We start from the raw sequence: 57,671 nt of genomic DNA on the forward strand, positions 1-57,671 counted from the left end.
ATGTGGCCGTGCCGGCTGTTGGAATAACAGAAGCTGGAAAACTATTAATGATTATGGGGACATCTACCTGTCATATTTTGTTAGGAGAGAAGGAAGCCATTGTGCCAGGTATGTGCGGAGTAGTAGAAGATGGGGTTTTGCCAGGGTTTTTAGGATATGAAGCAGGCCAATCTTGTGTTGGCGATCATTTTGAATGGTTTACACAAAATTGTGTTCCAGCCAGCTACCAGGAACAAGCAGAAAAAAGTGGGGTAAACATTCATCAGTTTTTAACAGAGCAAGCAAGTAGATTAGAAGTCGGAGAAAGCGGTCTATTGGCGCTTGATTGGTGGAATGGCAATCGTTCTACACTTGTTGATGCAGATTTAACTGGATTACTGTTAGGCGCAAGCTTGCTGACAAAGCCTGAGGAAATATATAGAGCGCTGATTGAAGCGACTGCATATGGTACAAGAATGATTGTTGAAACATTCAGAAATAGTGGTGTGCCAGTTGATGAAGTGTATGCAGCAGGAGGGATTGCAGAAAAAAATGAATTAATGATGCAAATTTATGCAGATGTTCTAAATATGGATATTAAGATTTCCGCTTCTTCTCAAACTCCAGCTTTGGGAAGTGCAATGTTTGGTGCAGTAGCAGCAGGAAAAGATTGTGGAGGATACGATACGATTACAGATGCAGCTAGGGAAATGGGCAAAACTAAGGATAAAGTCTACCATCCTTTGAAAAAGAATGCAGAAGTTTATGACCAGCTCTTTGCGGAATACAGCAAGCTTTATGATTATTTTGGACGGGGAGAAAACAATGTCATGAAAACATTAAAACGGCTAAAGAAAAAAAGTGCCCATGATGTTAAGGGGGAAACGGTATGTTAGAACAGCTGAAAAGAGATGTATTAGAAGCTAATCTAGAATTGCCAAAAGCAGGCCTTGTTACATTTACTTGGGGAAATGTCAGCGGTATTGACCGGAAAACAAATCTTGTTGTCATAAAACCAAGCGGCATCGATTATGAAAAATTGCAACTGGAAGATTTAGTTGTAATCGATTTAGATGGAAACATTGTAGAAGGAACACTTCGTCCCTCATCTGATACGCCAACGCATCTTGCGCTTTACCGAGCATTTAGTGAAATGGGGGGCATTGTCCATACTCATTCTCCATGGGCAACTAGCTGGGCACAGGCAGGAAAAAGGATTCCCGCCCTTGGCACAACACATGCTGACTATTTTTATGGAGAAATTCCCTGTACAAGGAAATTAACAGAAGAAGAAACAAATCGGGCATATGAGTTGGAAACAGGAAATGTAATTATAGAGACAATTGCTAAAGAAAGCATTAATCCTATTGCAATGCCTGGAATATTAGTGAAAAATCATGCACCTTTTTGCTGGGGAAAATCGGCAGCTCAGGCTGTACATAATGCGGTAGTTTTGGAAGAAGTAGCTAAAATGGCCCTTCATACGCTTCAACTTAATCCAAAAGCAGAGTGGATTGATCAATTTTTGTTAGATAAACATTATTTGCGAAAACATGGTTCTAATGCCTATTATGGGCAAAAAAACAGGTGATTTTTTCTAAAAGGAAACCTAATCTGAGGAGGAGTTAAGATGTTAAAAACAAAAGAATATGAATTTTGGTTTGTTACGGGAAGTCAATTATTATATGGAGAAGATGTGCTTCGCCAAGTGGGAGAAAATTCAAGAATCATTGTAAATGGGTTAGATAAAGATAAAGCTATTCCTTATAAAATTGTTTTTAAGGATGTGTTGAAAGATTCAGATTCCATTCGCCGCCTTTGCTTAGAAGCAAATGCTGCGGAGCGTTGTGCTGGAATAATTACATGGATGCACACATTCTCTCCATCAAAAATGTGGATTGCAGGACTTTCCGCATTACAAAAGCCGATGCTACACTTTGCTACACAGTTTAACCGTGATATTCCATGGAAAAGCATTGATATGGATTTTATGAATTTAAATCAGTCTGCACATGGCGATAGAGAACATGGATTTATCGGCAGCCGATTGCATGTGAAACGAAAGGTGATAGTAGGGCATTGGAAGAACGAGGAAATCAGAAAAAGAATTGGCAGTTGGACAAAAACAGCTGTTGCTTATTCTGAAAGCAAAGATTTAAAAGTAGCTAGATTTGGAGATAATATGCGCCAAGTTGCTGTAACGGAAGGGGATAAAATAGAAGCGCAAATAAAATTCGGCTGGACAGTAAATGGCTATGGGATAGGCGACCTTGTTCAAAAAGTAAATGAGGTGACAGATGAAGCGGTGGAAGAGCTTTTAGACGTGTATGCCAAACAATATCATATTGCTTCAGAAGATTTTGAAGATCAAGCGACTAGAGAGAGCATTGCAGAACAAGCAAAATATGAATTGGCATTAAAAGCATTTTTAGAAGAAGGAAATTATACTGCTTTTACTACTACATTTGAAGATTTGCATGGCATGCGCCAACTGCCAGGACTTGCTGTGCAGCGCCTAATGGAACAAGGCTACGGATTTGCGGGAGAAGGAGACTGGAAAACAGCTGCACTCGTCAGGTTGATGAAAATTATTGCCGATAATGAAGGAACATCCTTTATGGAGGATTATACCTATCATTTTGAGCCGGGAAATGAAATGGTGCTTGGTTCTCATATGTTGGAGATATGCCCAACTATTGCAGCTACCAAACCAAAAATTGAAGTTCATCCATTGGGCATAGGAGGGAAAGAGGATCCAGCGAGAATTGTGTTTGATGGCAGAGAGGGAAAAGCGATTAATGCATCAATCATTGATCTCGGACATCGATTCCGCATGCTGATCAATGAAGTGGATGCTCTTCAGCCAGAAGAAGAGCTGCCGAATCTTCCAGTGGCAAGAGTATTATGGAAAACACAACCTTCTCTAAGTCAAGGAGTAGAAAATTGGATTCAAGCAGGCGGAGCACATCATACATGTTTCTCCTATGAAGTAACAACAGAACAATTGCGTGACTTTGCGGAGTTGATAGGATTGGAATTGATCGTTATTAATAATGATACTAAAACAGAAGCTTTGATGAACGAATTGCGCTGGAATGATTTATATTTCCGTTAATGGAGATGGGGAGCGATAAAAGGGGGCCGTTTTCTCCAACTGATTATCTATAGCAAGTTTGTTGCTGATGGAGAAGTTCGGCCTTCTATTGTTTTTCTTTAGGAGTCTCAATAGAATAATAGATGATACATAAATGAAAGTGAAATTGTGCTGGAAAGTATATATGAAGAAAAATTAAGAGGATGCAATAAATGAGCTTCTCTTCAATATGAAAATACTGGTGCTTATAGTGGATACCTTGTTCATATAAAAGCAGATTGAACTTTAAATAAAGTAAAATTTCAATCTGTGAGGGGAGGTGGCAAGTTGCCATCTACCCTGAAGAATATGAATGACTTTGGAAGCAACTATTCTATATTCAGGAAATCACCTTAAAACAAAGGGAGAACAGCCAGGTGTCTCTTCTCATAAATATCTAGAGATTTGTTTAGACACACAAAGACTTCCAGAGGCTATCCATCTGATGCAGTCTATAAACTTAATAGATAAAAAGTAAGGGGGAAATATTGGTGCAAAATCTGCTGAATGAAATTCGTGAACTTTCCAATCAATGTAAATGTGGCAATCCGCATAATGATATGACCATAGAGGAAATTGCTGTCGGCAAACAGGCCATAAAAAACTTATTGGCCTTTCTTCAAAGGAAGCAATATCAAAAAGCAATGGTTGTTGTCGACGCTAATACGCATCAAGCTACAGGCGAATTATTAGTCTCGCAATTAGAGCAGGCTTCCATTCCATTTGCAATATGCACTATTTTAGGAGATGAAAATGGAGATGTTGTGGCAGATGAACAATCACTTGTACAAGTATGCTTAGAAACAGAAAGTTCTACAGATATTATGTTGGCTGTAGGTTCAGGCACTATTCATGATATTACAAGATTTTGCAGTGCTAAATTAAATATTCCTTTTATTTCTGTTCCAACAGCTCCCTCTGTAGATGGTTTTACTTCATTGGGAGCACCGCTGATTGTGCGAGGAGAGAAGAAAACTTTTCAAATGACTGCGCCAATTGCTTTGTTTGCAGATACAGAACTATTAAAAAAAGCACCCAAATCTATGATAGCCGCAGGTTTTGGCGATATGCTCGCAAAAATCACTTCTCTTAGTGATTGGGAATTTGACCATTATGCGACAGGGGAACCTTATTGCTCATTGTCTGCTCAATTGACAAAAGAAGCACTTGATGAATGTATCAATAATATAGAAAAGATAAAACAAGGAAAAGAAGAAGGCATCCAGATTTTAATGGAATCATTAATTAAATCAGGACTTGCGATGATGCTGTTCGGCCAATCCCATCCAGCTTCGGGAGGAGAACATCATTTATCTCATTATTGGGAAATGCATCTTCTTAAACAAAAACAGCCACAAATACTTCATGGAGCAAAAGTGGGGGTAACGACGGCACTGCTTGCTGAGATTTATCAAAAACAATTTGTTCATTGGCTGGAAAAAATAGAAGATATCGCTGAATATGCTCCTTCAGAGGAATATGCTGCCATTATGAATAATATTCAACAGAATAAAAAGCAAATTATTACGGTATACAACAATATTCCAACTCGCTCAGAAATAAGCAGATTGCTAGAATGTGTAGGCGGAGCAATAGAGCCGATGCAATTAGGAATAAGCAATGAGCTAGTAATGGATAGTTTAAAAGAAGCACATCATTTAAGAAATCGTTTTACAGCTTTAAAGTTTTTAAATGAAGTGATAAAAAGTGATTATGCAAAAGTAATTGTATAATAAAAGGAAAAATGGAAGGTGGATGGAACGCCTAATTTTGGAAATCCCCAAAAAGGAAGGCTGCTATGCTTTCTTTTTTCAGTTTGATGACCCTTTTCTGCAGTGTTCATTACCCAAAAAATGGTAACTTATCTTCTAAAAAGGGGAGATTCCTCGATATTTAAGCTTTTTCTTTCACATGTGATTTTTACTGTGCAAATTTTTATTTGGAAAGAGGAACATTAATTAGAGTGCATTTCACAATATGAATAAAAAATAGCATTAATTGCTTCATTTTAATAGGCGATATAAAGATATCAATGCTTTTTTATATATAAATTCCCTAATTATTATTCTATCATTATTATATAAAATATAATTGATCTGAAAATAATGTTAGGAGAATGGCATGAAAAAATTATTAAAAATTGTAATGGGATGTATGATAGTAACTGTCGGCCTTATTTTATTAAGGCATGCTAATATTGTGACCGGTGGGACAGCAGGCTTATCCATTAGTATTTCTTATTTGACAGACCTCCCTTTTTCTTGGATATTTTTTATTATTAATCTTCCATTTTACATTTTTTCCTTCTACCAAATGGGTTTTAAATTTACGATGTTAACAATTTTATCGATATCCTTATTATCTTTATTATCAGGATTGGACTCCTTATTGCCGGCATTTTCCATTCCGTCATTATTGGGAGCGATTTTAGGAGGAGCCATAATTGGCTTTGGTGTATCCATTCTATTTATGAATCAAGCATCACTTGGCGGCGCAAATATACTCGCTCTATTTATGCAGAAAAAATATAATTGGAATCCAGGTAAAGTGAACTTTGTTTTTGACTTTTGTGTGGTGCTGACAGGACTATATTCTATCGGTTTAATAAAAGGATTATACTCTGTTGTATCGATTGCGGTATTATCCATCGTTATCGCTTATTTTAAAAATAATATTGCATCGAAGAACTTTAAAGTCCCTGCAAGTGTTTCTGTACAAAGAGAAGTTTCTGCAAACTAATAAAAAACATCAGCTGGCTAAAAAGTCAGCTGATGTTTTTTTATGATGGTGGAAAATGCAAGGAAGAGAGGCGGGAAATTGGCGATATTTAGCCATAATAAGTCTTAAGTCTTAGAAAGAGATACAACGTAAGGCAGTCTCTTATAGGTTTGCAACTATTTAAAATAGAACTATAGGAAAAAGGTGAGAATTGACAATATTTTGATGGATAAATAAATTTTACTTTGACAGATAGAGTAATCTGCAGTATTATTACTTTGACAGATAGAGTAATTGTGCGTCTTTTTATTCTATCAGATAGAGTAATTTTAAAATAGAGAAGGTGAAGTGTCAGCATGATTAGAAGTGATATCATCCGGGGTCATTTGGATTCGATTATTTTGTGTCTGCTTTTAGAAGAGGATAGATATGGATATGAAATATCAAAAGAAATCAGCCTTCGAACAGAAAATCGCTTTCAAATAAAAGAGGCAACATTGTACGCTGTATTCCAACGGCTGGAAAAAAAGGAATTAATTGAATCGTATATTGGAAGTGTAACCATGGGCGGCAGAAGAAAGTACTATAAAATTACAACACTAGGCAAAGCTTTTTTAAGGGAAACAGCAGATGAATGGAACGAATTAAAGACCATTATGGACCTATTTATGGAGGGATTAAAGTGAAGGAACTAAATAATCATGTGAATAAGTTATTTTCAGATATTCCAGACAGCAAGGAAAAAGAAGCTATTATGCAAGAAGTTTTGCAAAATCTTGAAGAGAAAGTGTTTGATTTAATGGAGCAAGGCAAAGGGGAGGAAGATGCAATCAACAAAGCAATTGTTGAATTTGGTGATATTGAAGATTTGAAAAAAGAACTTCAGGTGGAGGAGCCAGCGAAGAAAAAAAACAATAGTAAGCTAAATTTAGACTTTTCTATATGGGGAAGCATCCTAATTATTGCATTTTTTATTTTTATTAATTTCTATTATACCCCTAAGATTATTTGGTTTGTTTATCCCACATTTGCTGTATTATGGTGGCCGCTTTCCATGTATTTTAGCTGGTTGCGGAATAAATAAGGAGGTTATTTTATGAATAAAAAACTAGATGCAGGTTTTTTGGCAGCAGGAAGTGTTATGACAATTATCTTTATTATTATCGTGAATTTTTTGACAAATGCTTCCTACCCGTGGTTTATTTATCCAGTATTTGCATTGCTATTTAGTGCAGCTGGTTTGATTTTTGGGAAAAGAGGCAAATATTTTCAGCTTTCCCTATTTGGCAGTTTACTGCTGCTTATATTTTTTATAGCAGTCAATTATATTCATACACCTGATTATCCATGGTTTTTATTTGTCCTTGGTCCAATTGCTCTTTGGCCTGTTCTTGTGTTCTTAGGATATAAGGCAAAAGACTTGAATACAGCATTGATAGGAAGTTTAAGTATCATTTTTTATTATTTTATTTTAAATATACTGTTATCCCCTCAATATATTTGGGCGATTTATATAGCGTTTCCTGTATTATGGTGGCCTCTAGCTGTCTATCATGTTAAGAAAAAGACATATTTCTCCTTTTCTGTTCATGCAAGTCTACTTATCAGTTTGTTTTTTATCATAGTAAATTTTATAAATTCCCCGCAAATCATTTGGGCTGTTTATCCAATCTTCGCTGTGTTATGGTGGCCCCTTTCGATGTACTACTTTTATTATAAAAGAAGATAATGTCACTGCAGTTAATTTATAATTTCAGGGATATTCCATTTAAGTTTTTTGATTGATTAAGTCAATCGTTGAATGGCATTTGAAAAATTTAGTGCATTTTGATAAATATTGCTGTACTTCACGTTAGTTAAGGAAGTGCAGATGAATTAGATGAATGGCACGTTTTACATGAAAGGATTAAATACAATGGAAAAGCAAATTTATTTACTGCTGACAGATACCGGAACGATATTTACGAGAATGATTAAGCTGTATACAAAAAAATCATATAATCATGCTTCCCTTTCTTTTGATCTTTTTCTAAATGATGTTTATAGTTTTGGAAGAAAAAATATAAAAAATCCTTTTATAGGCGGATTTGTTAAAGAAGATATGGAAAATGATTTATTCAGATATGCCAATTGTGCTATTTATTGCTGCACTATTTCTGAGGAACAATGGAATCGGGTAAAAGCTTATATTTTGCAAATTGAACAGCAAAAATATCGATATAAATATAATTTTATAGGATTGTTTGGAGTAATGTTGAATAGACATATTCAAAGAGAGAATGCTTTTTTTTGTTCTCAGTTTGTTGCAACCGCATTAAAAGAGTCGATTATTGCAGATTTTCACAAACCCTTGTCATTGGTTACACCACATGATTTATCAAGGATAGCATCCTTTGATCTTATATTTAAAGGAAAACTGGCTGATTATAAAAATTACCAAGTAAAAGAAAAAGAAAAAAAGACCTTTACAAGTTCTTTTTCGAATATGACAGCTATATAATAGGAGAACTATTGCAATAGAATAGTTTAAATGAGAGATAAGGGATATTGTTGTAGGGTGCAAGTTTTTTCTTTTCAAAGTATCTTCATGCTATAATAAATGAACTGTTACTTTGCATGAGGGAGAATGATTTATATGTCTGCACCATTTAATGAAAAAGCAGAAGATATACGCAATAAGCGCAAAATTCAAATTATGAATGCTGCTTTAAAGGTTTTCGCAGAAAGCGGCATTAAATTGACGAAAATAAGCATGATAACGCACGAGGCCGGGATAAGTCATGGCTTATTGTACCATTATTTCAACTCCAAGGAAGAGGTATTGCATGCGAGCTTGGAATGGGCATTATCCACTACAGAAGAATTTATTCAAGAAGTCAAAAATTTGAATGCAACGCCTCTTGGAAAAATAAGAGAATTTACAAAATCAGCTTTTTTAGAAGGAAATAGTAATATATTTAGAATTATTCAGCATATATCTAAAGCAGAAAATATTCCGCAAAACACAATTGATCTGATTGAAAATACAGGGGAAATTTATGATGAGCAGCTTTTGCCCTTGTTTAAGGAAGCACAAGAATTAGGAGAGATAATTCAGCATGATGTTCGTGAATTATTAGATCTTTATTTAACCGTTCTTTCAGGAGTTATTATGACAGAGGATCTTGCAAGCTTTAAAAAAAATATTGATCAAAAAATAGATCTTTTTTTAAGAATGATAGCTGTTTGCAAGTAGTTGTTAGTAATCTAATCTAATCTAATCTAATCTAATCTAATCTAATCATAGGCATTCTCTGATGTGGCAATGTGTTAAACACTTGCCCACATCGAGAAAGATATATTATGGCTAATAATTGACTGAATTAGTCAATCATATTTTTGGGATAGGCAGCTAGAGTTTTTAATAAATCATTAGAAAAGTTAATGAGAGGAAGCTGAAAAAATTTTTAATTATGGATTGATTGAATTAGTCAATCTAATATTTTGAAAAGGGAGAATAAATATGGAGCCAATTATTTCTGTGAAAAATCTAAAAAAAAGTTATGGCGAACAAATTGTTTTAGATGGGCTTACTTTTGAGGTAGAAAAAGGAGCTATATTTGCTTTGCTTGGAGAAAATGGTGCAGGGAAAACAACAACTGTCCGGATTTTATCTACACTAATGCAGCAAGATGAGGGAACAGCAACTATTGCAGGATATGATTCTATAAAGGAAGCATTATCAGTTCGGAAGGTGATCAGTCTCACTGGACAATATGCTGCAGTGGATGATCTTTTAACAGGGAAAGAAAATTTAGAAATGATGGCAAAATTAAATCATCTTAGTCGTGATAGAATAAGACACCGCAGCAAAGAGTTGCTTCAGCAATTTGGTTTAATGGATGCAGCAAATAAACCAGTAAAAACTTATTCTGGTGGAATGCGCAGAAGACTTGATATTGCAATTAGTCTTCTGAAGATACCAAAAGTACTATTTCTCGATGAACCAACAACAGGGCTAGATCCGCGAAGCAGAAGAAATATGTGGACAATGATCAGAGAGCTTGCAGATAAGGGAACAACTATTTTTTTAACAACACAGTATTTAGAAGAAGCAGATCAGCTTGCAGATAGAATTGTTGTCATAAATGAAGGGGAAATTGTAGCAGATGGGACTGCTTCCGAATTGAAACAGTTGATTAGCCAAGAGAAAATGGTGCTTTCATTTTTTGAAGAGGCCGATTATTATAATGCTCTTGCTTTGATGGAAGCAGTAGGAGATGCTGAAGAATTAAAGCTAGAAGTAAGTGCAGATGGAAATCCAGAAAATTTGCGCCAACTTTTGAATAAATTGCAGAAACATGGGATTATCCCTAAAAAGGTTAATTTTCGAGAGCCGACTTTGGATGATGTTTTTATGCAAATCACTGGCCGAATGAAAAAAGGAGTGAAAAATATATGAAAGAATCATCGTTAACATGGGCAGTCACTGATGGCTGGACGATGTTTTCCAGAAATTTAAAACATATATTCAGAAATCCGGAATCTTTAATTATTAGTATGGCATTGCCTATTATTTTGATGCTGATGTTTGTTTATGTTTTTGGAGGAGCTATTCAAACTGGCTCAGCTTATGTAAATTATGTAGTGCCTGGAATTATTATAACTTGTGTGGGATATGGGAGTTCAACAACAGCAATCGGTGTAAACATGGATATGAAGGGAGGATTTTTTGAACGGCTTCGCAGCATGCCCGTTCATACTTCTGCATTATTGATTGGTCATGTTGCAGGAAGTTTTGTCCGCAATATTATAAGCACGATGTTAGTTATCCTTGTGGCATTGTTAATTGGTTTCAGGCCGAATGCGAATGTAATGGAATGGGTAGGGGTTATGGGCATGCTTAGTTTATTTTTATTGTCATTAAGCTGGTTGGCTGTTTTATTCGGACTGCTTGCCAAAAATACAGAAACTGCAAGTGCATTTACATTTCTTCCTATGTTTCTTCCATATATAAGCAGTGCTTTCGTTCCGGCAAATACAATGCCGAAGTGGCTCCAATTTTTTTCGGAAAATCAGCCAATGACTCCACTTATTGAAACATTGCGCGGCTTGCTTATCGGAACACCGATTGGCAATAATGATTGGCTCGCAATTGTTTGGTTTAGTGGATTGCTGTTATTTGCATTTATAATGTCCATCATTGTGTACAAGAGAAATTATTAAGTGGAGAGAATGAGGATAAGGAGAAAAACCACAGGGAGATGAGCTGCATTCTGTGGTTTTTTATGGATGTTTATCATGCATTAACGAGTTAAGGCTAAGGGATGATATGAGAAAACGTGAAATCTAGACAGGTGGAAACTTGCCCATAAAAGCCTGATTGATGTTTCAAATTATTCTTTAAAACCGATAACGCGTATTCTTTTATAATCCGCTATCCAAATATCCTCATTTTTTTGGTATAAGTGATTCTTTAGGCGATAGACAACGTTTGTAATTATTTGCTCTTTTGCTGACCGATCTATGTCTGCAAAAAAATCATTTCCAAACATAATAATCCAGTTTTTTAAGCCGTTTTCCCCTATTAATGGAGTGGGTCTATGATAATGCTGGGCAAAGGAAACGCGAAATCCTGTTTTTTCCATAAGGGATGTATATTCTCCAATGCTTGGATAGTACCATGGAAAATTTTTTTCTTTAAATTCTAATCCCAAATTTTTAATTTCCTCTATTATTGCATTTGATATCATCTGTATATTGCCTTTTCCACCAAATTCAGCAATGAATCTGCCCCCATTTTTTAAGCTGGCATAGATGCATTCTAAAGCACTGTTTGGCTGTTTTATCCAATGTAGAGTGGCATTCGATAAAACTGCATTAAATTCATCCTGATACTCTAGAGTAGTTGCATCTTTAACAATAAATGGGATGGAAGGATATTTCCTCGAAGCTTGATAAATCATATTTTTTGATTTATCGACTCCTATGACCTTTATGTGTTTTTCAAATAGCTTATTTGCTAAATCTCCAGTTCCGCAGCCAAGATCAAGAATTTTTTCATTGGGCTTGGGATTTAATAGCTCTAATAAGCTATTTCCATATTGGGAGACAAATGAATGATTTGAATCATATAAATCAGCATTCCATTGATCAGCTTTGTTAACAGCATTTTTCATCATTTAACCCCTTTGCGCTAAATTTTTGTAAAGACATTTTCAATGTGTATATATTACTTAACTTCATTATAATAAAAGAAGTAAATACTGAATATTAACAAAAATAAAAAGAATTAATAACAAATGGTTATTAAGAGGGATAATCGATGAATGTACAATTATTAAAAACATTTATTATGGCAGCAAAATATGAGAACTTCCATAAAACTGCAGAGGAACTTTTTCTAACGCAGCCAGCAATAACAAAGCATATAAGAAGATTAGAAGAAGAGATGAAGATAGATTTATTTGAAAGAAAGGGCAAAAGCATTTCTTTAACAGAAGCGGGGCATTATCTGCTGCCAATCGCAAAAAGGATGGCTGCTCAATATGATAAGGGGTTAGCTGAATTTGAATTATGGAAACAAGGTTATAATCGAAAGCTTGTAATTGCGGCGGCACCACAGATTGCTTCTTCTGTTTTGCCAGCTATTTTGCGGAATTTTATGAATGAAAATTCCGATATTGAGGTTTTAATCAATGTGATAAATTCATATAAAATAGGTGAAGAAATCGGCAGCGGCAGGGCCGAGATTGGATTAACAAGAATAGAACCAAGCATTGCAGGTATTGCATGCCAGATTATTCATGAAGATCCAGTTATGCTAGTGGGCCCTGTTGAAGAGAAAGAGCAATTGTTTAATGAAGAAAGGATGCTAAAGAAATATCGATTGATTACACATAATCATCCAGCATATTGGGATAGTTTGCTGAATAATATTCGAAGCGTGTATCCAATGGTGCGCACCATGCAAGTGAATCAAATGGAAATCAGCAAAAAGTTTATTGAAAAAGGGCTTGGAGTTTCTTATTTGCCATATACATTGGTCGAGGAAGAGATAAAACAAAAAAAATTGCGAGAAATCCAATCTGATAAAATTATGCTGCCGACTTCTTTCACATATCTATTAACCAAAGTGGAAACAAAAGAAGCAGCTTTATTTATTGCATTTTTAAAAAAGCATTTAATAAAACAGATGTAGGTGAGAATAAAATTGTCAATCAAAACAAAAGAAGACATTATAGATATTATAAAAGAGGATGAATGGATGATGTCCGTTTTGGCTGCAGTAAAAACATTAGACTTGCCCGATTGCTGGGTTTGTGCAGGTTTTGTTCGGTCAAAAATTTGGGATGTTTTGCACAACTTTACAGATAGGACCCCTCTTTCTGATATTGATGTGATTTATTTTGATGAAAATAATTTAAACAAGAAAAGAGAAAAAGACTTAGAAGCACAATTGAATCAAGTTTATCCTAATTTGCCATGGTCTGTTAAAAATGAAGCTAGAATGCATATTGTAAGCAAGATGCCTCCATACTTATCATCAGTTGATGCAATTTCAAAATTCCCTGAAACGGCAACTGCCTTAGGTGTACAGCTAGATGCCTGTGATAATGTTGTATTAGCCGCTCCCTGTGGCATAAAGGATGTAATTACATTGACAGTAAAACCAACTTCTTATTTTATGGAAGATAAAACAAGAGCATCGATCTATCAAAAACGTATGGAAACAAAAAAATGGAAAGAAATTTGGGAGGGAGTGCAAATTGTTTATCCTAAGTAATAGGCAATGCGGTTCAGAAAAAGTTGCAAAATAAAGATTAGCCATCCTAAGATGTTTCTGCAATAAGCAGGAATATCTTTTTTTATACTATCTTAAAATGGATCAACAGTTGTTCATTTTAAAAAATAAGAAAGTGTTTTTCTGCTGATTTTTAAAAATATTATATAAAAAAGGAAACAAAATCGGTTCCGCTTATTTAACCAGCTATTAAAATAGTAACTTTTATCATAGGAAAATAGGAGAAACATCTGTTTTTTTGCTGAAATAACAAGATTTATGAAATTTTATGAAAAATTTTGAAAAAACAATGGTAAAATCATTGACTGAAAGCGTTATACATATTATGATGTAATCATAAAATATCAAAACATACTCAAAAGATACCAAGAGGATAAAAGGCAGGTGACAACTTCATAATCTATTTTACGAACTAGAAGGAAATATTACTCTATTAGGATGCTTATCAAACAATATTAACAATAGATAAGAAAAATGAAATAGATCGAGGAGGAACTATAATGACAGCAGCAACTGCAACGAAACTAAAAAACTATATTAATGGTGAATGGGTAGAAAGCAAAACAACGGTATATGAAGATGTTTATAATCCTGCAACAAAAGAAGTGATTGCTCAGGTACCTATCTCCACAAAAGAAGATATTGAATATGCAGCAGAAGTAGCAAAAGCAGCTTTTGAAAAATGGAAAAATGTTGCTGTTCCAAGAAGAGCAAGAATTCTATTTAACTACCAACAACTATTAACAAAACATAAAGAAGAGTTGGCTAATTTAATTACAATCGAAAACGGCAAAAACTTAACAGAAGCATTAGGAGAAGTACAGCGTGGAATTGAAAATGTTGAGTTTGCGGCAGGTGCGCCATCATTAATGATGGGAGATTCTTTAGCTTCTATTGCAACAGATGTAGAAGCAACTAACTATCGTTATCCAATCGGAGTGGTTGGAGGCATTGCGCCATTTAACTTCCCAATGATGGTTCCTTGCTGGATGTTCCCGATGGCGATCGCTTTAGGAAATACATTTGTATTAAAACCATCTGAAAGAACACCACTTCTAACAAAAAGACTTGCGGAACTATTCACAGAAGCAGGACTTCCAAACGGTGTATTTAATGTAGTGTACGGAGCTCATGATGTAGTAAATGGAGTTTTAGAGCATCCAGAAATTAAAGCGATTTCTTTTGTTGGTTCAAAACCAGTTGGCGAATATGTGTATAAAAAAGGAAGCGAAAACTTAAAACGTGTGCAAGCGCTAACAGGAGCGAAAAACCATACCATCGTTTTAAATGATGCCAACTTAGAAGACACAATTACAAATGTAGTATCAGCAGCATTTGGTTCTGCAGGTGAGCGCTGTATGGCATGTGCAGTTGTAACAGTCGAGGAAGGAATTGCTGATGAGTTTATGGCAGCATTGAAATTAAAAACAAAAGATATCAAAGTCGGCAATGGCTTAGAAGATGGTGTTTTCTTAGGGCCGGTTATCCGTGAAGAAAACAAACAACGTACATTAGGCTATATCGAAAAAGGCATTGAAGAAGGCGCAAGATTGGTTTGCGACGGACGAGACAATTCACCAGAAGAAGGATTTTTTGTAGGACCGACTATTTTTGATAATGTAACAACAGACATGACACTTTGGAAAGATGAAATTTTTGCACCAGTTTTATCTGTGATTCGTGTGAAAAACTTAAAAGAAGCAGTAGAAATTGCCAATCAATCAGAATTTGCAAATGGAGCATGTCTATTTACAAATAATGCATCTGCTATCCGTTACTTCCGCGAAAATATTGATGCAGGAATGCTTGGAATCAACTTAGGTGTACCAGCACCAATGGCATTCTTCCCATTCTCTGGATGGAAATCATCTTTCTATGGCACATTGCATGCAAATGGAAAAGATGCAGTTGATTTCTATACACGCAAAAAAGTGGTAACAGCGCGCTACGCTAAACCAACTTTTGAATAATAGATTACTAGATATAATTTTTTCAGCAAAATAATTCTTTAAAAATTGCAGGATGTGAACAGCGCACCAAAACTAGTGCTCTGTTCACAACTTCTGAGTCTGTCTAAAAAGTGAGGGAACCAAATTGAGTGAATTACTACGAAAATATAAAAATACAGAAGAAACAAATGGAGTAAAAGTTATTCATGATGTGACAAGTGAAAACTCTCCACTTGAATATGTTGGATTCAAATTAATTGAATTAGTGCCAGGTGCAAAATACACTCAAAGTTTAGAAAAAGAAGAATGCTGCATTGTTGCGGTTTCAGGCCAAATCACTGTAACAGACGGCAATACGATTTTTGAAAACATTGGTACTCGTGAAAGTGTTTTTGAGAAAAAACCGACAGATAGCGTCTACATATCAAATGATCATAGTTTTGAGATTAAAGCAACTAGTGATGCTCGTGTTGCATTATGCTATTCGCCCTCAAAAAAACAACTTCCAACGCGCTTAATTAAAGCAAAAGAAAATAGTGTGGAGAAGCGAGGCATATTAAATAATCAGCGTTTGGTTCATAATATTTTGCCAGACTCAGATCCATCAGCCAATAGTTTACTAGTGGTGGAAGTAATTACAGAAAGTGCCAACTGGTCTAGTTATCCTCCTCATAAACATGATCAAGACAATTTGCCAGCTGAATCCTTTTTAGAAGAAACATACTATCATGAATTGAATCCGAGACAAGGATTTGTTTTCCAGCGAGTATATACAGATGACCGCACATTAGATGAAACAATGGCTGTGGAAAATGGGGATGTCGTGATTGTGCCAAAAGGTTATCATCCAGTAGGGGTTCCAGATGGTTATACCTCTTATTATTTAAATGTAATGGCTGGTCCAACTCGCATTTGGAAATTCCATAATGATAAAGATCATGAATGGATTTTAAATCGTTAAAAAAATATGAAGGAGTGTTTACTAACATGAAATATGAATTCAGTAACGATAGAGAATTTGACGTAATTGCAATTGGCAGAGCTTGTATTGATTTAAACGCAGTAGAATATAATCGCCCAATGGAAGAAACGATGACTTTTTCCAAATATGTTGGCGGTTCACCTGCCAATATTGCCATTGGAAGCAGCAAGCTTGGACTTAAAGCTGGTTTCATTGGTAAACTTGCTGACGATCAGCATGGACGTTTTATTAAGAGCTATATGCAAGGTGTTGGAATCGATGTTTCCAACATGGTGGTGGATACAGAAGGACACAAAACTGGTTTGGCATTCACAGAAATATTAAGCCCTGATGAATGCAGCATTCTAATGTACCGTGAAGATGTGGCAGATTTATATTTAGCACCATCAGAAGTGGATGAAGACTATATTAAAAAAGCTAAAGTACTATTAGTTTCTGGTACTGCCCTTGCACAAAGCCCTTCAAGAGAAGCGACAATTAAAGCAGTAAATTTAGCGAAGAAAAACAATGTGAAAGTAGTATTTGAACTAGATTATCGTCCATACACTTGGAAATCAAAAGAAGAAACAGCAGTATACTATGCTTTAGTTGCAGAACAGTCGGATGTTGTGATTGGAACTCGCGATGAGTACGATGTAATGGAAAATATCGTTGGCGGCAAAAATGAAGATACGATTCAATACTTATTCAGCAACGAAGCAGATTTAGTTGTCATTAAGCATGGTGTAGAAGGTTCTTATGCTTATGCGAAATCTGGTGAGGTATTTAGAGCGCAAGCCTATAAAACGCAAGTATTAAAAACATTTGGTGCTGGCGATTCTTATGCATCAGCTTTTCTTTATGCGCTTATTTCAGGAAAAGAAATCGAAACAGCACTTAAATATGGAAGTGCATCAGCATCTATTGTTGTAAGCAAACATAGCTCATCGGAAGCAATGCCGAATGTAGAGGAAATAGAAGCATTAATTGCGAAAAACGAAAAAATCGAAGCAAGAAGTTAAGGAGGGAGCATAAGTGGAAACAATTCGTTTAACGACTGCACAAGCATTGATTAAATTTCTAAACCAACAATATCTGCATGTAGATGGCAAAGAATTTCCTTTTGTGGAAGGGATATTCAATGTGTTTGGCCATGGGAATGTGTTGGGGATTGGTCAAGCGTTAGAGCAGGATCCAGGTCATTTAAAAGTAATCCAAGGGAAAAATGAACAAGGGATGGCACATGCAGCGATTGCTTACAGCAAACAAATGCTGCGCCAAAAAATATATGCGGTTACCACTTCATCAGGTCCTGGATCTGCAAATGTAGTGACAGCAGCAGCAACCGCTTTAGCAAATAATATCCCAGTATTGTTGCTTCCAGCAGACACATTTGCAACACGTCAGCCTGATCCCGTATTGCAGCAGCTGGAGCATGAACATAGCTTGGCAGTTACAACAAATGATGCATTTATGGCTGTTTCTAGGTACTGGGACCGTGTAACAAGACCAGAACAGTTAATGTCCAGTCTGCTTCGTGCATTTGAAGTAATGACAGATCCAGCAAAGGCAGGTCCGGCAACCATCTGCATTTCTCAAGATGTAGAAGGGGAAGCGTTTGATTATGATGTGAAGTTTTTCGAAAAAAGGGTGCATTACATAGATAGGAAAACTCCATTTGAAAGAGAATTGCAAGGTGCGGCCACCTTAATTAAAGCAAGCAAAAAGCCAGTCATTCTAGTCGGCGGCGGCGCCAAGTATTCCGAAGCACGCGAAATTTTGATGAAAATCTCTGAAACTTGCCATATTCCACTTGTTGAAACACAAGCAGGCAAATCAGCGGTTGAAAGTACATTTGCCAATAACCTTGGCGGAATGGGAATCACTGGCACACTTGCAGCAAATAAAGCAGCCCGCGATGCTGATTTGATTATTGGATTAGGAACACGCTATACAGACTTTGCAACAGCATCTAAAACGGCTTTTGATTTTGATAAAGCAAAATTCTTAAATATTAATGTGAGCCGCATGCAAGCATATAAAATGGATGCATTCCAAGTAGTGGCAGATGCAAAAGCGGCATTAGAAAAACTATATCCATTATTAGAAGGATACAAAAGCGAATTTGGCAATCAAATTCAAGAGCTTAAACAAGAATGGAATGCAGAAAGAGAACGTTTAAGCAAAGTCAGTTTTACTAAAGAACATTTTAATCCAGAAATCAAAAATCACTTCTCGCAAGAAATTTTAAATGAATATGCAGAGGCACTGCAAACAGAATTTGCTCAAACAACAGCCTTGCTTGCGGTAAATGAAACCGTCGCTCCAGACAGTACGGTTGTATGTTCTGCAGGATCTCTTCCAGGTGATTTGCAGCGTTTGTGGAATACAAGTGTTCCAAATACGTATCATCTTGAGTATGGATACTCATGCATGGGCTATGAAGTTTCTGGGGCTTTAGGAGTAAAATTAGCAGAGCCAGATAAAGAAGTATATTCAATTGTGGGAGATGGAAGCTTCTTAATGCTTCATTCAGAATTAATTACATCTATCCAATATAAACAAAAAATAAATGTAGTGCTTTTTGACAATTCTGGATATGGCTGCATCAATAACTTGCAAATGGATCATGGCAGCGGCAGTTTTAACTGTGAATTCCGCAATGCCGATCAGCAAATTATGAATATTGATTATGCCAAAGTGGCAGAAGGTTATGGGGCAAAAGTATACAGAGCTAATAACACAGAAGATTTAAAAGCAGCGTTAGAAGATGCGAAAAAACAAGATATTTCTACATTGATTGAAATAAAAGTGCTGCCAAAAACAATGACAGATGGTTATGAAAGCTGGTGGAATGTAGGGGTAGCAGAAGTTTCAGAAAGTGAAAGTGTACAAAAAGCATACGAGTTCAGACAACAAAAATTGCAGCAAGCAAAGCAATATTAAGAGAGGGCGGAATCAATATGGGAGAGATTCTTTGGGGAATTGCGCCAATTGGCTGGAGGAATGATGACATTCCAGAAATTGGAGCGGAAAATACATTGTCGCACTTATTAAGTGATATTGTTGTAGCTGGTTTTCAAGGGACAGAAGTCGGCGGCTTCTTCCCTGAAGCAAAAGTGTTGAATAAAGAACTGAAACTTCGCAATTTAAAGATAGCCGGACAATGGTTCTCAAGTTTTTTAATACGTGATGGTTTAGAACAGACTGCTAGTCTATTCCATAAACACTGCGCTTATCTGAAAGAAGTAAATGCATACGTTGCCGTTGTATCTGAACAAACGTACAGCATTCAAGGAATGCAACAAAAAAATGTGTTTGCAGAGAAACCATATTTTACGGATGAAGAATGGGAAAAGTTATCTAATGGTTTAAATGAGCTTGGGAAAATTGCAGAAGAATATGATTTAAAGCTAGTCTATCATCATCATATGGGCACAGGCATACAAACATTGGCAGAAATTGATCGTTTAATGGATGCTACTGATCCAAACCATGTCCATCTTTTATTTGATACTGGTCATATTTATGTATCAGATGGCGATTATATGACACTCTTAGCAAAACATATAAACCGTATCAAACATGTTCACTTTAAAGATGTAAGAGAAAATATTCAAGGAGAATGCAAAAGAGAGGGGCTATCTTTTCTTCAATCCTTCTTGCGGGGAATGTTTACTGTTCCAGGTGATGGCATCATCGATTTCACGGAAGTTTATGAATACTTGCTTAGAGCAGACTACAGTGGCTGGATTGTCATTGAAGCAGAACAAGATCCTGCAATAGCACACCCGTTGGAACACGCTTTGATTGCTCGGAAGTATATTAATGAAAAATTATTGATGCTTCACGTATAAGAGGGGAGAATGAGCGGAATGGCAAATGGGAATGTGGTTCAGGGTCAAGCTTTACAAAATAACGGCTCAAATAAAAAGTTTTTAAAGAAAATTACCATTATATCAACTTTTGGCGGATTATTGTTTGGTTATGATACAGGCGTTATCAATGGTGCACTGCCATTTATGTCAGAAAAAGATCAGCTGAATTTAACTCCATTTACAGAAGGGCTTGTAGCAAGTTCCCTCCTTTTTGGAGCAGCGCTTGGAGCCGTATTTGGAGGTAGATTATCGGATAGCAAGGGCCGCAGAAAAAATATTTTATATTTAGCTGTGTTATTCTTTATTGCAACATTAGGATGCACTTTTGCACCAAATACAACTGTCATGATTGCCTTTCGTTTCTTGCTTGGCCTTGCTGTAGGGGGAGCATCTGTAACAGTGCCGACATTTTTAGCAGAAATGTCTCCAGCTGAAAAGCGGGGGCGGATGGTAACACAGAATGAGCTGATGATTGTCACAGGACAATTGCTTGCATTCACATTCAACGCTATTTTAGGAAGCGCTTTAGGTGACACGGCACATGTTTGGAGATATATGCTTGTTATTGCATCGCTACCTGCAGTATTGTTATGGTTCGGCATGTTAATTGTGCCTGAGAGTCCGCGCTGGCTTGCATCCAAAGGAAAAATAGGAGATGCATCAAGAGTCCTTAGACAAGTTAGGGAAGAACAAAGAGCAAAAGAAGAATTAAAGGAAATTGAAAAATCTCTTGCAAACGAATCAAAAACAGAAAAAGCAACATTAAAAGATTTAAATGTACCATGGGTTCGCCGCATTTTGTTTATTGGTTTAGGAATTGCAGTTGTACAGCAAATAACTGGTGTAAATTCTATCATGTACTATGGAACAGAAATTTTGAAAAATGCAGGATTTGGTATGCAAGCTGCACTTATCGGTAATATTGCAAACGGTGTTATCTCTGTATTGGCAACATTTGTAGGGATTTGGCTTCTTGGAAAAGTTGGTCGTCGCCCAATGCTTTTAACAGGATTGATTGGAACAACATCCGCACTATTATTAATTGGTATTTTCTCATTGACTATGGAAGGAACACAAGCATTGCCATATATTGTTCTTTCATTAACGGTTACATTCCTAGCATTCCAACAAGGAGCTATTTCACCAGTAACTTGGTTAATGCTTTCTGAAATTTTCCCGCAAAAGTTAAGAGGGTTGGGAATGGGTGTGACTGTATTCTGCTTATGGATTGTTAATTTCTTTGTTGGGTTGCTGTTCCCGGTTTTAATGGCTGGCATAGGACTATCTGCAACTTTCTTCATATTTGTTATTTTAGGCTTAGGAGCTATTGCATTTGTGAAAAAATTCTTGCCGGAAACAAAGGATCGTTCTTTAGAAGAGCTAGAAACTTATTTCCGCAATTATAATAAAGATGCTAATACTGATGAATCGATTAAAGCAGCAAAATAAAAAGATGGAACACCAATAAATGTAAGCGTGTACTGAAAACGTTTAAACTATTGATTGAAATATTAAAAATTATTAGGAGGAATCTATCATGGCTTTAAAAATTGGGGTAATTGGAACTGGAGCAATCGGAAGAGAACATATTAAAAGAATTACAAATACATTATCCGGCGGGGAAATTGTCGCTGTTACAGATGTTAATCAAGAATCTGCCAAACAATCAGTAGAACAATATGGTTTAAATGCAACTGTTTTCCCTGATGATGCAACACTTATTGCAGAAGGAAATGTTGATGCAGTATTTGTGACAAGCTGGGGGCCTGCCCATGAAGGCAGCGTATTAAAAGCCATTGAAGCAGGAAAGTATGTATTCTGCGAAAAGCCATTGGCGACAACTGCTGAAGGCTGCATGAGAATTGTGGAAGCAGAAATGAAACACGGCAAAAAATTAGTGCAAGTTGGCTTTATGCGCCGCTATGACAGCGGATATGTGCAATTAAAAGAAGCAATCGATAATAACTTTATTGGGGAGCCATTAATGCTGCATTGTGCACACAGAAATCCAACTGTAGGCGAAGCTTATTCAACAGATATGGCTATTTCCGATACTTTAATTCATGAAATTGATGTATTGCACTGGTTAGTGAATGATGATTATAAATCTGTACAAGTATTATTCCCTAAGAAAAACAAATATGCACACCAAGGGTTAAGAGATCCGCAAATGGTCATTTTAGAAACAGAAACAGGCATCATCATTAATGTAGAAATTTCAGTGAACTGCCAATATGGCTACGATATTCAATGTGAAGTGGTAGGAGAAGAAGGTATTGTCAAGCTTCCAGAAGTGGCAAGCATCACACATCGCAAAAAAGCAACATTAGGGGCTAATATCCTAATGGATTGGAAAGATCGTTTTATTGATGCCTACGATGTAGAGCTGCAGCACTTTATGGATTCTATTAGAGACAATGGCGAACCGAATGGACCAACTGCCTGGGATGGCTATATTGCCCAAGTAACAGCAGATGCTTGCCTTAAAGCACAAGAATCTGGCCAAAAAGAAGACGTCGTGTTAAAAGAACAACCAGATTTTTATAAAAACAGCTTAAAAACAGCAAGCGTTTAAGCTGTTGGCAGCAAAAAGGAATAGGCGCCTAGAGCAATTTTCCTCTAGGTGCCCCAGAAATAAAATCCATATAAAAAATTACATAGAAAAGAGGAACAAAAAATGCGCTTAGCTTATGATCCGTCCCATTACCGTGATAATACTGGGCTAAAAGAAACGATTGATAATGTTGCAAGACTTGGTTATGAATATGTAGAATTTTCTCCACGCAAAGACTTTATCTGGTTTTATGAATATCCAAAAGTAGATAGACAATTGATTAAAGATTTAAAAAGATACTGTTTGGATGCAGGAGTAAAAATCTCTTCTGTACTGCCTGTTCAGCAGTGGTCTTCTCCAGATGAATTAGAACGTCAAGCGGCAGTGAGAAACTGGAAACGCTGCATTGAAATTACATCAGAACTAGGCGTAGACTTAATGAACAGTGAATTTGCCGGAGACAAAAGCCGTCCAGTAGAAAGTGAAGCAGCATTTGTCCGCTCTATGGAAGAATTAATGCCATTATTTGAAAAAGAAGGAATCAACTTAAATCTTCAATCTCATCCAAATGATTTCATTGAGCTGAATATTGAAGCAGTTCGAATGATCCGTGCATTAGATAAAGATTGGATTAAACTAGTTTATTCAGTTGCCCATGCATTCTTTTATGATGATGGAATCGGCGATATTGCAAAACAACTGGATGAAGCAAAAGATCTATTAGCACATGTGTTGATTGCAGATACACTTAACCATAAAGCAGCATTTGGATTGCGTTATATTGTCAATCCGCCAAATGCCAATGTAACCATCCATCAGCATTTAAATCCTGGCGAAGGAGAAATTGATTTTGACACACTGTACCGCAAATTAAGAGAATTTAAATTTGATGGCATCGTGACAAATTCTGTGTTTGCCTACCCTGATAAGCCAGAATGGTCAAATGAATTAACATTAAAATCTATCAGAGAAGGCTTGAAATTAAATATTTAAGAATCTATATTTTATGGGGCAAGGAGAGAAGAACAATGAAAATTGGGATAAATCAAGGGACAACTTTAGAAAACTCTACATTAGCGCTGGATTTGGAATTATGCGAAAAACATGGCTATGATTATATTGAAATTCGTTCTATTGATAAATTAGTAGAATACTTGGAAACACATACAATGGATGAGTTGGTGCAATTTTTTGAAACTCATCATATTAAACCACTTTCTTTGAATGCCCTTGTCTTTTTTAATAACCGTACAGAAGAAGAATATGCAAAAGTTGTTGCTGAATTTAAGGATATGCTGGAAATAGCAAAAACTTTAAAGGTGGATAAAATTGTTGTAGTGCCGACTGTAACAGAAAAGAAAATCAAAAAATCTGCCATTAAAGAAAGCTGTGTAGAAGTGCTGACAGAATTGTCTGATCTTGCAGAACCATATGGAGTTAAATTGGCTTTAGAATTTATCGGCCATCCTCATGCAACAGTTAATACGCTGGCATTTGCCAATGAAATTGTAGAAGCTGTAAATCGCGATAATGTAGGAATTGTATTTGATACATTCCAGTTTTATGCAATGAATTCTACATTGGAGGATTTAAGAAATACAGATGGAAGCAAAATCTTTATTTTCCATATCAATGATGTGGATGACTATATGCCAGGAATCCTATTAGATGAAGATCGTGTATATCCAGGCCATGGTGCCATCGATTTAGACAGCATTCTTGCTATCCTAAAGGAAAAAGGCATTCATGAGCATGTGTCTGTTGAAATTTTCCGGCCTGAATATTATCAGCTAGATGCAGAAGAAGTAATCAAAACAGCTAAAGAAACAACGATTCAAGTTGTATCCAAGTATTTTGAAGTAGAAAAGGTATATTAAAAGGTTAATAAGTTTAAATAGTAAGTTTTTAATGGAAAGTTAAATATCCAAGGGGGTGTAAGCAATGACAATTGTTTCTATGCGTGAAATGCTTATAAAGGCAAAAGACGGAAAATATGCTGTTGGGCAATATAATATGAATAGCTTTCAATGGGTTCAAGCAATTCTTCAAGCCTCACAGGAAGAGCAGGCACCAGTCATTGTAGCCGCTTCTGATCGATTAGTAGATTATTTAGGCGGTTTCCAAACTATTGCATCAGGGGTAAAAGAACTGGTTAAAGAATTAAATATAACGGTTCCAGTTGCACTACATTTGGATCATGGCATGAGTGTGGAACGCTGCAAACAAGCAATTGACGCAGGTTTCAGTTCTGTGATGATTGATGGTTCCCATTTTTCCATTGAAGAGAATATTAAAATGACAAAAGAAGTAGTAGACTATGCAAAAAAGTACGGCGTTTCTGTAGAAGCCGAAGTAGGCACAGTCGGAGGAATGGAAGATGGTCTGGTTGGCGGCATTTCATATGCGGACCCAATGGAATGTCTCCGCTTAGTAAATGAAACTGGCGTTGATGCTTTAGCAGCAGCTCTTGGATCTGTTCATGGGCCATATCAAGGGGAACCAGTACTTGGATTTGATGAAATGAAGCAGATTTCTGAGTTGACAGGAATTCCGCTTGTGCTGCATGGAGGTTCTGGCATTCCTGAATATCAGTTGAAAAAAGCAATTGAATTAGGGCATGCCAAAATTAATGTAAACACAGAATGTTTGCAAGCGTGGGCAAAAGCAGTTCGTGAAAAATTAGCAGATGACACAACTACTTATGACGCACGTGCTATTACAACACCAGGAAAAGAAGCTGTGAAAGAAACAGTTAAAAAGAAAATTGCTGAGTTTGGTACAGCACAAAAAGCCTTGCAGGTGAATAGATGATATTGGATAAAAAGCTACTAGTGTTTGCAACACTAGTAGCTTTTTATGCTTATTGAGCCCTGATGGAGAACGGCGAATAAAGGTGAGAGGACAGCTGAAACAGGTGAGCGCAGAAGACGACATAAGCAGGAAAATTTCAAACAAAAAAACAGACTATTCACAGTCTGTTTTTTTGCTTTTATAATTCACCAGTTAAAAATTGGGCTCTGCCAAAACCAAAGCTCCAGTCTTCGTCATCATTGATTACAAATGATACCATAACATCTTTTGGATCAATTCCGCATTCTTTTTGTAGTGCTTCCGTTAAGTGTTTATAAAAGTTTTGTTTTTGTTCCGTTGTTCGCGATCTGCTTGTAACAGTCAGGACAATCACATCATTTGTGCGTTCAAAACCTAAGCCTGTATCTTTTACAATCATTTCATAAGGCTTATGCTGGCTGACAAGCTGATAACGATCTCCTTCTGGCACTTCAAAACTTTCCACCATAACATGATGGGCAACATCTAATAGTTTGGTGATTTCTGTTTCTGTTCGTCCTTCTAGCATGTCAAAACGTATTAATGGCATAGTAGTCATCTCCCAATTTTTATATAGTAGTTTATTGGCATTTATAAGGAGTGTTCCCTTGAAAAAAACAATCATAAGCAAATTTTAAGAAACTTTTCTTTTTTTTTCTTTGTTCCATTTTGTTTGTCGTTCGGGGAAAAACAGCATGATAAAGCCAATAATATAAATACCTAGAAATAAGAAAAAATAGCTTGATAGATTAGCTTCAGTAAGGAAGTATACAAGTGGACTGCTGCCATAATCCAAACTAGAAACTAAACTGTCTGATGGAATAGCAATGTTGGTGGATTTTGCTAAAGCAGTAAAAACCTCTGCAGTCTTACTGATAAGATAATTGCTGATAACTAAAATAATGCTGCCAATGACAACTGTCCTAATGATAGAACCATTTGTAATCGAGATGATTAAAGGAACTAAATAAATAAGACCGCTGAGACTTGCGATTGGCAGAAACTGATTGTTTTCAGTAAACAAGGATAAAAGGATAATAATTGGAATTAACAGGCCGCTTGAAATCAGCAGGTTTTTATCATTAATAACAAGAGAGGGAGTCATTCCGATAAAAAGATTCTTATCCTTTTGCTGCAGAATCTTTTCTTCTAATTTGTTTGAGATGGGTCTGATTCCATCAACGAGAATAGAACTCACCTTTGGTATTAGCAGCATCATGGAAGCAAATACAACAGATAATTTTGCTGTTTCATACATGGTGAAATTTGCAAGCAAGCCTAATGCTAACCCTAATAATAATCCAACAAAGATAGGATCAATGGAAAAAGAAAGGGAGATCCTTCTACGTTTCTTTTTAAAAGGGCGGGTCATGATGGTAATCAGCTGGTTAAGAAAAACTGCAATGGGTATAAACATAAGGGAATAAGCATTTGGAAACGAAATGTTAGGCAGCTGATAGTATTTTTTTACAGAAGGTGCAGTTAAGTCAGCCATTATCATGGTTAACATAAAATCTAAAATGCCTGCAAGAATTCCTAATACAGCAGATTGTGTAACATAGGAGACAAATACACTTGTAAAAGCGAAATGCCAATAATTCCAAAGATCAATATTAATAGTTCGCGTTAATTTAGCATAAATCATGATGCTGTTTACTAGTAAGCAAATTGGAAGCATAAGCATTCCTGTAAGACTATGGAAAGCTATATTTGCTGCGACTGGCCAACCTAAATCGATAATATTCAAATTCAAATGGAATCTATCTGCTATTCCTGAAACAACGGTATTGATATTTTCAGACAGCATATTTGTTATAACGGTTACCCCTATAAACCCAATGCCAATCATTAACCCTGAACGAAAAGAGTCATATAATGTTAAGCGGAAAAACAGACCCATAATAGTAAGGATTATCGGCATAATGACGCTTGGGCCGAGATTGAGAATGGCTGTTACAACCTCCATAGTTTCCTCCCATCATAAACGATTTTGTTCTAGTACTCTATTAGGTTAAGAGAAAAATATGTATTTATTACTACTGTATTGTAACATGTAATCATAAAATAATCAAAATATAATCATGAATTAATCATTTTATTGTTAAGTGTGTGTGGATATATTAAGCAGTCTATCAATAAATAAGTTTTGCATTTTTTTTCGACATAAATTTGCTGTAATTTGTCTACATATGATAGAAATTGATAGCGCATTTATTGCAAGAGTTAGTGTCCTATTATAAAATGAACATATTATTATGAATTTTAATGATATAAAAAAGCACGCATTAATGGGAGGGAATAATCATGTTTAAAAATCTTTTTAAAAAAAACAAACCAGAAAAAACGGAAGCAAGCAATACTATCATACAGCCCTTAGAAGGAAAAATTCTATCAATTGAAGAAGTGCCAGATCCAGTATTTTCCCAAAAAATGATGGGAGATGGGTTTGCGATTGATCCATCTAATGGAGTATTGATTTCACCAATTGATGGTCAAGTAATGAATGTATTCCCGACAAAACATGCGATTAGTTTAGCAGACAATAACGGCAGAGAAATATTGATTCATGTTGGACTCGATACGGTTACATTAAAAGGAGAAGGATTTACTCTTTTTGTAAAAGATGGAGATAAAATAAAACAGGGGCAAAAGTTAATGGAAATTGATTTCGCTTCCATCAAATCGAAAGTCCCTTCCATTATTACCCCAGTTGTTTTTACGAATTTGAGCGAAAATGAAAAGGTAGTTGTTGAGGGAGATCAGGTCAGAGTTATATCTTAAGTATTCTTAAAATATTCATGATATGATAAGTGTTGAAAGAACCATTCATTTGGTTTTTCCAGCACTTTTTTTGTTCATAAGATAAAATTGCAGAAAGGAATGATTTTATGGCAACTATTTTATTTGATTTACATACACATAATGAACGATGCGGCCATGCCATTGGCACGATAGAAGATTATATTCAGTCTGCCATTAAAAAGGGATTAGATTATATAGGGATTTCAGATCATTCGCCACTTTTTTTCCATGAACAGGATCATCCTAATCCAAGGTATTCTATGGCAACAAGCGACTTTGCCAACTATGTAGGAGAAGTGCTGAAACTAAAAGAAAAATACAAACATAAAATTCATGTGCTGCTTGGCGTTGAAAGTGATTATTTCCCGAGGCATATTGAATTGTATAAAAATCAATTCAGGCAATATCCATTTGATTATATTATTGGCTCGGTTCATTCTGTAAATAGAAAAAGCATCTTTGATAAAAGCCGTTGGGATTTATTAAATGCAGAGCAGCAAATTCAAGAAAAAGAAGCATATTATTCTCTTATCCAAGCATCAGCAAAAACAGGAGCATTTCAAATATTAGGCCATATTGATGCAATGAAAGGCTATTATCCACCATTTTCTGCTATTCATACCCCCATTATTGATGAAACCTTAAAGCTTATCGGTGAACTTGGCGTAGCGATAGAAGTAAATACATCAGGAAAAACAAAGGATGTTGGCGGCTGGTATCCTTCTAATGAGATACTAGAAAGAGCATTATTTTATGGAGTAGATGTCACTTTTGGGTCAGATGCACATATAGCGGAACGAGTTGGCGATGATTATTTGCTAGTACAACAAACATTAAAGGAAATTGGGTTTGAAGAAATGGTGTTTTATGTGGAGAAGAAGAGACAGAGTGTATTGCTATAAAGGAAGCCTGGCCCTCATCTTTTAAGGAGATGAGGAGCTGGCCTTTTTTTCTGCAGCTGTACGGAATTCACTTGGAGTAATTCCCGTTATTTTTTTAAAGGAAGCACTGAAATAATATTGGTTTGAATAACCCACTTTTTCACTAATCTCCATAATAGGAGAGTTTGTATTTTTCAGTAGTTCTTTTGCTTTATTAATTCTTACAAGCGTAATATACTTGGAAATGCTTTTTCCTTTTGTTCTTTTAAATAAGGTTCCTAGGTAAGAGGAACTCATATTAATAAATTGCCCAATTTTGTTTAAATTAAGTTCAAAATCATGGTAGTGAGTCTCAATATATTGGCTGACTTGCTCCGCTACTTGTTTGTGTTTAGATTGTACGGAGTCTTCTAGTAGTTGGCATGAAAATACACATATTTCAAATAAGTAGCTGCATATTTCCTTACTTGTTTGAAGCTCCTCTAATTTCATAAAGATGGTTGTCATTTCATAACGGATTTCTTGATCCTCTATACCGATATCATACAAAAAGCGTAATAATCTTGATAGGAGGGAATAGACATAAGCAATAATTCCATTTTTATTATAATAATCATTTGTCCATCTTTTTTCCAGCAAGTTCGTAAAATCCTTTAATGAATTTATGTCTTTTTGTGCAATAAAATTAATGAATTTCTCTTCATCACCTAAAGGGAAAACTATAGGAAAAGGATTATTTTGTCTAATATCTTGAATGGAAAGAATAGAATCTTCACCTAAAATAAATTTATATCCATTTGCATGTTTGGCATTTTGATAAGAAAGAGAAATTTCCCAAATAGATGGAACAATATTTCCAATGCCGATTGTTTTGGTTAAGGATTGAAACTGAAAATCTTCTTTTATATTCGTGAATTTTTTAATAAGATACGGAATAAGCCCATCTTCTCTTCTATTTATACTCCCTATTAAAAATATAAGTCGGCTTCCTTGATTAATCGTGTAGCATATGCATTGTTTAGTAAGAACATTTTCAACTGTTTTAATATAGTGGAAGATTTGCATATGATACCGTTCCACCCCAAGTAGTTTCATTTGGTCAAGGTATTTATGGATGTCTATGTAAACACAAACATACTCTTGTGCAGAAAAGTCTAAATCCAAATAAGCTGCTTGGTCACCTAGTGTATATTCAGCATAATCTGATCCTGCATTTATTAGATCAAGAAAAAATTTCTCCATTAAAGCAGGTTTGCTTTGCTGCAATCGTTCTAATGTATCTTTTTCTAAATCTGATTTATGAAGAGTTTGTTGGATGATTTGGAAAAGATATTGATAATCTATTGGCTTTTCGACATAATCGCATACATCCAGCCGAATAGCTTCTTTTGCATAGTTAAAATCATCGTAACTGCTAATGAAGATTACTTTAATGAAAGGATACTTGTTTAGAACTACTTTGGCTAATTCAATCCCATTCATCTGTGGCATTTGTATATCAGAGATTATTATATCTGGCTTTATCTTTTCTAACTGAGACAAGGCATCTTTTCCATTGGTATAAATACCACAAATCTCTGCATCTATACTCTTCCAGTTAATATTTTTACATATTCCTTCTGAACAAATTTGATTATCATCTACAATCATCACTCTTTTCATCAAAATTCTCCTTTCTTAAAAATCAAATAAATCTTCATCTAAAATAATCTGCTGCAAACATAATGTCACGCTTGTTCCAGAAGGGTCTCGTTTGGCTATTTGAAGAGCAGGCTGATGCTCAGAAAACATAGAGAGACGTTTATTAACATTTATCAATCCAAAATGCTGCTTGGTTTTAACATTATTATTAGTTAGTGCATCATTAATTTTTTTGCATGTTGCTGCTGATATTCCTTTTCCGTTGTCATCAATAGTTATAAAGATATTATCTTCTCTATAAAAGAAGGAAATTTGTATCGTTATTTCATCTGTATGATCTATACCGTGGTGGATACAATTCTCTAGAATTGGCTGTAGAACAAACTTTGGTATCAAAAAATGCTCAATCCCAGCTTCTTTGGAAATATGCCATGTAAAGGAATGGTTTCGATTCAGTTTTTCCATTTCTAGATAGAGAGTGGCAATTTCTACTTCATCTTTAATGGAGATAAGTTCATCTCCTTTTTTTAATAGCATACGATAAAATTTTGCGAGTCTTATAATCATATTATTGGCATCTTCTAGTCTTCCAAGTGTCTGACATGTTTTTATGGAATCAAGCATGTTGTATAAAAAATGTGGATTTATTTTGGACTGCTCCAACTGAAATCTCATTTTTTCTTCTTGAATTTTAAATTCTAAGAGTGATTGGAAATTTGCATTTATTTTATTTGTCATTTTATTAAAAACAATGGCTAAATCATCGAATTCATCTTTGTATTTTTTATTTTCATTGATTGGCAATTTTAAGGCTATTGGTTTATCTTTGTAATCGTTAAAAGAAAGAGATGTCATTATACTAGCTAATTGGCGAATTTTTTTACTTAATTCATTAGAAGTGAATAAGCTGCTTAAAATGCTGACAATAACTACAAATATTACTGTAGCAAGTAAAATGCTTACTAGAATGAATGTGTTGCTGACAATGTATTTATTGGGTACCTCTGTAATAACATACCAATTTGTTACATGATTATATTTTACGATGTATTGTTTGTTTTTCCATTTAAAAGGTTCTTCTGTTCCCGTTTTTATTTTAAGAAATAGATTCTTTTCTAATTTTTTACTGAGTAGTGATTCATTTCGATGAGAAATAATCAGCCCATTTTCATCAATGAGGAAGCTACTTATACTTGAATCTGAACTGCTATCTTGCAAAATTTTATTAATCTCTGATTCTTTAATATCAATAAAAAATGCATAGTCAATTTGACTACTGTTCTGTTTTTTAAACACAATATAGGCTGAAATATAATTATTTTTTTTATAGGTTTGATGTACAATAAATGGTTCTTTAATCTTCTTTGATAAATGCCAATTTAAATGATTAATATTTTTATGCATTTCTTGATTTGAAATTCCATGAGTTTTAATATCTTTTATATTGAAAAAAGTGATTCCTTCATGACTGAATAAAAAATCTTCATTCGTATAAACACTGATATTGGCAAACTGAAATGAATTCTTTAAATTAGCAATATTATTTCTTACTGCACTATATGTATTAAGCTGTTCAGGTAGGGAGGAAGGAGATTGTAAAATTAATGTATACATATAATATTGCATCATATTTGATGCATTTTCCATTTGGTTAAATCGATTTGTGAGAATCTCATTTAATTGGTTATTAGAATAGGAAACTGAGTCCAATAATTTGTTTTTTGCTATATTATAGGAAAGTACGTAAGAAAGAACACCCAATAAAAGAAGGGGAACGATAGACATAAAAAAGAAACTTAATAATAATTTACTTCGAAAGCTGCTAAAAACTTTTGGGGAAAACTTTTGAAGAAGATGGGAAATCAAAATTATCACCCTCCGCGTCTTGGTAAGCGATTACATTATATAAGTAAGTGTATATAGAATTATTCTTTTAATCAATAGGAACGGAAATATAAAATTCTATAAAAATTATATTTTTATCATGGGAAATTATATTTAAGTAGTTTGCCTTATTTTTTATAATAAATTTGTAATTATGAAAACGCTTTAAAACTTTAAGGGGGACTTAAAATGAGTAGTACAAAAAAATTATTAAGAATTGTTTTAAGCGTATTAATGTTAGCAGCTATTTTTCTGACTGGATGTGTTGGGGTAAATAAATCGTCAACAAATGAAAAGGAGGATGGGGAGGGTTCTACAAAAAATCAAACAATTACCTTAATGACAAATGATTCAACCAAACCGGGATGGAAAGCTTATCAAAAGAAAATTGAAGAAGCAACTGGAGTGAAATTAGATATTATTGTAACACCAACTAATCCAGACGACATGGTAGCTAAAATGACCACAATCTTGTCCTCTGGTGATAATACTATTGATTTAATGCATGTAAATGATGAACTTATTACTGCATTTTCACGAGCAGGCTATTTAGAGCCACTTGAAAAGGAAGTAATGGAACCAGATATTGTAAAGAATTTTTCTGAACAATATATTAAAGATATCCCAACATTTAATGGCAGTATATATTCTGTTCCTAGTTATTTGGAAATATTAGCTTTTTGGGTAAACCATCAAATATTAAAAAGTGCAGGAATGGATGTCCCAAAAAATAAAGAAGAGTTTCTAAAATATGCAAAAGCAGCAACAAAAAATGGAATATATGGTTATGGAGGCTCTTGGGAGAAAAGCTATGTTTTTAATGAGATAGGTACATTCGTTAATTTATTTGGAGGAGACTATTTTGATTGGGAAAATCCAAAAACGCAAGAAGCTTTAAAATTCATGTACGATTTAGCACATACAGAAAAGGTTACCCCACTATCACAATTAGCGGATATATATGATCCAATGAATCAAAAATTTATTGATGGAAAATACGGAATGCTTTTTATGTATACTGGAGCAATCCCAACATTTGAAGATGCTAAAAAGTTCAGCCCCGAGCAATTAAATATTGAACCAATGCCAACATTTGAGACAAATGATGCGTTTATTGCATCCTGGCACTTTGTATTAAATAAGTCTTCTGAAAAGAAAGCTGCTTCCAAAAAAGTTTTGCAATATATTGCAAGCCAAGAGGGACAATTGGCGTATAGCGAAATGTCTGGTAGATTGCCCGCTCGATTAGATGTAATTAATGATCCTAGTTTTACAGCAAAAGGATTGGACAGTGTAAAAAACTATATTAGCAACAGCACACTTCGAGGCAGACCGCTAGTGCCCCAATCTATGGAATTTGTAAATGGAATAGGCGCAATTTTCCAAAAATATGTATCTGATGATATTAGTTTAGAGGAAGCGGTTAAACAAGCACAACAAGAGATTGATCGATTGACTGAATAATAATAATTGGGAGAAAGAAAAAAGCTGGGGTTAGAGCAATCTAACCCTAGAAGGGAGTATTGTATGAATATCATGAACAGATTCTCTCATAATAAATTGCTGATTGCGTGGATATTAATTTTGCCGGTTTTGCTTATTAGAGGATTTACTATTATATATCCTATCATTGTAACTTTCATTAATAGTCTTTTTGAAATAAATATGTTTAAAGGCGGCGTAGCAACTTTTGTAGGGTTAGATAATTTTTTAGCCATTTTAAAGGATGATAAAATAATCACTTCATTAGAATTCACCGTTATTTTTACCGTTGTATCCATGATTTTTCATATTGTTTTAGGAATTTTATTAGCGCAATTATTAAATGTGAAATTTAAAGGCAAGAAATTTTTGCGCACGATTGTTTTAATTCCATGGGCTATGCCTATGGTAGTAACTGGATTGGCTGCTCGCTGGGCCTTTAATGATACGTATGGTTTAGTAAATGATTTAATCCGCAAACTCTTTCCTAATTTCCAATTTGATTGGCTAATACATCCTGAGTCTACTAGACTTGCTGTTATTTTGGTGGATTTATGGAAAGATGTTCCCTTTTTTGCGATCTTACTTTTGGCCGGATTGCAATTTATTCCAGAGGAAATTTACGAGTCAGCTAAAATAGATGGCGCAGGTGTGTTTCGGACTTTTTTTACGATTACACTTCCACTCATTATGCAAAATTTATTAACCTTATGTATTTTCTTTACAATGTGGAGAATAGTGAGCTATGACATCGTTTATGCAATGACAACAGGTGGTCCTGGTGATTCTACCAGTTTACTGGCATATAGGATTGCTGTTGAAGCATTCACAAACTTAAATATAGGGTATGCCTCGGCTATTGCAGTTTGCTTATTCCTAATTATGATAATTATCAGCAGCTTAAGTTTGCTTGCGATAAAAAAGAATGATTATTAGGAGGGATATTATGGACGTTAAAACTGTTAGACAAATATCTTTTTTCGTTAGATGGGGATCAACAGCGGCTGTAGCGATAATCATATTACTCCCTCTGTATTGGATATTTATTTCTTCAATTACACCAAAAGGATCCTTATTTAAAACGCCGATTGATTACTTTCCAAATAATATTACTTTTCATAATTATAAGGATTTGTTTGTTCAATTAGGCATTGGTGAAATGGCTATTAATACACTGATTATTACAGGTTTTTCATTGATTGCTTCTATTATATTTGGGACTGCCGCCGCCTATGGGTTTGCAAGATACGATTATTCTAAGGGAGTTAGCTGGGGATATAAATTACTATTATTTTCTGCGCTGATTCCACCTGTCATTACAGCAAGACCGTTATATGACTTTATGAAGTCCGTTCATTTAATTGATACGTACTTAGGATTAACCATTCTTTATACAAGTTCCTTACTGCCGTTTTCGGTACTAATTCTCTATAATTTTGTAAAACAAATTCCAGCTTCATTGGAAGAAGCAGCTCAAGTAGACGGAGCCAATTATTTGCAAGTATTATTTAAGATTTATTTTCCATTAATGAAACCAGCAATTGCCACTATCAGTATTATAAATTTCATTCAATGTTTAAATGAATTTTTTACTCCCTTATTCTTTTCCTACAAAATTAAGGTATTAAGTGTAGGTATCACCACGATACCGAGGGAGAGCAATTTTGAAGTTCCATGGGATCTAATTAGTTCTATGGGATGGTTTATCACATTGCCAATCATCTTATTTGTTATGATTTTTGAGAAAAATATAATGGAAGGAATAACAGCTGGTGGGGTAAAGCAATAACTAATCAAACAATATAAAAGGAGTGAAATTACATTGAATAATATATTTGCAAATAGTTTATCCGGTTTGCCGCTAATTAATAATGGAAGGTCTCGGGCAATCAATGCTGAAAATCTTACTGGTCAAAAAGGCGAGGGAGGAAAAGCATCGAGCCACCTTGGACCATCTCGTAAAGGTTCACCTTGCATTCGAGATATAAAGTCTGGAGATACTGTACTTCTTGGAGAAATAGATGGTCCTGGTGTTATTCAGCATATTTGGATAACTGTTCCATCTAAGGTGAATGATAAAAATCCCTTTGTGTTAAGAGATCTTGTATTAAGAATATATTGGGATGGAGAAGATATTCCATCTGTAGAAAGTCCATTAGGTGATTTTTTCTGTTGTGGCTTTGGGGAAGGATGTCTTGTCAATTCCATGCCAATAGCTGTAAATCCTAATCGAGGCATGAATAGTTATTTCTCAATGCCATTTCATAAGAAAGCGCGTGTTACAATTGAAAACCAATGTGAGGAAACTATTCCTGCCTTTTTCTATCAAATTGATTATTGCTTATATGATAGTTTACCTGCTGAAACTGGATATTTTCATGCACAGTGGCGCAGGCAGCATATAACTGAAATTGGAAAAGATTATGTAATATTAGATAATGTAAAAGGAAAAGGTTTATATGTAGGCACATATATGGCATTATCCACTTTAGAACGTTATTGGTGGGGAGAAGGAGAAGTTAAATTTTATTTGGATGGAGATAAAGATTATCCCACAATTTGTGGAACAGGCACAGAAGATTACTTTGGAGGAGCATGGAGCTTTGCAACCTATGATTCTGCTGGCAAAATGCATGAGACTAACTACTGTACTCCTTTTTTAGGATATCCATTCTATTCAGCAAAAGACCATACTGTTGTAAACGATTATCATAATGATGATGCTCCGCCCATGCGAGGATTTTATCGATGGCATGTAATGGATCCAATCCGATTTGAAGAGGATATTCGTGTAACAGTGCAGCAAATAGGCGTTAGCCACCGAGGTTTGTTTGAACGGCAAGATGATATTTCTACAGTAGCATATTGGTATCAAATGGAGCCCCATGAACCATTTACTCCAATAATGGATGCTAAAAAAAGATGGCCAAGATAAGATGAAACTAACAAACCGTGGGGATTTTACGGGCTAGTTTATCTTCTCCTTGATTTTCCCTTCTCTAATCTTGGGTAGAAGTCTTCCTGCTTTTTACTACATGATAAAAAGGGAAAGCTGCTGTTACCTATTAATGATTAGCAGCTTTCTCCTTTTTATTTGGAATAGAAAAATTTCTATATACTTAGTTTGTAAAAAGTGAAAATATAATTAGCATATGCCGGCATTTGTCATTCAAACGAATACGTAATTCCCCATTGCTTTCTTACATCTGTCATAATTTCCATTACATCAACAGATAAATCAAGTGTTTTTTTGCTTGATTTATTGTGAATATATTCCTCGATATCTTTAATCTCATAGCATAATGCTTTATTTGTATCCCCTGCTTCAATGATTTCTTGTGTTCCATCTAAATAAGTGATTGTTGCTTTGTCGGCTCGCGGGAATGCATCAACTGTAATATAGCCAAGGTCTCCTGCTACTACCCCAAGTTTTTGCATTCTTGCTCGCATAGTCAGTGTAATGACAGCCATTTCTTCATCAGCATTTTTAAGGATGATGCCTGATTGTTCATCCACGCCTGTTTCGAATTTTTTCATAGTTGTTAAAATTTCATTTGGTTTTTGGGATAGGAAAAATCTTGCAAAGGAAAGGGCATATGTACCAATATCTAAAAGGGCGCCGCCTGCTAAATCTTTGTTGAAAAAACGATTGGACACATCATTTTCTTTACAGCTGCCAAAATTAACGGTTACCATTTTTAATTTGCCGATTTTTCCCGATTGCACAATTTCTCGCAATTTTTTATATAAGGGCATGTGGTAAATAGTCATTGCTTCTGCGACAATCAATTGTTTTTTCTCTGCCAATTGTACGATTTTTTGGAGTTGGCTGCTGTTTACGGTGATGGCCTTTTCGCACAATACATGTTTATTATTTTCTAAGCTTTTTAAAATATATTCATAGTGGTTGGAATGTGGGGTGGAAATATAAACAACGTCTATATTTTTATCTTGGAGCATTTCCTCATAGCTGCCAAAAGCTTTTTCTACTTGATGTGTTTTGGCAAATTGTTCTGCTTTTTCTAAGGTTCGAGAGCCAACTGCATAGACAGTTCCATTTACTTCATTAAGCGCTTGGGCAAAATCCGCTGCAATAGCTCCAGGTCCTAATATGGCCCAATTTAATTTTTTCATAAAATCACCTCATTAGTTGTTTTAGAGATTAGTTGAAAGTCATTTTCTGTAGCAAGCAAAACTTTTGTTACTTTTTTTGTAAATAAAGATGTTTCAATTACGCCGCAGATACTTATAAGGGTTTGCTGCAAAATAGCAAAATCATCCACCTGATTAAAATGCACATCCATTAATAGATTGCCATTATCACTAATAGTAAAACCATCTTTTTCTGCTGATTTGCGTATGGAAGTTTCTCCACCTAATTGCCGTATCATCTTTTCTACATAACATAAACTTTCTGGAAGGATTTCTAAAACGATAGGATGCTGGCAAGTTAAACTAGAAACAAATTTGCTTTCATCAACTAATAGGATATAATCTGCTGCCATGCTGGCAATCAGTTTTTCCTGTGCATGTATTCCGCCGCCGCTTTTTAGCGCATATAGCTGTTCATCTACTTCATCACAGCCATCAAAGGCTACGGAAATACTAGAAATAGAGCTTGTTGGAAGAACTTCTAATCTATTTTTGATACAAAGCATTCTTGTTGTATTAGAAGGAGTTACAATTTGGACGCGCAATTGGGGTTCAGACTGAAGGTACTCTATTAAATAAGATATCGTGCTGCCCCCTCCTAATCCAATAATAGTATCATTTGCGATGAAATCAAGCGCTTTTTTTGCACATCTTTTCTTAATCGTATCAGTATTCATTTTATACCTCCATTTAAAGAGCTGCTAATCATGCAACTTTAGTGTATGTCTCTTATTTTTTGCTGTCAATTGATATAAATCAATTAACTGGAAGTACGGCTCCAGCCTAAAAGATTAGGAGAAATCTGGATGGCTAGAAAATTGTCCGCAAAGTCCCTATTGATTGAAGGTTCACTTTATATGATTCCCGTAATACTCGAAATTTTTAAATAGTAATATGCTTGCTGAATAGTTTTTGATAAAATGTTGTCAAAAAGATGGAAAGAAAAAGACTATTTCTTAAAAATTCAGTAGAAAAATAGAAAAATTTCTCCCAATATTTATTTTTAGAAAATCAAAAAATGAAGGTGCCAGTATGACAGAATCTGTTTTTATTTTAATTATACTTTTGGGTATTGGAATACCAATAGCTAGCTTTGCAATATTATTGCTATTAGGTTTTTTTGAAAAAGAGTTTGATTATTTAGAGGAAAAAAATAGAAGGGTAGAGATAGAAAAGGAGCTGCACCGAATGGAGTATTTGCAGCTTAGTCAGCAAATACAGCCACATTTTATGTTTAATAGTCTCAATGCGATGCTTTCATTGAGCAGGCTTGGAAGAACAGAGAATGTCACCCATGCTTTGGAAGAGTTTTCGCAGTTTTTAAGATATAAATACCAGCAAAAAGACTTGCTTGTTCCTTTTGAAAGGGAAAAGAATTTTACTTCCCATTATATTGCAGTTCAATCTATTCGTTTTGGAGGCAAACTGCAGATTGAATGGACGATTGATGCAGCTGCTAAAAGCACTTATTTGCCGCCATACTTGCTTCAGACACTTGTAGAGAATGCCTTTAAGCATGGATTGGAAAAGAAGATGGGAGAAAAAACACTTCATATAATGCTTTTCAGGGAAGGCAATTGGGTAACATTGCTTGTTAGAGATAATGGTCCAAGATGGATGAAAGAGGAGGTAAATGAATTTGGAATAGGCTTGCAAAATATTCAAAAACGATTGTCGTTATTATTTGATTTATATACAGAAGTGCTGCTTGAAAGAATAGCAGAAGAAACAATAGCCAAAGTAGTATGGCCATATACACCGGAGGGAAAAATATGAGAGTTTTGTTAGTGGATGATGAGCCTTTAGAGTTGGAGCAATTACAGTTTCTAATTCAAGATAAATATCCTGCTTGGCAAATATGGACAGCGGACGATGGAGTTCAAGCAAAAAAAATCTTAGCAAAACACTCCATTGATTTAGCTTTGCTGGATATTCATCTGCCAGGAGAAACAGGGTTGGAGTTAGGCTTTTTTATTAAAAAAAATTATAAAACAGAATGCATTATGGTAACAGCATATGAAGACTTTCATTACGCACAAGAAGCAATTAGGATGAATGTTTTTGATTATATTGTAAAACCAGTTATTAAAACAGAATTTTATGAAACAATGGAAAGGTTTAAGGAGAAAAATGGACATTTGAACAGAGTATCTCCACTCATACAGCAAGTGATCGATATTATTCAGCAACAGTATCGCAGTAAATTGAATTTAACAGAAATAGCACAAAGTGTACATGTTTCATCTAGCTATTTAAGCAGAAAGTTTGCAGAAGAGCTTGGAATGACTTTTCAAGAATATCTAGTGTCATATAGGATTAAACGAGCAAAACAGCTTTTAAAAGAGAATCCTTTCTGGTCGATACAGCAAGTTGCAGATGAAGCAGGGTTTACTAGCCTTCATCACTTTAGCTACACATTTAAAAAATTAGTACAAGTAACCCCTCGCAGATTTAAGGAGAACATACAGCATGATTGATTGGTATATTATTTTATTTATTGCGACTATAATTATTATCTATTGCCTTGATCGAATAGTGGAACATCATTCCCCATATGATTTTTTTTTCAGTAAAAAAGAGCTTGGCATTAAACAAGGAACCGTTCTTTTATGCATATCTTTTTTTAGCGGTTTTTCTTTATTTATTCCGCTATTTATCTTGTTTTCTTATGGGTTGTTTATTGGTGTTATTTTTTATGCAGTATTTGTCCTGTTATTTTTCTTTGTAATTAAGGGATATTTAAAAGGTTTTTACCAGCAAGATAAAAAAAATGCAAATATACTATATTTTTATAAAAAAAGATTTACAGCAAAAGGATTTAAGTTTTTTCTTCTATTGCTTATTTTTGCAAATATGGAAGGACTAGTTATGCAGATGTCCGTTGCACATAAAATCTTTCAAGTATATTTTACAAGCCATTCCATTGTTTTTGTTGGGCTAATCCTGCTGTTTTCCTTAATTATAGCTGGTTTAGGAGGCTTAGAAACGATCTACAAAACAGGGTATTTAATTTTGATTATCTGCAGCTTTTCTCTTCTATTCGTGCCACTATTCTTATATGTAAAAGCGGGGACGCATACTATTTTTCAAGCATACTCTCTTTATGAAGCAACAAAAGAGATTAGTGTGTCTAAAATGCTGCTCATCCTTTTATCTATTCTTATTGCGCAAATTGGCGCTTTCCTAACGAATGTCTATTCCTATCAGGTATTGCATTCTATTTCAATAAAGTATATAAAATCAACAATAAAATTATCTTTATTTTGTTATTCAGCAGTTCCAATTGCTTTATTAGTATATGGTGCATATGTTGTTAGTTTAAATCAGACTAGTCTTTATTTTACGTTTGGTTATACCATTTTTCATTATTCTGGAAAGATACTTTCCATTATGATAGTCATTGTATGGATTTCAAGTATTATTTTTTCTGTAATTAGTTCTATATTTGCATTAAGTACATTATTATTTTTCTGCCTGCAAATGCGAAAAGGAAAAGGACTAGTTAAAATAAAAAGCATTTATTTTTTTACCATTTTTCTTTGCTGCTGTATGTTTCTGCTTCAGTTTATTTTCGTAAAATACAGCATGGAACTAGCTATAATATATGGTTTATTTTATATTGCTGCATCTATGCCATTACGGTCTGTGGGAAGAAAAGACAAAAGACATTCCGTTTGGCTTATTGTTTATATTGTATTCATTTGGGGTGTTGGGATGTTTTTTGCATTAAGCATGAAAGAATTTTATTCTGGATTTTTAATAGTAGTAGCAGGTGCTATTATCCATTTTTCAGGAGGATTTCTATTGAAAATTCTGAAAATGAATAAAATTACGTAAAATATGGTCAAGATTTCGCAAAAAAATAGATAAGCCTCTTTTTATAATAATAATACAAGGAGGCGGAAACGATGAAACAAATAGTAAATCGCGAACATTATATATATGGAATGAGTGCACAATACAAGCCAGTGCTGTCCGTAGAATCAGGAGATCATGTGGAATTTCAAACATATGATTGTTTCCTAAACCAAATTACATCAAGTAATACAGAATATTCTTCCATTGATTGGAGTCAAATTAATCCTGCAACTGGACCAGTATATATTGAAGATGCAGAACCAGGTGATATTTTAGCTGTTCATATAAAAAAAATTGAACTGGAAGAAAAAGGAGTTATGGCAACTGGTCCAAATTTAGGGGTAATGGGACATCGAATCTCTGAGTTTTCTGTAAAAGAAATCTATATCAAAGATAATCAGGCAATTTTTAATGAACAAGTAAGAATTCCATTAAATCCTATGATTGGTGTAATTGGTGTTGCTCCAAAAGAAGGGGAAATTTCTTGTGGAACGCCAGGTGATCATGGAGGAAATATGGATACTATATTAATTACGGATGATGCAACACTATATTTTCCAGTCTTTCATCAAGGAGCTCTGTTTTCGTTAGGAGATGTCCATGCAGCCATGGGCGATGGTGAAGTGGGTGTTTCAGGTGTGGAAATTCCTGCAAAAGTAACAGTAGCTTTTTCCGTGATTAAAGGATCATCTATTCGCACCCCTATTGTCAAAAATAAAGAAGGAATAGCTTATCTTGTTTCAAAAGAAACATTGGATGAAGCAGTGAATGTTGCAGTAGAGGAAATGGTAGATCTTATTTGTGAAAGATCCACTCTTTCTCTTGAAGACGCAACAATGCTTTTAAGTGCGGCAGGACAAGTTCAAGTGAGCCAAGTAGTAGATCCGTTGAAAACAGCAAGATGTTTTATATCAAAAGATATATTAACACAGCTTGGCATTCATGAGTTATTTTAGGGGGAGAAATAGTGGAGGCAAAAGTAAATAGTGGACAACAAGCTCTATATAAACAAGAATTAAAGAGATCTTTAACATTCTGGGATTTATTGATATATGGGATGATTTTTATGGTTCCGATTGCGCCATTTGGAATTTATGGATCTGTTGTTCAAGGCTCTCATGGTATGGTTGCATTAACCTATTTAATTGGTATGGTCGGCATGATTTTTACAGCATTTAGTTATGCGCGTATGTCGGAAGCATTTCCGATTGCGGGATCAGTCTACTCGTATGCTCAAAGAGGAATTAATGATTCTGTCGGTTTTTTGGCAGGATGGCTGATTTTATTAGATTATATTTTTATTCCATCGTTATTATACTTAGTAAGTGCAGCAGCATTAAATGCCATTGTGCCACAAATACCTTTGCTCGTTTGGGTAGTTATTTTTATCCTGCTTAATACAGTAATCAACATATTAGGCATTGAGTTTACAGCAAAAGCAAATAAAATCATTGTTGTTTTAGAATTAATTATATTGGGTATCTTCTTAGCAGTAGGTGTGTTTGCCATTTTAAAAGGGGTAAATGGTGCAGAACTGACAGCAAAACCTTTGTATGATGGCGATCATTTTAGCATGAGCCTTGTAATGGGAGCTGTATCTATCGCCGTTCTTAGTTTTTTGGGATTCGACGGAATTTCTACTTTAGCAGAGGAAACAAAAGAAGGCAGCAAATCCATCGGGAAAGCATGTGTTTATTCCTTGCTTGCAGTAGGTGTTCTATTCATTATTCAAACATGGGTAGCAGCATTAATCTGGCCTGATTTTAACTCATTTGAAAATGCGGATGTAGCTTTTTATCAAATTGCAGAAGTAGCAGGAGGGACATGGCTTAAAGTTTTAACTATTATTGCAACTGCCTTTTCATGGGGCATAGCGAATGCATTAGTAGCACAAGCTGCTATTTCTAGAGTATTATTCAGTATGGCACGCGATAAAAAGCTGCCAAGCTTTTTGGCAAAAGTGCATAAAAAATATAAAACGCCTTATTTAAGTACAATATTAATTGCGGTTATTTCATTAGTTGTAACAGTAATTTTCTCGAATAAAATCAATATTTTATCATCTGTTGTAAACTTTGGTGCTTTATCATCCTTTTTGTTTTTGCATATTTCCGTTATTAATTATTTTTTAAGAAAAAAACAAAGCAAAGATTATGTCAAGCATCTTGTTATGCCATTAATAGGGTTTCTTGTGATTGGATATGTATGGATTAATTTAGATCCATTAAGCAAGCAGCTCGGATTTATTTGGCTTGGGATAGGCATCGTCTATTTGATTGCATTAAAGCTGATGAAAAAAGATACAGGGCTGAAGTTAGAATAGAGGAAATTTTATTGATGATTGGTGCAAGGACTATATTATATAAAGAAAAATAGAAATAATCCCTTGATGGAAGACAGATAGAGAATTAATATCAGTCGACTGGTGAGGGGTTTTTTTAAGAAAAATATTTTAATCTTTTTTAGTAGAGAGATAGTTAGATTTATAATGTTAAAAAAAGATAAGCAACCGGAAGTTTTGAGCGCAACAGCTCGTTGGCTGATTATTGGGAAACTAGAGAAATGTCAGCAACTAATAAATCAAAAACAATTATTTAGATAATAGAAATATTTCGCGGAATTAGGGAATATCTTCTAGTAATAAAAACTAAATCGAGGTAAAATGGATAACTGATAAGAAAAAATTTAAATGAAGGTGGTAAACAATTGACGAAAGAAAAAGATGCAAAACGGATTAGATTAGCTTTGCTGCTTGGATCTCTTGCCATTTTAGGCCCTTTTACAATCGATATGTATTTGCCCTCATTTCCTACGATTGTAGAAACGTATAAAACAAGTGCTTCATTTGTGCAGATAAGTTTAACAACTTGTCTTTTAGGACTAGGCTTTGGCCAGCTGATTATTGGTCCAATGAGTGATGTACAAGGGCGAAAAAAGCCGTTATTAATTTTTATTGTTTTATATTTTTTAGCATCCTTAGCATGTTCTTTTTCCCCATCTATTGCTGTATTTATTGGAGCAAGATTTGTGCAAGGATTTGCTGCAGCTGCAGGACTTGTTATTTCTCGGGCAATTGTCCGGGATGTTTATAATGGAAGAGAGTTGACAAAGTTTTTTGCTTTATTAATGCTTGTAAACAATCTTGGTCCAATTATTGCACCAGTTGCAGGAAGCAGTGTGCTTGCATTAACAGAATGGAAGGGCGTTTTTATTTTATTGGCTTTTGTTGGAGTCTTGTTATTTTTTATTGTTTCAACAAGATTAGAAGAAACTTTGCCAGTTGAAAAAAGGGTGCCGAGCAGCATTTCTCAAACATTAAAAAACTTCGCTTCTTTATTTAAGGATCGTCAATTTATTGGTTATGCTTTAACACAAGGCTTCATTGTTGCTGGAATCTTTGCATATGTTTCTGGAACTCCATTTGTTTATCAAAACATTTACCATGTTTCACCGCAAGTGTTTAGTTTATTATTTGGAATGAACGGAATAGCTTTAATGATGGGAACACAATTAGTTGGTCGTTTCACTGATATTATTCCTGAGAAAACCTTTTTAAAAATAGGTTTATTTATTGCAAATATTGCTGCCATCATATTAGTAATAGCAATTCTATTAAAAGCGCCTCTGCTTGCAATTGTTGTCCCAATTTTCTTTTTTGTATCAACAATTGGGATTATCTCGACCACTTCTTTTTCTTTAGCGATGGAATCTCAAGGACATATTGCTGGAAGTGCTTCCGCTTTATTAGGATTGTTGCCGTTTATATTAGGAAGCATATCCGCTCCATTAGTAGGAATAGCGGGAGAAAATACTGCATTGCCAATGGGGTTAATTATGTTTTTCGCCAGTTTTATCGCGTTTCTTTCCTATTTTGTTTTGGTGAGGAAAAGAAAACATGCCATTCCGGCGATTCATTAAAAGTAAAAAAGAAACTGCTAAGTCTTATTGATTTAGCGGTTTTTTGCCTTCTCCTTGTTTATCTCGATTGTATTCTTTATAAGTTAAATATATTTGACAAAAAGATAAATTAAATATATATTTGATGCATCAACTATTGATATATCAATTAATAAAAGGAGGAGATGGATTGTCAAATACTTGTTCTACTCATTTGCAGATCTTTTACCAGCTGCAAACGTTAAATAAAAATTTAGCCTGTAAATTTGAATCATGTTTAGGTTCTAGTCCATCTCGCATTGAAATATTGCAACAGCTTTATCATAATCAAGAGATCAGCCAAAAGGAACTGCAAAAGATGGTTAAGATAGATAACGCTGCTGTTACCAGACATTTAAAACAGCTAGAAGCGGCAAATATGGTTGCAAGAAGAAAAAAAGCAGATGATAATCGAATAACATTGGTTTGTTTAACGGAGGATGGCCGCAATGCTATTAAAGAATCGCTGCAAGAAAAAGAACAATTTATTGCTCAAACTTTTAAAGATTTTAGTGAAGAAGAACTGCAAATTTTCTTAAAGATGCTTTCAAAAATAGGAACCAATATTGCAAGTGTAGAAATTCAATCGATTAATAAATAGAGAGTGAGGAAAAAAAATGACAACAGAACTAAAAACAAATGATTTTATGGAAATAATGAAAGGGAGACGTTCTATCCGCAATTATGATCCATCTGTCAAAATAAGCAAAGAAGAAATGCGGGATATGCTGGAGGAAGCAACGACTGCACCATCCTCCATTAATATGCAGCCATGGCGTTTTATTGTAATTGACAGTTCTGAGGGAAAAGAAAAATTGCTTCCATTGGCGTCTTTTAACCAAACACAGGTAAAAACTTCGGCAGCAGTTATCGCTATATTTGCAGATATGAACAATTTTGATTATGCAGAAGAAATTTATTCTAAAGCAGTTGAATTAGGATATATGCCGCAAGAAGTGAAAGAGCGCCAAATGGCGGCATTTTCCAATCACTTTGCGAAGCTGCCTGAACAGATTAATCGAGAAACTATTTTAATAGATAGCGGATTAGTAGCTATGCAGCTAATGCTGACAGCAAGAGCTCATGGCTATGATACCAATCCAATTGGCGGGTATGATAAAGAAAACATTGCAGAGACATTTGGTTTAGATAAAAAACGTTATGTGCCAGTTATGCTGCTTTCTATTGGAAAAGCAGCAGATGAGGGCTATAAATCATACCGTTTGCCGGTCGAAACGATTGCAGAATGGAAATAAGGGAGAGAGAAAATTGATTATTATTCATGCTACTATGACAGTTAAAGAAGATAAACAAGAGAAATTTATGCAAGAAGTGCAGCAATTAATAGAAGATACCAAAAAAGAAGCAGGCAATATTACGTATCAATTGCTGAAAAATATATCAGAAACCAATGTATATACAATGGTTGAAGTATGGAAGGACATGGAGGCAGTTGCATTGCATAATACAAGTGAACACTTTGTCAGCTTCACTCAAAAGGCACCTAACTTTTTAGCAGCTCCTTTGCAAGTAGATCTATACGATGGCAAAAAAGTTCAATAATGATTAGAAAAAAAGAAGATGGATATATCCATCTTCTTTTTTTCTAATTTTTTATGTTGAAAACGAGCAGCAATTATCTATAAAAGTTAGATTTTGTACAACTCCAAACTCAACGTTCATAAAGTTGTAAAATATGCATACTGTTTTTCATAAAAACCTCGCTATAATAAAAATATAAAAGATGTCTTAAAAATGTAGGTTTATCGATTTAAAGCAAGAAAGTTTTATGGAGAGAAAAGTAGAAAGATATCTTTATATATATGTGAAAAAAATCACAAAATTAAATAACTATGGCCCAAAATAAAATTTGGAGGAAATGACATGAAAAAACGATTAGTAATGATTGGAAATGGAATGGCTGGTGTACGTACAGTAGAGGAAATTTTAAAAAGAGATGCACAAAGTTTTGACATTACCATCATTGGAGATGAAAATCATCCCAATTACAATCGCATAATGCTTTCAAATGTTTTGCAAGGGAAAACAACTGTTAATGAAATTAATATAAACGATTGGGATTGGTATAAAGAAAATAATATTAACCTATTAACTGGAGAAAAAGTTATTCAAATAGATAGAAAAAATAAATTTGTTGCAACAGATCAAGATAAACATATTGACTATGATGAATTGATTATTGCGACAGGATCTAATGCATTTATTTTGCCTCTTCCAGGAAGTGATTTAGAAGGAGTCATTGGCTTCCGTACAATTGAAGATACAGAGAAAATGATGGAAACAGCAAAAACTTATAAAAAAGCGGTCGTCATTGGCGGTGGACTTCTTGGTTTAGAAGCAGCGAGAGGCTTAATTGATAGAGGAATGGATGTTCACGTTGTTCATATTATGCCGACTTTGATGGAACAGCAATTAGATGCAGCAGCTGCCAACCTTTTAAGAAAAGACTTAGAAGCACAAGGCATGAAATTTTTAATGGAAAAGCAAACAGCAGAAATTTGCGGAGATAATCGTGTAGAAAGCTTAACGTTTACAGATGGAACTTCTATTGATTGTGACTTAGTTGTTATGGCGGTTGGAATACGTCCAAATGTTGCAATTGCAAAAGAAGCAGGTTTAGAAGTAAATAGAGCAATTGTAGTAAATGATCATATGGTGACAACTGACGAGTCGATCTATGCGGTTGGAGAATGTGCGGAGCATAGAGGAATTGCCTACGGCTTAGTGGCGCCGCTTTACGAGCAGGGGATCGCACTAGCTGATCATATAACAGGAAAAGAAGGCAAAGGCTATCAGGGAAGCATCCTTTCTACCCAATTGAAAGTAGCCGGCTGTGATTTGTTTTCTGGAGGGAAAATTCATGAAGATGATCAAACAGAGGCCATTATTGTTCATGATCAATTTGCTAAAAAATACAAAAAAATTCTTATAACAGATAATAAAATTGTTGGGATTGTCCTTTATGGAGATGCATCTGATGGAAATCGTCTTTTCAATATGTTGAAAAAACAAGCAGATATCTCAGAATACACCAGTACATCTGTGTTAAGCAGCGGGAATGCTTCTGGAGAAGAGGATTTAGTTGCAGCAATGAGTGCGGAAGACACAGTCTGCGGCTGTAATGGTGTAACAAAAGGAACCATTGTCCATTCCATTTTAGAACAAGGATTAACTACATTTGAAGAAGTAAAAGGATGCACAAAAGCTGGTGGATCTTGCGGGAAATGTAAACCAATGGTAGAAAGCATTTTAGCGCACACATTAGGAGACAGCTTTGATGCGTCTGCACAAAAAATGGGCATGTGCAGCTGTACAGCACTTACTCGTGATGAAGTAGTAGCTCAAATTATGGAAAAAGGCTTGAAAACACCGAAAGAGGTGCGCAATGTATTAGGTTTTGCTCATGAAGAAGGATGTTCTAAATGTCGTCCAGCTCTAAATTATTATATGCGTATGCTTCGTCCAGAAGAGTATGAAGACGATAAAGCTTCCCGTTTTGTCAATGAAAAAATGGAAGGAAATATTCAAAAGGACGGTACATTCTCTGTTATTCCTCGCATGTATGGTGGAACAACAACAGCAGAAGATTTGATTCGCATCGGGGAAGTAGCACAAAAATATAACGTGCCATTAGTAAAAGTAACGGGTGCCAGCAGAATTGGCTTATATGGGGTCAAAAAAGAAGATGTGCCACAAATGTGGGAAGACCTTGGCATGCGTTCTGGCTATGCTTATTCAAAATCTCTTCGTAATGTGAAATCATGTGTAGGTTCAAGATTCTGCCGTTTTGGCACACAAGATTCATTAGGATTAGGAATTAAATTAGAACAAGCAATTGAAATGGTCGATACCCCACATAAAATGAAAATGGGTGTAACAGGATGTCCAAGAAATTGTGCGGAAGTGTTGACTAAAGATTACGGAATAGTATGTGTTGAAAATGGCTATCAAATTTACTTCGGCGGCAATGGCGGTACAGAAGTGCGTGAATGTGATATGCTGACAACTGTTAAAACAGAAGAAGAAGTTATTGCAATTGCTAAAGCATATGTACAATTATACCGTGAGCATGCAAATTATGGAGAACGCACTGCTCCTTGGGTAGAAAGAGTTGGGGCAGAGTGGGTGAAAGAAACCTTATTAAAAGAAGAAAATATTGCGCCGCTTGTGGAACGTTTTGAAAAAGCAAAAGGAACTTATCAAGAAGCATGGTCTAGTGTTCTGCAAGATGAAAAGAAAAAGGATATGTATCAAGTAGTAAGAAATTAAGGAAGTTTGCCATAACAATTATCATCCATGGAGGGGAAGCAAAATGAATATAACAAAAGAAGGGGTAAAAGTAATGAAATTAGCCGATTTGCCAAAACAAATCGGCAAAGAAGTTATGATAAATGGAAAATCAATTGCATTATTCCATTTAACGAACGGAGATGTACGTGCAGTTCTTAATTCTTGTCCACATAAAAATGGACCACTAGCAGAAGGCATTGTTTCAGGAGAGTTTGTGTTTTGTCCATTGCATGACTGGAAAATCTCTCTTGTAACAGGAGAAGTGCAAAAACCAGATAATGGATGTGTAGAAACATTTGACACACAAATAATTGATGAATATATTTATGTGACGGTGTAAAAAGATGAAAACGAACAAAGGGCATGTAGCATTTGTGGGAGCAGGACCAGGGGATATTGGGCTTATAACCCAAAAGGGGCTAGAATGTTTAAGCAAGGCGGATGTAGTTCTCTACGATCGCCTTGCCAATCCAAGATTATTGCGCTACACGAAGAATCACTGTGAATTTGTGTATTGCGGAAAATTGCCAAACAACCATATCATGAGGCAAGAAAAAATCAATGAATCTCTTATATATTATGCTTTAAAGGGAAAATACGTTGTACGTTTAAAAGGTGGCGATCCTTCTGTTTTTGGCCGTGTAGGAGAAGAAGCAGAGGCAGTAGCCAAACAGGCGATACCTTTTGAAATTGTGCCAGGCATTACGGCAAGCATTGCAGCAAGCGCTTATGCAGGAATTCCTGTAACTCACAGGGAGTGTAGCAATAGCTTTACTATACGTACTGGACATTTTTGTGAAAATAATCACAAATTGAATTATGATAAAAATACAGGTGATACTATCGCTTATTATATGGGAGTAAAAGGGTTGGGCACCATCTGCCAAGAGCTGATAGAGCAAGGAAAATCAAAGGAGACAAAAGCTGCTGTTATTCAATGGGGAACATTGGGCAAACAGAAAGTAGTAGAAGGAACTTTAGCTACTATTGTATCCCTTGTAGAAAAGGAAAATATAACAAATCCTGCACTTACCATTGTGGGAGATGTAGTAAATTTACGATCTTCGATTGCATGGTTTGAAAAGTTGCCTTTTTACCAAAAAAGAATCATTATTGCTAAATCATCAGCTGGTGAAAGCCAATTAGAAAAATATTTTTCGGATAATGGTGCTGAAGTTTTTGCCTTTCCTGCCTTAAAAAAAGTAGATAGAGTGCTTCATCCAACAGAAATAGAAGCAATTAAGGAAAAAGAAAGATTGATTTTTTTTGCACCTGAAAGTATGGAAGTATTCTTTTCGCAATTTTATCAGCATGGTTATGATTTGCGTGATTTGCCAAAACAAATTGAATATGTATCAGAAAAAACGAAAAAAGCGTTAGCAGAAAAAAGGATTAGGGGGCAACAAGCAATTTTTCAGCAAAAGGATGCTTGTATTATAGGGCCATCAGCAGTTGAATCCAGCAATCAGTATGCACCAAAAAATATTTTTATTATCTCTCATGAAATCAAAATAGATTTCCGTTTTGATGAAATGAATCGTCGTTTGCTGTCAGAAGATCAATGGCAAACGGTGATATTTCCAAATAAATCTGCAATTGATTATTTCCTCAAAGAATGGGAGAGATTTTCGGCAGATAATCCCACTAAGCTGATGTTTGCTTATATTGGAGAATCTGTAAAGGAATACGCGATGGAAAAGGGATTTCACTTAATAGATGAAGCGGTGCAGCAAGCATTAGAAACAAAAGATTGGAAGGTTGAATAACTGATGGACGCGGTTGTATATATTGGACATGGCAGTCGATTGGAAGAAGGAATACATTCTTTTCGCAATTTTATTGAAAATGTAAAAAAAGAGATAAATATTCCTGTGCAAGAGATTGCATATTTAGAAATAAATGCTCCATCTATTGGGGAAACGCTGGAGAACGTTATACAAAATGGAGCAAAAAACATTTTAGTTGTTCCAGTTCTTCTATTTGCGGCTGCTCATTATAAAAGAGATATACCAGAAGAATTGTATAAAATCCAAACTAAATATCCATTTATTCAATTTACAATTACAGCTCCATTTGATGTGCATAAGAAAATGATTGATTTAGTGGTAAAGAGAATTCAAGCAGAAGCAAAACAGGCAAAAGATGGTGTAGTGTTGCTTGTGGGCAGAGGAAGCAGCGATCCAGAGCCGATTTTTAAGCTATTAGAAATTAGCCGAGCAGTAGAACAAAAAATAGATTTGCCTGTTGATACAGCTTTTTTGACAGCGGGAACACCAAGCTTTGCCACAGAACTTGCTAAATTAGAAGAAGAATATGATTGCATTTATGTGATGCCCTATCTATTGTTTACTGGTGTATTGTTAAAAAGAGTGGAAAGACGGATTGCTGCATGTGCTAAATCTGTTATTTTATGCGGCCCTTTGCAATATGATGAACGAATGAAGGAAGTGCTGATAGAGAGAATGCAAGAGCAATTCTTGTTACAAGAATAGTAGGAGGAAAAAAATATGAAAGAAGTAATAGCGACTTTTAGCAATACGGCGGTTGCCAGGATTACCGGCCTTAAGAAAAGCAAACCGAAATATTTAGTTGGTGCTATGCTTGCAGGATTTTTTGTTGGACTGGGCATTATTCTTATTTTTACCATTGGTGGCATGCTTGCTCCCAGTGGATTTGCCGGAACAAAAATTATTATGGGTGTATCTTTTGGAATTGCATTAAGTTTGGTGATTATGGCCGGCGCTGATTTATTTACTGGAAATAATATGATTATGACAATTGGCGTGCTAGAAAAGAAAGTAACATGGACAGCAACTGGGCAAGTTTGGTTATACAGCTATATTGGCAATTTTATCGGCTCTATCCTTGTTGCTGCAATGTTCAGCTATTCAGGTCTCGCAGTGGATGGAGTGGCAGGTTTTATTATAAATGCAGCAGCTGCAAAAATGAATGCTCCATTTATGGAATTATTAATCCGCGGAATTTTATGTAATATTCTTGTGTGTCTAGCAGTTTGGTGTTCTGTTAAATTAAAGGATGAAACAGCAAAATTAATTATGATTTTTTGGTGCTTATTCGCCTTTATTACTTCTGGATTTGAACATAGTGTAGCAAATATGACTCTTCTGTCTATTTCTCTAATCATTCCACATCCGGATACAGTGTCATTTGGAGGAATGTTCGCTAACTTACTGCCTGTTACAATCGGCAATATAATCGGTGGAGCCGTATTTGTTGGAGCTGCTTATTGGTACAATATCTCTGAAAAAACAAAAGGAACAGTAGCTAAACTAAAAAAGAATGCTTGATGATGAAAAAGAGCCGTCGCCGCTATATTGGGCGATGGCTTTTGGCTGTCACGGAAAATTAACCCGAAGCGAAGGATGTTAAAACGGCGAATAAATCAAGGAGGGACAGCCGAAGAAAAGAAAAGCTGCTGAATGTGCAGAAAAGATTTGTCTAGTTGAAGGTGCATTTGGATTTGGGAAAAGGGACTGACATACTTGTCTGTTATAGTGCAATATCTGATCGTATTTGTTATTCTTTAAATAGATGAATAGCATAGAAGGTGAAAAAATGTTTAAACAAGAAAATCGTACACCCTTATATTTACAATTAAAAGAATCCTTGCGAAGTTCTATTATTACACGCAAATTGAAGGCAGGAGATAAAATACCAACAGAAGTAGAGCTGAGCGACAAATATAATATAAGCAGGGTTACTGTGAGAAAAGCCGTCACAGAACTTGTAGAAGAAGGATATCTAGTTCGAAAGCAAGGGAAGGGCACATTCGTGCAATCACAAAAAATTGAAAGAAAAGTAGTTCATTTAACCAGCTTTACTGCTGCATGTGAGGCATATGGCTTAACTGCGAGCAGCAAAACAATCAAACGAGAAATTACTCTTCCAACTTCCATAGACAAAGAATTGCTTCAATTAGAAGAGGATGATCAACTCCTTTTTATCCAAAGAATCAGATATGCAAACGAGCAGCCATTAATGCTGGAAAATAACTATTTTTCTTTTAAAAAATATAAGTTTTTATTAGAAGAAAGTTTAGAAGGCTCTATTTATCAATTGCTGCAAGATAAGCATCAAATTATTTTAAATAATCCAGGTGAGACATCATTGGAACTGGTAAGAGCATTGGAGGAAGAAGCAATATTATTGGATGTGCCTGTTGGAGAGCCGTTATTTTATATGGAGACAATTGTTTCCTTTGATGATTCTCCAGTTTATTTAGGTAAACAGTATATGATAGGAGAAAGGTATAAATTCTCCTTTTAGATATAGAAGACAATCATTCGTAATGGAGTGATATGTCTTTTTTTATAAAAAGTCAGAAGATTAATAATGTATTGACGATACAAAAGAACTATAGTATAAATAAAACAATACGTATTAATACATATTATATAATATGTATCTGTTTAAGAAATAATAGATGCAATTATTGTTTTATCGAAGAATTGGGGGAGATTGAGATGAAGAAAAGAGTAGCAGGGCTGTTGATTAGTTTAATTTGTCTTTTTGTATTATCCGCTTGCAGTTCGTCCAGCAATTCATCTGAAAATAAGGATAAACAATTAGTCATGGGAACCTCAGCAGATTATCCGCCTTTTGAATATGTGGATACTGCAAATGGTGAAGCAATCATCGGATTTGATGCAGACCTTGCCAAAGCCCTAGGGAAAAAAACAGGATATGAGATTACAATAAAAGATATGGACTTTAATGGTCTTATCACTTCCTTGCAGTCAGGTAAAGTAGATTTTGTAATGGCAGGCATGGAGGCAACCCCAGATAGAAAAAAGAATGCTGATTTTACAGAACCATATTTTAGAAGCGATATATCCATGATAGTCGATAAAAAAAGCAGTATACAAACATTTGAGGATATAAAAGGTAAAATAGTTGGCGTGCAAGTTGGCTCTATTCAGGCCGAAAAAGCGAAGGAACTACAAAAAACAGTTGATTTTCAATTAGAAACTAGAGATCGTGTCCCAGATTTAGTGCAAGAAATTAATAGTGGGCGTTTTGATGGGGTATTGATGGAGGACGTTGTTTCAAAAGGCTATATAGAAAAAAACGATAATTTAACTACCATTTCTGTGCCGAGCAATGAAACAGGCGGTGCTGCCATTGCTTTTCAAAAAGATAGTGAACTGACAAGTAAATTTAATGAAGCGTTAAAAGAAATGAAAGAAAATGGCGAAATGGACAAGTTGGTTGCTAAATGGTTTAATGGCGAAAAATCTCTGAAAATAGCTGAATAAAGATAAAAAGAGGCATTCATAGTCAAATAGATGCCTCTTTTTATGATTCGTAAAAATTCATCACGCATTAACGGGCGATTGTCCCCCACCGATAGCAAAAGAAAACGAAAAATCTAAATGGGTAGAAACTTGCCCATAAAAGCCTGATTGAAGTTTCACTTTATTATATTTCCTATATATATTCACATGGATATTAAAAAAATAACAATTGTCTGTTACATTTTCTTACAATATCATGGACTTCCTACCTATACTGGTTCATAATTTATAATATTCATAAAATTTGACATTCCATTATTTGTGGAAAACCAACAGCCAGAACTTTTGCCTTTTGATTTACAGGCAGAATTGCATTTGATCTGCGATAGACTTTGCATTGCCTACCGCAAAATGCTGAAAGAGTCAGGAATCACGTTTGGAACAGCATAATAAAAAGAAGCGCAGGATGGCTTTTATTGCTTTCCTGCGTTTTTGCGTGTGTCTATAGATGAGCTATTAACTTTTGCAGGCTTTTAATAATGAGACTCATTGATTGGAGCGAGGCCAGAGAGTCGTTGCTGACATCATCTAAAGAGTGGTTGCCATTTTTTATAATTACATAATGAAGATTTGTTTTTTCTAACTGCTTTAGTGATTTTTCCTCAAAGTGAAGATCTTTATTTCCAATGACAAGCAATCCTTTATGTTTGCTTGCAGCGATAGACTTGGCAATGTTATCTAATTTTAATAAAGGGGTAAGGAGAATCATCACAGCTTTTGCAAATTTATCATTTTGCATAAACCCATTAACAATGGGAATGGTGCCGAGAGATTTACCAAGAAATAGTATATTTTGATAGTTATGCTGCTGCAGAACTTCTGAAGCAATAGGTGTGATATCATTGAGCATTTCCTCTGTAACCTTTTTAGAAGCTTGCTGCAAAAAATCTTTTTGATAAGAGTAATGCACTTGTACTACATCTATGTTAGATTCAATCATCAGCATTGTTAAATAATAAAAAAGTGGCTTATCATAGTGATAACCTAATCCCGAAAGCATAAAGCATACTTTATTTCCTCCAGTTTGTATATGAGTATATTCAATCTCTTTCTGTTTTGTTTGGATAGTTTTTAATAACTTTTTCATGTGTCCAACCCCCTTGTCTTCTACTATTATTTTACCTTATTACTTTCCTTGCAATAAGCAGGAACACTTAAAAACAGCCGTGAAATCATTGGCTGTTTTTAAGTGTTATCTAGTTATGTCTCTAGATAAAACTTATCTCTAAATTGTTTTGGTGTTAATGCCATATGTTTTCTGAAATTTTTATAAAAATGGGATTGGTCGAAAAAGCCATAATCCATAGCGTCTTCTATAGGAGAGGAGTTATTTGAAATTTTGTTTACAAAATATTGCAATCTAACAATCTGACTAAAGTTTTTAGGAGAAAAGCCAACCAATTCTTCAAATTTTTTACGGACATAACGATCAGAATAGCCAGTTTCAGCTGAGAGGTCTTTTACATTTATAGCTCCATTTGAAGAGTAAATTTTATGTATACAATGGGAGACTAAATTATGTGTGTAGTCAGATTCTTGTTTGATCGTATGCAAAAAGTATTGAAACCATTTGACCCTTTCCTGAAAGCTGGACAAAATTGCGATTTTTTCTAATAAAAAAGAAG

At 35.0% G+C, this 57,671-nt stretch carries 55 protein-coding genes (2 of these 55 cut by a window edge); 46 read left to right on the forward strand and 9 right to left on the reverse strand.

The features are described 5' to 3' along the window. From araB to NCCP28_RS06545, 12 genes are all read left to right on the forward strand, one after another. On the forward strand, positions 1 to 875 hold the 3' portion of the coding sequence (gene araB / locus NCCP28_RS06490; protein WP_248560585.1) for a ribulokinase. 820 nt of this gene lie to the left of the window's left edge; only the last 875 of its 1,695 coding nucleotides appear in the window; the start codon falls outside the window, past its left edge; the stop codon is at positions 873 to 875. Beyond that, on the forward strand, positions 869 to 1,570 hold the full coding sequence (gene araD / locus NCCP28_RS06495) for an L-ribulose-5-phosphate 4-epimerase (RefSeq protein WP_248560586.1): 702 nt from the start codon (positions 869 to 871) through the stop codon (positions 1,568 to 1,570). Before araB ends, araD begins: the two co-directional genes overlap by 7 nt. 39 nt (positions 1,571 to 1,609) lie before the next feature. Next, the gene (gene araA / locus NCCP28_RS06500; protein ID WP_248560587.1) at positions 1,610 to 3,094 is read left to right on the forward strand and encodes an L-arabinose isomerase; all 1,485 of its coding nucleotides are present in this window, start codon (positions 1,610 to 1,612) and stop codon (positions 3,092 to 3,094) included. A gap of 509 nt (positions 3,095 to 3,603) precedes the next feature. Next, entirely contained in the window at positions 3,604 to 4,845 is a 1,242-nt protein-coding gene (locus NCCP28_RS06505) for a sn-glycerol-1-phosphate dehydrogenase (protein ID WP_248560588.1), read from the forward strand. Between the two features lie 388 nt (positions 4,846 to 5,233). After that, entirely contained in the window at positions 5,234 to 5,851 is a 618-nt protein-coding gene (locus tag NCCP28_RS06510) for a YitT family protein (protein ID WP_248560589.1), read from the forward strand. Between the two features lie 335 nt (positions 5,852 to 6,186). Then, complete coding sequence (locus NCCP28_RS06515) at positions 6,187 to 6,516, forward strand: PadR family transcriptional regulator (protein WP_248560590.1); 330 nt, start codon at positions 6,187 to 6,189, stop codon at positions 6,514 to 6,516. Continuing rightward, a complete protein-coding gene (locus NCCP28_RS06520; RefSeq protein WP_248560591.1) occupies positions 6,513 to 6,914 on the forward strand; it encodes a permease prefix domain 1-containing protein in 402 nt (133 codons plus the stop codon). Before NCCP28_RS06515 ends, NCCP28_RS06520 begins: the two co-directional genes overlap by 4 nt. Before the next feature lie 12 nt (positions 6,915 to 6,926). Beyond that, a complete protein-coding gene (locus NCCP28_RS06525; protein WP_248560592.1) occupies positions 6,927 to 7,559 on the forward strand; it encodes a hypothetical protein in 633 nt (210 codons plus the stop codon). A gap of 186 nt (positions 7,560 to 7,745) precedes the next feature. Continuing rightward, entirely contained in the window at positions 7,746 to 8,330 is a 585-nt protein-coding gene (locus NCCP28_RS06530; protein ID WP_248560593.1) for a hypothetical protein, read from the forward strand. A gap of 135 nt (positions 8,331 to 8,465) precedes the next feature. Beyond that, positions 8,466 to 9,065 (forward strand): TetR/AcrR family transcriptional regulator, encoded by a 600-nt coding sequence (locus tag NCCP28_RS06535; protein ID WP_248560594.1) that lies wholly within the window; start codon positions 8,466 to 8,468, stop codon positions 9,063 to 9,065. 267 nt (positions 9,066 to 9,332) lie between these two features. Continuing rightward, complete coding sequence (locus NCCP28_RS06540) at positions 9,333 to 10,271, forward strand: ATP-binding cassette domain-containing protein (RefSeq protein WP_248560595.1); 939 nt, start codon at positions 9,333 to 9,335, stop codon at positions 10,269 to 10,271. After that, the gene (locus tag NCCP28_RS06545; RefSeq protein WP_248560596.1) at positions 10,268 to 11,035 is read left to right on the forward strand and encodes an ABC transporter permease; all 768 of its coding nucleotides are present in this window, start codon (positions 10,268 to 10,270) and stop codon (positions 11,033 to 11,035) included. The genes NCCP28_RS06540 and NCCP28_RS06545 overlap by 4 nt, the downstream gene beginning before the upstream one ends. A 170-nt stretch (positions 11,036 to 11,205) precedes the next feature. Here NCCP28_RS06545 and NCCP28_RS06550 read toward each other — a convergent pair whose 3' ends face one another. Beyond that, positions 11,206 to 11,988 (reverse strand): class I SAM-dependent methyltransferase, encoded by a 783-nt coding sequence (locus tag NCCP28_RS06550; RefSeq protein WP_375709380.1) that lies wholly within the window; start codon positions 11,986 to 11,988, stop codon positions 11,206 to 11,208. 146 nt (positions 11,989 to 12,134) lie between these two features. Between NCCP28_RS06550 and NCCP28_RS06555 the strand changes: the two genes are divergently transcribed. The 12 genes from NCCP28_RS06555 (at position 12,135) to fba (ending at position 25,766) form a co-directional block, all read left to right on the forward strand. Next, positions 12,135 to 13,010 carry a LysR family transcriptional regulator gene (locus tag NCCP28_RS06555; RefSeq protein ID WP_248560598.1) on the forward strand — a complete coding sequence of 292 codons (876 nt, stop codon included), beginning with the start codon at positions 12,135 to 12,137 and terminating at the stop codon, positions 13,008 to 13,010. Positions 13,011 to 13,022: 12 nt separating this feature from the next. Beyond that, a complete protein-coding gene (locus NCCP28_RS06560; RefSeq protein WP_248560599.1) occupies positions 13,023 to 13,595 on the forward strand; it encodes a nucleotidyltransferase family protein in 573 nt (190 codons plus the stop codon). Positions 13,596 to 14,113: 518 nt separating this feature from the next. Next, positions 14,114 to 15,583 carry a CoA-acylating methylmalonate-semialdehyde dehydrogenase gene (gene iolA / locus NCCP28_RS06565; protein WP_248560600.1) on the forward strand — a complete coding sequence of 490 codons (1,470 nt, stop codon included), beginning with the start codon at positions 14,114 to 14,116 and terminating at the stop codon, positions 15,581 to 15,583. 124 nt (positions 15,584 to 15,707) lie between these two features. After that, positions 15,708 to 16,523, forward strand: coding sequence for a 5-deoxy-glucuronate isomerase (gene iolB / locus NCCP28_RS06570; protein WP_248560601.1), 816 nt, complete (start codon positions 15,708 to 15,710; stop codon positions 16,521 to 16,523). Between the two features lie 26 nt (positions 16,524 to 16,549). Continuing rightward, positions 16,550 to 17,545: a 5-dehydro-2-deoxygluconokinase gene (gene iolC / locus NCCP28_RS06575; RefSeq protein WP_248560602.1), complete on the forward strand. Its 996-nt coding sequence runs from the start codon at positions 16,550 to 16,552 to the stop codon at positions 17,543 to 17,545. A gap of 13 nt (positions 17,546 to 17,558) precedes the next feature. Continuing rightward, positions 17,559 to 19,469 (forward strand): 3D-(3,5/4)-trihydroxycyclohexane-1,2-dione acylhydrolase (decyclizing), encoded by a 1,911-nt coding sequence (iolD, locus tag NCCP28_RS06580; RefSeq protein WP_248560603.1) that lies wholly within the window; start codon positions 17,559 to 17,561, stop codon positions 19,467 to 19,469. A gap of 11 nt (positions 19,470 to 19,480) precedes the next feature. Continuing rightward, positions 19,481 to 20,380, forward strand: a complete 900-nt coding sequence (gene iolE / locus NCCP28_RS06585) for a myo-inosose-2 dehydratase (RefSeq protein ID WP_248561112.1) — start codon at positions 19,481 to 19,483, stop codon at positions 20,378 to 20,380. A gap of 18 nt (positions 20,381 to 20,398) precedes the next feature. Further along, positions 20,399 to 21,850, forward strand: coding sequence for a sugar porter family MFS transporter (locus tag NCCP28_RS06590; protein ID WP_248560604.1), 1,452 nt, complete (start codon positions 20,399 to 20,401; stop codon positions 21,848 to 21,850). Between the two features lie 88 nt (positions 21,851 to 21,938). Beyond that, positions 21,939 to 22,976 carry a bifunctional inositol 2-dehydrogenase/D-chiro-inositol 1-dehydrogenase gene (gene iolG / locus NCCP28_RS06595; protein WP_248560605.1) on the forward strand — a complete coding sequence of 346 codons (1,038 nt, stop codon included), beginning with the start codon at positions 21,939 to 21,941 and terminating at the stop codon, positions 22,974 to 22,976. A 102-nt stretch (positions 22,977 to 23,078) separates the two neighbouring features. After that, entirely contained in the window at positions 23,079 to 23,948 is an 870-nt protein-coding gene (locus tag NCCP28_RS06600) for a sugar phosphate isomerase/epimerase family protein (RefSeq protein WP_248560606.1), read from the forward strand. 35 nt (positions 23,949 to 23,983) lie between these two features. Then, positions 23,984 to 24,832: a sugar phosphate isomerase/epimerase family protein gene (locus NCCP28_RS06605; protein WP_248560607.1), complete on the forward strand. Its 849-nt coding sequence runs from the start codon at positions 23,984 to 23,986 to the stop codon at positions 24,830 to 24,832. Between the two features lie 64 nt (positions 24,833 to 24,896). Continuing rightward, entirely contained in the window at positions 24,897 to 25,766 is an 870-nt protein-coding gene (fba, locus tag NCCP28_RS06610) for a class II fructose-1,6-bisphosphate aldolase (protein WP_248560608.1), read from the forward strand. Between the two features lie 178 nt (positions 25,767 to 25,944). Here fba and NCCP28_RS06615 read toward each other — a convergent pair whose 3' ends face one another. Beyond that, positions 25,945 to 26,334: a tautomerase family protein gene (locus tag NCCP28_RS06615; RefSeq protein WP_248560609.1), complete on the reverse strand. Its 390-nt coding sequence runs from the start codon at positions 26,332 to 26,334 to the stop codon at positions 25,945 to 25,947. Positions 26,335 to 26,418: 84 nt separating this feature from the next. Continuing rightward, on the reverse strand, positions 26,419 to 27,750 hold the full coding sequence (locus NCCP28_RS06620; protein WP_248560610.1) for a PTS transporter subunit IIC: 1,332 nt from the start codon (positions 27,748 to 27,750) through the stop codon (positions 26,419 to 26,421). A 338-nt stretch (positions 27,751 to 28,088) separates the two neighbouring features. Between NCCP28_RS06620 and NCCP28_RS06625 the strand changes: the two genes are divergently transcribed. Continuing rightward, entirely contained in the window at positions 28,089 to 28,565 is a 477-nt protein-coding gene (locus tag NCCP28_RS06625) for a PTS sugar transporter subunit IIA (RefSeq protein WP_248560611.1), read from the forward strand. Positions 28,566 to 28,681: 116 nt separating this feature from the next. After that, complete coding sequence (locus tag NCCP28_RS06630; protein WP_248561113.1) at positions 28,682 to 29,488, forward strand: histidinol-phosphatase; 807 nt, start codon at positions 28,682 to 28,684, stop codon at positions 29,486 to 29,488. Positions 29,489 to 29,509: 21 nt separating this feature from the next. On the opposite strand, the gene NCCP28_RS06635 is transcribed toward NCCP28_RS06630, so the two are convergent. Together NCCP28_RS06635 and NCCP28_RS06640 are read right to left on the reverse strand one after the other, a co-directional pair. Beyond that, positions 29,510 to 31,129 (reverse strand): response regulator, encoded by a 1,620-nt coding sequence (locus tag NCCP28_RS06635; protein ID WP_248560612.1) that lies wholly within the window; start codon positions 31,127 to 31,129, stop codon positions 29,510 to 29,512. A 15-nt stretch (positions 31,130 to 31,144) separates the two neighbouring features. Next, positions 31,145 to 32,974, reverse strand: a complete 1,830-nt coding sequence (locus NCCP28_RS06640; RefSeq protein ID WP_248560613.1) for a sensor histidine kinase — start codon at positions 32,972 to 32,974, stop codon at positions 31,145 to 31,147. Positions 32,975 to 33,181: 207 nt separating this feature from the next. On the opposite strand from NCCP28_RS06640, the gene NCCP28_RS06645 reads away from it, so the two are divergent. The 4 genes from NCCP28_RS06645 to NCCP28_RS06660 all read left to right on the forward strand — a co-directional run bounded on the left by NCCP28_RS06645 (position 33,182) and on the right by NCCP28_RS06660 (position 37,409). After that, positions 33,182 to 34,456, forward strand: a complete 1,275-nt coding sequence (locus tag NCCP28_RS06645; protein WP_248560614.1) for an ABC transporter substrate-binding protein — start codon at positions 33,182 to 33,184, stop codon at positions 34,454 to 34,456. Between the two features lie 63 nt (positions 34,457 to 34,519). After that, the gene (locus NCCP28_RS06650) at positions 34,520 to 35,410 is read left to right on the forward strand and encodes a carbohydrate ABC transporter permease (RefSeq protein ID WP_248560615.1); all 891 of its coding nucleotides are present in this window, start codon (positions 34,520 to 34,522) and stop codon (positions 35,408 to 35,410) included. A 10-nt stretch (positions 35,411 to 35,420) separates the two neighbouring features. Next, complete coding sequence (locus NCCP28_RS06655; RefSeq protein ID WP_248560616.1) at positions 35,421 to 36,263, forward strand: carbohydrate ABC transporter permease; 843 nt, start codon at positions 35,421 to 35,423, stop codon at positions 36,261 to 36,263. 33 nt (positions 36,264 to 36,296) lie between these two features. Then, positions 36,297 to 37,409: a glycoside hydrolase family 172 protein gene (locus NCCP28_RS06660; RefSeq protein WP_248560617.1), complete on the forward strand. Its 1,113-nt coding sequence runs from the start codon at positions 36,297 to 36,299 to the stop codon at positions 37,407 to 37,409. A 230-nt stretch (positions 37,410 to 37,639) separates the two neighbouring features. Here NCCP28_RS06660 and NCCP28_RS06665 read toward each other — a convergent pair whose 3' ends face one another. Both NCCP28_RS06665 and rpiA read right to left on the reverse strand, forming a co-directional pair. After that, complete coding sequence (locus NCCP28_RS06665; protein WP_248560618.1) at positions 37,640 to 38,608, reverse strand: Gfo/Idh/MocA family protein; 969 nt, start codon at positions 38,606 to 38,608, stop codon at positions 37,640 to 37,642. Further along, the gene (gene rpiA / locus NCCP28_RS06670; protein WP_248560619.1) at positions 38,605 to 39,303 is read right to left on the reverse strand and encodes a ribose 5-phosphate isomerase A; all 699 of its coding nucleotides are present in this window, start codon (positions 39,301 to 39,303) and stop codon (positions 38,605 to 38,607) included. Before rpiA ends, NCCP28_RS06665 begins: the two co-directional genes overlap by 4 nt. A gap of 355 nt (positions 39,304 to 39,658) precedes the next feature. Between rpiA and NCCP28_RS06675 the strand changes: the two genes are divergently transcribed. The 16 genes from NCCP28_RS06675 (at position 39,659) to NCCP28_RS06750 (ending at position 56,007) form a co-directional block, all read left to right on the forward strand. Next, complete coding sequence (locus NCCP28_RS06675) at positions 39,659 to 40,402, forward strand: sensor histidine kinase (RefSeq protein WP_248560620.1); 744 nt, start codon at positions 39,659 to 39,661, stop codon at positions 40,400 to 40,402. Next, positions 40,399 to 41,103, forward strand: a complete 705-nt coding sequence (locus NCCP28_RS06680) for a response regulator transcription factor (RefSeq protein WP_248560621.1) — start codon at positions 40,399 to 40,401, stop codon at positions 41,101 to 41,103. The genes NCCP28_RS06675 and NCCP28_RS06680 overlap by 4 nt, the downstream gene beginning before the upstream one ends. Then, the gene (locus NCCP28_RS06685; RefSeq protein ID WP_248560622.1) at positions 41,096 to 42,463 is read left to right on the forward strand and encodes a hypothetical protein; all 1,368 of its coding nucleotides are present in this window, start codon (positions 41,096 to 41,098) and stop codon (positions 42,461 to 42,463) included. The genes NCCP28_RS06680 and NCCP28_RS06685 overlap by 8 nt, the downstream gene beginning before the upstream one ends. 71 nt (positions 42,464 to 42,534) lie before the next feature. Further along, the gene (locus NCCP28_RS06690) at positions 42,535 to 43,440 is read left to right on the forward strand and encodes an acetamidase/formamidase family protein (RefSeq protein ID WP_248560623.1); all 906 of its coding nucleotides are present in this window, start codon (positions 42,535 to 42,537) and stop codon (positions 43,438 to 43,440) included. An 11-nt stretch (positions 43,441 to 43,451) separates the two neighbouring features. Then, a complete protein-coding gene (locus NCCP28_RS06695; RefSeq protein WP_375709372.1) occupies positions 43,452 to 44,807 on the forward strand; it encodes an APC family permease in 1,356 nt (451 codons plus the stop codon). A 383-nt stretch (positions 44,808 to 45,190) separates the two neighbouring features. Then, positions 45,191 to 46,402 (forward strand): Bcr/CflA family multidrug efflux MFS transporter, encoded by a 1,212-nt coding sequence (locus NCCP28_RS06700; RefSeq protein ID WP_248560624.1) that lies wholly within the window; start codon positions 45,191 to 45,193, stop codon positions 46,400 to 46,402. Between the two features lie 169 nt (positions 46,403 to 46,571). Next, positions 46,572 to 47,021 carry a MarR family winged helix-turn-helix transcriptional regulator gene (locus NCCP28_RS06705; protein WP_248560625.1) on the forward strand — a complete coding sequence of 150 codons (450 nt, stop codon included), beginning with the start codon at positions 46,572 to 46,574 and terminating at the stop codon, positions 47,019 to 47,021. Between the two features lie 16 nt (positions 47,022 to 47,037). Further along, complete coding sequence (locus NCCP28_RS06710; RefSeq protein ID WP_248560626.1) at positions 47,038 to 47,676, forward strand: nitroreductase family protein; 639 nt, start codon at positions 47,038 to 47,040, stop codon at positions 47,674 to 47,676. Between the two features lie 13 nt (positions 47,677 to 47,689). Then, entirely contained in the window at positions 47,690 to 47,983 is a 294-nt protein-coding gene (locus NCCP28_RS06715; RefSeq protein WP_248560627.1) for a putative quinol monooxygenase, read from the forward strand. A gap of 321 nt (positions 47,984 to 48,304) precedes the next feature. Further along, the gene (gene nirB, locus NCCP28_RS06720) at positions 48,305 to 50,710 is read left to right on the forward strand and encodes a nitrite reductase large subunit NirB (protein WP_248560628.1); all 2,406 of its coding nucleotides are present in this window, start codon (positions 48,305 to 48,307) and stop codon (positions 50,708 to 50,710) included. 43 nt (positions 50,711 to 50,753) lie between these two features. Continuing rightward, a complete protein-coding gene (gene nirD / locus NCCP28_RS06725) occupies positions 50,754 to 51,071 on the forward strand; it encodes a nitrite reductase small subunit NirD (RefSeq protein WP_248560629.1) in 318 nt (105 codons plus the stop codon). A 4-nt stretch (positions 51,072 to 51,075) separates the two neighbouring features. Further along, positions 51,076 to 52,497 carry a uroporphyrinogen-III C-methyltransferase gene (gene cobA / locus NCCP28_RS06730; RefSeq protein ID WP_248560630.1) on the forward strand — a complete coding sequence of 474 codons (1,422 nt, stop codon included), beginning with the start codon at positions 51,076 to 51,078 and terminating at the stop codon, positions 52,495 to 52,497. Between the two features lie 3 nt (positions 52,498 to 52,500). Further along, positions 52,501 to 53,223, forward strand: a complete 723-nt coding sequence (locus tag NCCP28_RS06735) for a sirohydrochlorin chelatase (RefSeq protein WP_248560631.1) — start codon at positions 52,501 to 52,503, stop codon at positions 53,221 to 53,223. A gap of 15 nt (positions 53,224 to 53,238) precedes the next feature. Further along, the gene (locus tag NCCP28_RS06740; RefSeq protein WP_248560632.1) at positions 53,239 to 54,039 is read left to right on the forward strand and encodes a formate/nitrite transporter family protein; all 801 of its coding nucleotides are present in this window, start codon (positions 53,239 to 53,241) and stop codon (positions 54,037 to 54,039) included. A gap of 268 nt (positions 54,040 to 54,307) precedes the next feature. Continuing rightward, a complete protein-coding gene (locus NCCP28_RS06745; protein ID WP_248560633.1) occupies positions 54,308 to 55,018 on the forward strand; it encodes a GntR family transcriptional regulator in 711 nt (236 codons plus the stop codon). Positions 55,019 to 55,215: 197 nt separating this feature from the next. After that, complete coding sequence (locus tag NCCP28_RS06750; protein ID WP_248560634.1) at positions 55,216 to 56,007, forward strand: transporter substrate-binding domain-containing protein; 792 nt, start codon at positions 55,216 to 55,218, stop codon at positions 56,005 to 56,007. 481 nt (positions 56,008 to 56,488) lie between these two features. Here the strand turns inward: NCCP28_RS06750 and NCCP28_RS06755 are convergent, their stop codons facing one another. Then, entirely contained in the window at positions 56,489 to 57,133 is a 645-nt protein-coding gene (locus NCCP28_RS06755) for an alpha/beta family hydrolase (RefSeq protein WP_248560635.1), read from the reverse strand. 113 nt (positions 57,134 to 57,246) lie between these two features. After that, on the reverse strand, positions 57,247 to 57,671 hold the 3' portion of the coding sequence (locus NCCP28_RS06760) for a helix-turn-helix transcriptional regulator (protein WP_248560636.1). 385 nt of this gene lie beyond the right edge of the window; the window shows 425 of its 810 coding nt (coding positions 386-810); its start codon lies off the right edge, out of view; the stop codon is at positions 57,247 to 57,249.

This window comes from Niallia sp. NCCP-28, assembly GCF_023168165.1.
Taxonomy (GTDB): domain Bacteria; phylum Bacillota; class Bacilli; order Bacillales; family Cytobacillaceae; genus Niallia.

Bases quoted from the DNA above. Each gene is read 5' to 3' on its own strand.
- araD (WP_248560586.1), top strand. From the start codon at position 869: ATGTTAGAACAGCTGAAAAGAGATGTATTAGAAGCTAATCTAGAATTG.
- araA (WP_248560587.1), top strand. From the start codon at position 1,610: ATGTTAAAAACAAAAGAATATGAATTTTGGTTTGTTACGGGAAGTCAA.
- NCCP28_RS06510 (WP_248560589.1), top strand. From the start codon at position 5,234: ATGAAAAAATTATTAAAAATTGTAATGGGATGTATGATAGTAACTGTC.
- NCCP28_RS06515 (WP_248560590.1), top strand. From the start codon at position 6,187: ATGATTAGAAGTGATATCATCCGGGGTCATTTGGATTCGATTATTTTG.
- NCCP28_RS06525 (WP_248560592.1), top strand. From the start codon at position 6,927: ATGAATAAAAAACTAGATGCAGGTTTTTTGGCAGCAGGAAGTGTTATG.
- NCCP28_RS06530 (WP_248560593.1), top strand. From the start codon at position 7,746: ATGGAAAAGCAAATTTATTTACTGCTGACAGATACCGGAACGATATTT.
- NCCP28_RS06535 (WP_248560594.1), top strand. From the start codon at position 8,466: ATGTCTGCACCATTTAATGAAAAAGCAGAAGATATACGCAATAAGCGC.
- NCCP28_RS06540 (WP_248560595.1), top strand. From the start codon at position 9,333: ATGGAGCCAATTATTTCTGTGAAAAATCTAAAAAAAAGTTATGGCGAA.
- NCCP28_RS06545 (WP_248560596.1), top strand. From the start codon at position 10,268: ATGAAAGAATCATCGTTAACATGGGCAGTCACTGATGGCTGGACGATG.
- NCCP28_RS06550 (WP_375709380.1), bottom strand. From the start codon at position 11,988: ATGAAAAATGCTGTTAACAAAGCTGATCAATGGAATGCTGATTTATAT.
- NCCP28_RS06555 (WP_248560598.1), top strand. From the start codon at position 12,135: ATGAATGTACAATTATTAAAAACATTTATTATGGCAGCAAAATATGAG.
- iolA (WP_248560600.1), top strand. From the start codon at position 14,114: ATGACAGCAGCAACTGCAACGAAACTAAAAAACTATATTAATGGTGAA.
- iolC (WP_248560602.1), top strand. From the start codon at position 16,550: ATGAAATATGAATTCAGTAACGATAGAGAATTTGACGTAATTGCAATT.
- NCCP28_RS06590 (WP_248560604.1), top strand. From the start codon at position 20,399: ATGGCAAATGGGAATGTGGTTCAGGGTCAAGCTTTACAAAATAACGGC.
- iolG (WP_248560605.1), top strand. From the start codon at position 21,939: ATGGCTTTAAAAATTGGGGTAATTGGAACTGGAGCAATCGGAAGAGAA.
- NCCP28_RS06600 (WP_248560606.1), top strand. From the start codon at position 23,079: ATGCGCTTAGCTTATGATCCGTCCCATTACCGTGATAATACTGGGCTA.
- NCCP28_RS06605 (WP_248560607.1), top strand. From the start codon at position 23,984: ATGAAAATTGGGATAAATCAAGGGACAACTTTAGAAAACTCTACATTA.
- fba (WP_248560608.1), top strand. From the start codon at position 24,897: ATGACAATTGTTTCTATGCGTGAAATGCTTATAAAGGCAAAAGACGGA.
- NCCP28_RS06615 (WP_248560609.1), bottom strand. From the start codon at position 26,334: ATGCCATTAATACGTTTTGACATGCTAGAAGGACGAACAGAAACAGAA.
- NCCP28_RS06620 (WP_248560610.1), bottom strand. From the start codon at position 27,750: ATGGAGGTTGTAACAGCCATTCTCAATCTCGGCCCAAGCGTCATTATG.
- NCCP28_RS06625 (WP_248560611.1), top strand. From the start codon at position 28,089: ATGTTTAAAAATCTTTTTAAAAAAAACAAACCAGAAAAAACGGAAGCA.
- NCCP28_RS06635 (WP_248560612.1), bottom strand. From the start codon at position 31,129: ATGAAAAGAGTGATGATTGTAGATGATAATCAAATTTGTTCAGAAGGA.
- NCCP28_RS06645 (WP_248560614.1), top strand. From the start codon at position 33,182: ATGAGTAGTACAAAAAAATTATTAAGAATTGTTTTAAGCGTATTAATG.
- NCCP28_RS06650 (WP_248560615.1), top strand. From the start codon at position 34,520: ATGAATATCATGAACAGATTCTCTCATAATAAATTGCTGATTGCGTGG.
- NCCP28_RS06655 (WP_248560616.1), top strand. From the start codon at position 35,421: ATGGACGTTAAAACTGTTAGACAAATATCTTTTTTCGTTAGATGGGGA.
- NCCP28_RS06665 (WP_248560618.1), bottom strand. From the start codon at position 38,608: ATGAAAAAATTAAATTGGGCCATATTAGGACCTGGAGCTATTGCAGCG.
- rpiA (WP_248560619.1), bottom strand. From the start codon at position 39,303: ATGAATACTGATACGATTAAGAAAAGATGTGCAAAAAAAGCGCTTGAT.
- NCCP28_RS06675 (WP_248560620.1), top strand. From the start codon at position 39,659: ATGACAGAATCTGTTTTTATTTTAATTATACTTTTGGGTATTGGAATA.
- NCCP28_RS06680 (WP_248560621.1), top strand. From the start codon at position 40,399: ATGAGAGTTTTGTTAGTGGATGATGAGCCTTTAGAGTTGGAGCAATTA.
- NCCP28_RS06685 (WP_248560622.1), top strand. From the start codon at position 41,096: ATGATTGATTGGTATATTATTTTATTTATTGCGACTATAATTATTATC.
- NCCP28_RS06690 (WP_248560623.1), top strand. From the start codon at position 42,535: ATGAAACAAATAGTAAATCGCGAACATTATATATATGGAATGAGTGCA.
- NCCP28_RS06710 (WP_248560626.1), top strand. From the start codon at position 47,038: ATGACAACAGAACTAAAAACAAATGATTTTATGGAAATAATGAAAGGG.
- nirB (WP_248560628.1), top strand. From the start codon at position 48,305: ATGAAAAAACGATTAGTAATGATTGGAAATGGAATGGCTGGTGTACGT.
- nirD (WP_248560629.1), top strand. From the start codon at position 50,754: ATGAATATAACAAAAGAAGGGGTAAAAGTAATGAAATTAGCCGATTTG.
- cobA (WP_248560630.1), top strand. From the start codon at position 51,076: ATGAAAACGAACAAAGGGCATGTAGCATTTGTGGGAGCAGGACCAGGG.
- NCCP28_RS06735 (WP_248560631.1), top strand. From the start codon at position 52,501: ATGGACGCGGTTGTATATATTGGACATGGCAGTCGATTGGAAGAAGGA.
- NCCP28_RS06740 (WP_248560632.1), top strand. From the start codon at position 53,239: ATGAAAGAAGTAATAGCGACTTTTAGCAATACGGCGGTTGCCAGGATT.
- NCCP28_RS06745 (WP_248560633.1), top strand. From the start codon at position 54,308: ATGTTTAAACAAGAAAATCGTACACCCTTATATTTACAATTAAAAGAA.
- NCCP28_RS06750 (WP_248560634.1), top strand. From the start codon at position 55,216: ATGAAGAAAAGAGTAGCAGGGCTGTTGATTAGTTTAATTTGTCTTTTT.
- NCCP28_RS06755 (WP_248560635.1), bottom strand. From the start codon at position 57,133: ATGAAAAAGTTATTAAAAACTATCCAAACAAAACAGAAAGAGATTGAA.